The organism is gamma proteobacterium symbiont of Scutellera amethystina, from assembly GCF_059730845.1.
Window position 1 is genome coordinate 343517 of record NZ_AP035935.1, and the last position, 51916, is coordinate 395432.

74 protein-coding genes (2 of these 74 cut by a window edge) are annotated in these 51916 nt (G+C 55.5%); 58 read left to right on the forward strand and 16 right to left on the reverse strand.

Annotated elements, in window-relative coordinates:
* Positions 1–1073 carry the 3' portion of a cytosine deaminase gene (locus tag AC6I79_RS01520; protein WP_021507433.1) on the forward strand. The gene continues 211 nt to the left of window position 1, outside the view, so the window shows 1073 of its 1284 coding nt (coding positions 212–1284); the start codon falls outside the window, past its left edge; its stop codon occupies positions 1071–1073.
* A gap of 48 nt (positions 1074–1121) precedes the next feature.
* Here AC6I79_RS01520 and tsgA read toward each other — a convergent pair whose 3' ends face one another.
* Positions 1122–2300, reverse strand: a complete 1179-nt coding sequence (gene tsgA / locus AC6I79_RS01525) for an MFS transporter TsgA (protein ID WP_127834660.1) — start codon at positions 2298–2300, stop codon at positions 1122–1124.
* Between the two features lie 261 nt (positions 2301–2561).
* On the opposite strand from tsgA, the gene ppiA reads away from it, so the two are divergent.
* The 3 genes from ppiA (at position 2562) to AC6I79_RS01540 (ending at position 3997) form a co-directional block, all read left to right on the forward strand.
* Positions 2562–3134: a peptidylprolyl isomerase A gene (gene ppiA / locus AC6I79_RS01530; protein WP_021507435.1), complete on the forward strand. Its 573-nt coding sequence runs from the start codon at positions 2562–2564 to the stop codon at positions 3132–3134.
* 100 nt (positions 3135–3234) lie between these two features.
* Complete coding sequence (locus AC6I79_RS01535) at positions 3235–3405, forward strand: YhfG family protein (protein WP_021507436.1); 171 nt, start codon at positions 3235–3237, stop codon at positions 3403–3405.
* Positions 3395–3997: a putative adenosine monophosphate-protein transferase Fic gene (locus AC6I79_RS01540; RefSeq protein WP_150059660.1), complete on the forward strand. Its 603-nt coding sequence runs from the start codon at positions 3395–3397 to the stop codon at positions 3995–3997. Before AC6I79_RS01535 ends, AC6I79_RS01540 begins: the two co-directional genes overlap by 11 nt.
* Here AC6I79_RS01540 and AC6I79_RS01545 read toward each other — a convergent pair.
* Both AC6I79_RS01545 and AC6I79_RS01550 read right to left on the reverse strand, forming a co-directional pair.
* Positions 3989–4312 carry a helix-turn-helix domain-containing protein gene (locus AC6I79_RS01545; protein ID WP_104189611.1) on the reverse strand — a complete coding sequence of 108 codons (324 nt, stop codon included), beginning with the start codon at positions 4310–4312 and terminating at the stop codon, positions 3989–3991. The genes AC6I79_RS01540 and AC6I79_RS01545 overlap by 9 nt on opposite strands.
* Positions 4290–4670, reverse strand: coding sequence for a type II toxin-antitoxin system RelE/ParE family toxin (locus AC6I79_RS01550; RefSeq protein WP_233209873.1), 381 nt, complete (start codon positions 4668–4670; stop codon positions 4290–4292). The genes AC6I79_RS01545 and AC6I79_RS01550 overlap by 23 nt, the downstream gene beginning before the upstream one ends.
* 151 nt (positions 4671–4821) lie before the next feature.
* Here AC6I79_RS01550 and AC6I79_RS01555 point away from each other — a divergent pair, with 151 nt between their 5' ends.
* A complete protein-coding gene (locus tag AC6I79_RS01555) occupies positions 4822–5397 on the forward strand; it encodes an aminodeoxychorismate synthase component II (RefSeq protein WP_136545565.1) in 576 nt (191 codons plus the stop codon).
* Between the two features lie 87 nt (positions 5398–5484).
* Positions 5485–6702, forward strand: a complete 1218-nt coding sequence (gene argD / locus AC6I79_RS01560; protein WP_059012478.1) for a bifunctional acetylornithine/succinyldiaminopimelate transaminase — start codon at positions 5485–5487, stop codon at positions 6700–6702.
* On the opposite strand, the gene AC6I79_RS01565 is transcribed toward argD, so the two are convergent.
* Together AC6I79_RS01565 and crp are read right to left on the reverse strand one after the other, a co-directional pair.
* Positions 6699–8774 carry a YccS/YhfK family putative transporter gene (locus tag AC6I79_RS01565; RefSeq protein WP_021507439.1) on the reverse strand — a complete coding sequence of 692 codons (2076 nt, stop codon included), beginning with the start codon at positions 8772–8774 and terminating at the stop codon, positions 6699–6701. The two genes, argD and AC6I79_RS01565, sit on opposite strands and share 4 nt — an antisense overlap.
* A gap of 58 nt (positions 8775–8832) precedes the next feature.
* Positions 8833–9465, reverse strand: coding sequence for a cAMP-activated global transcriptional regulator CRP (gene crp, locus AC6I79_RS01570; protein ID WP_000242755.1), 633 nt, complete (start codon positions 9463–9465; stop codon positions 8833–8835).
* Between the two features lie 304 nt (positions 9466–9769).
* On the opposite strand from crp, the gene AC6I79_RS01575 reads away from it, so the two are divergent.
* A complete protein-coding gene (locus AC6I79_RS01575; protein ID WP_150360737.1) occupies positions 9770–10174 on the forward strand; it encodes an OsmC family protein in 405 nt (134 codons plus the stop codon).
* A 70-nt stretch (positions 10175–10244) separates the two neighbouring features.
* Here AC6I79_RS01575 and AC6I79_RS01580 read toward each other — a convergent pair whose 3' ends face one another.
* The 3 genes from AC6I79_RS01580 to AC6I79_RS01590 all read right to left on the reverse strand — a co-directional run bounded on the left by AC6I79_RS01580 (position 10245) and on the right by AC6I79_RS01590 (position 12413).
* Positions 10245–11114, reverse strand: a complete 870-nt coding sequence (locus AC6I79_RS01580) for a phosphoribulokinase (protein ID WP_021507441.1) — start codon at positions 11112–11114, stop codon at positions 10245–10247.
* A 61-nt stretch (positions 11115–11175) separates the two neighbouring features.
* Positions 11176–11394, reverse strand: coding sequence for a YheU family protein (locus AC6I79_RS01585; protein ID WP_021507442.1), 219 nt, complete (start codon positions 11392–11394; stop codon positions 11176–11178).
* A gap of 2 nt (positions 11395–11396) precedes the next feature.
* Positions 11397–12413 carry a hydrolase gene (locus tag AC6I79_RS01590; protein ID WP_058759291.1) on the reverse strand — a complete coding sequence of 339 codons (1017 nt, stop codon included), beginning with the start codon at positions 12411–12413 and terminating at the stop codon, positions 11397–11399.
* Positions 12414–12473: 60 nt separating this feature from the next.
* Between AC6I79_RS01590 and AC6I79_RS01595 the strand changes: the two genes are divergently transcribed.
* Positions 12474–13076: a LysE family translocator gene (locus AC6I79_RS01595; protein ID WP_238561425.1), complete on the forward strand. Its 603-nt coding sequence runs from the start codon at positions 12474–12476 to the stop codon at positions 13074–13076.
* A 1-nt stretch (position 13077) separates the two neighbouring features.
* Here the strand turns inward: AC6I79_RS01595 and AC6I79_RS01600 are convergent, their stop codons facing one another.
* Positions 13078–14058 carry a LacI family DNA-binding transcriptional regulator gene (locus tag AC6I79_RS01600; protein WP_021507445.1) on the reverse strand — a complete coding sequence of 327 codons (981 nt, stop codon included), beginning with the start codon at positions 14056–14058 and terminating at the stop codon, positions 13078–13080.
* A gap of 235 nt (positions 14059–14293) precedes the next feature.
* On the opposite strand from AC6I79_RS01600, the gene tauA reads away from it, so the two are divergent.
* Genes tauA through tauD form a run of 4 tightly spaced genes read left to right on the forward strand, consistent with a single transcriptional unit; the run spans position 14294 to position 17715 of the window.
* Positions 14294–15274, forward strand: coding sequence for a taurine ABC transporter substrate-binding protein (tauA, locus tag AC6I79_RS01605; protein WP_040679688.1), 981 nt, complete (start codon positions 14294–14296; stop codon positions 15272–15274).
* Positions 15275–15284: 10 nt separating this feature from the next.
* Positions 15285–16052, forward strand: a complete 768-nt coding sequence (tauB, locus tag AC6I79_RS01610; protein WP_021507447.1) for a taurine ABC transporter ATP-binding subunit — start codon at positions 15285–15287, stop codon at positions 16050–16052.
* Positions 16049–16879: a taurine ABC transporter permease TauC gene (gene tauC, locus AC6I79_RS01615; RefSeq protein ID WP_021507448.1), complete on the forward strand. Its 831-nt coding sequence runs from the start codon at positions 16049–16051 to the stop codon at positions 16877–16879. Before tauB ends, tauC begins: the two co-directional genes overlap by 4 nt.
* A complete protein-coding gene (tauD, locus tag AC6I79_RS01620) occupies positions 16876–17715 on the forward strand; it encodes a taurine dioxygenase (RefSeq protein WP_021507449.1) in 840 nt (279 codons plus the stop codon). The genes tauC and tauD overlap by 4 nt, the downstream gene beginning before the upstream one ends.
* A 212-nt stretch (positions 17716–17927) precedes the next feature.
* Here the strand turns inward: tauD and AC6I79_RS01625 are convergent, their stop codons facing one another.
* Positions 17928–19832, reverse strand: a complete 1905-nt coding sequence (locus AC6I79_RS01625) for an ABC transporter ATP-binding protein (RefSeq protein WP_260642097.1) — start codon at positions 19830–19832, stop codon at positions 17928–17930.
* A gap of 114 nt (positions 19833–19946) precedes the next feature.
* Here AC6I79_RS01625 and kefG point away from each other — a divergent pair, with 114 nt between their 5' ends.
* The 4 genes from kefG (at position 19947) to slyD (ending at position 23298) form a co-directional block, all read left to right on the forward strand.
* Positions 19947–20498, forward strand: a complete 552-nt coding sequence (gene kefG, locus AC6I79_RS01630; RefSeq protein WP_021507451.1) for a glutathione-regulated potassium-efflux system ancillary protein KefG — start codon at positions 19947–19949, stop codon at positions 20496–20498.
* Positions 20498–22300, forward strand: coding sequence for a glutathione-regulated potassium-efflux system protein KefB (kefB, locus tag AC6I79_RS01635; protein ID WP_021507452.1), 1803 nt, complete (start codon positions 20498–20500; stop codon positions 22298–22300). The genes kefG and kefB overlap by 1 nt, the downstream gene beginning before the upstream one ends.
* Positions 22301–22344: 44 nt before the next feature.
* On the forward strand, positions 22345–22539 hold the full coding sequence (locus AC6I79_RS01640; RefSeq protein WP_021507453.1) for a YheV family putative zinc ribbon protein: 195 nt from the start codon (positions 22345–22347) through the stop codon (positions 22537–22539).
* Between the two features lie 195 nt (positions 22540–22734).
* Positions 22735–23298: a peptidylprolyl isomerase gene (gene slyD, locus AC6I79_RS01645; protein ID WP_021507454.1), complete on the forward strand. Its 564-nt coding sequence runs from the start codon at positions 22735–22737 to the stop codon at positions 23296–23298.
* Positions 23299–23353: 55 nt separating this feature from the next.
* Here the strand turns inward: slyD and AC6I79_RS01650 are convergent, their stop codons facing one another.
* Positions 23354–23572, reverse strand: coding sequence for a SlyX family protein (locus tag AC6I79_RS01650; protein ID WP_010616434.1), 219 nt, complete (start codon positions 23570–23572; stop codon positions 23354–23356).
* A 280-nt stretch (positions 23573–23852) separates the two neighbouring features.
* Here AC6I79_RS01650 and fkpA point away from each other — a divergent pair, with 280 nt between their 5' ends.
* From fkpA to AC6I79_RS01860, 42 genes are all read left to right on the forward strand, one after another.
* A complete protein-coding gene (gene fkpA, locus AC6I79_RS01655) occupies positions 23853–24683 on the forward strand; it encodes an FKBP-type peptidyl-prolyl cis-trans isomerase (RefSeq protein WP_021507456.1) in 831 nt (276 codons plus the stop codon).
* 186 nt (positions 24684–24869) lie between these two features.
* Complete coding sequence (locus tag AC6I79_RS01660; RefSeq protein ID WP_021507457.1) at positions 24870–25592, forward strand: helix-turn-helix transcriptional regulator; 723 nt, start codon at positions 24870–24872, stop codon at positions 25590–25592.
* Entirely contained in the window at positions 25592–25978 is a 387-nt protein-coding gene (tusD, locus tag AC6I79_RS01665; protein ID WP_159378039.1) for a sulfurtransferase complex subunit TusD, read from the forward strand. Before AC6I79_RS01660 ends, tusD begins: the two co-directional genes overlap by 1 nt.
* Entirely contained in the window at positions 25978–26337 is a 360-nt protein-coding gene (gene tusC, locus AC6I79_RS01670; protein ID WP_498027525.1) for a sulfurtransferase complex subunit TusC, read from the forward strand. The genes tusD and tusC overlap by 1 nt, the downstream gene beginning before the upstream one ends.
* 9 nt (positions 26338–26346) lie before the next feature.
* A complete protein-coding gene (tusB, locus tag AC6I79_RS01675; protein ID WP_021507460.1) occupies positions 26347–26634 on the forward strand; it encodes a sulfurtransferase complex subunit TusB in 288 nt (95 codons plus the stop codon).
* 124 nt (positions 26635–26758) lie between these two features.
* The gene (gene rpsL / locus AC6I79_RS01680; RefSeq protein ID WP_010616440.1) at positions 26759–27133 is read left to right on the forward strand and encodes a 30S ribosomal protein S12; all 375 of its coding nucleotides are present in this window, start codon (positions 26759–26761) and stop codon (positions 27131–27133) included.
* Positions 27134–27229: 96 nt separating this feature from the next.
* The gene (gene rpsG / locus AC6I79_RS01685; protein ID WP_007886246.1) at positions 27230–27700 is read left to right on the forward strand and encodes a 30S ribosomal protein S7; all 471 of its coding nucleotides are present in this window, start codon (positions 27230–27232) and stop codon (positions 27698–27700) included.
* Between the two features lie 93 nt (positions 27701–27793).
* Positions 27794–29908 carry an elongation factor G gene (gene fusA / locus AC6I79_RS01690; protein ID WP_021507461.1) on the forward strand — a complete coding sequence of 705 codons (2115 nt, stop codon included), beginning with the start codon at positions 27794–27796 and terminating at the stop codon, positions 29906–29908.
* A 69-nt stretch (positions 29909–29977) separates the two neighbouring features.
* On the forward strand, positions 29978–31162 hold the full coding sequence (gene tuf, locus AC6I79_RS01695; protein WP_058770981.1) for an elongation factor Tu: 1185 nt from the start codon (positions 29978–29980) through the stop codon (positions 31160–31162).
* A gap of 178 nt (positions 31163–31340) precedes the next feature.
* Entirely contained in the window at positions 31341–31535 is a 195-nt protein-coding gene (bfd, locus tag AC6I79_RS01700; protein WP_021508212.1) for a bacterioferritin-associated ferredoxin, read from the forward strand.
* A 103-nt stretch (positions 31536–31638) separates the two neighbouring features.
* Positions 31639–32121, forward strand: coding sequence for a bacterioferritin (gene bfr / locus AC6I79_RS01705; RefSeq protein WP_021508213.1), 483 nt, complete (start codon positions 31639–31641; stop codon positions 32119–32121).
* 306 nt (positions 32122–32427) lie between these two features.
* Positions 32428–32739: a 30S ribosomal protein S10 gene (gene rpsJ / locus AC6I79_RS01710; protein WP_006120582.1), complete on the forward strand. Its 312-nt coding sequence runs from the start codon at positions 32428–32430 to the stop codon at positions 32737–32739.
* Positions 32740–32771: 32 nt separating this feature from the next.
* Positions 32772–33398, forward strand: coding sequence for a 50S ribosomal protein L3 (gene rplC / locus AC6I79_RS01715; protein WP_021508214.1), 627 nt, complete (start codon positions 32772–32774; stop codon positions 33396–33398).
* A gap of 10 nt (positions 33399–33408) precedes the next feature.
* Positions 33409–34014 (forward strand): 50S ribosomal protein L4, encoded by a 606-nt coding sequence (gene rplD, locus AC6I79_RS01720; protein WP_021508215.1) that lies wholly within the window; start codon positions 33409–33411, stop codon positions 34012–34014.
* Positions 34011–34313: a 50S ribosomal protein L23 gene (gene rplW / locus AC6I79_RS01725; protein ID WP_010618574.1), complete on the forward strand. Its 303-nt coding sequence runs from the start codon at positions 34011–34013 to the stop codon at positions 34311–34313. The genes rplD and rplW overlap by 4 nt, the downstream gene beginning before the upstream one ends.
* 17 nt (positions 34314–34330) lie before the next feature.
* Positions 34331–35152: a 50S ribosomal protein L2 gene (gene rplB / locus AC6I79_RS01730; RefSeq protein WP_010618573.1), complete on the forward strand. Its 822-nt coding sequence runs from the start codon at positions 34331–34333 to the stop codon at positions 35150–35152.
* 16 nt (positions 35153–35168) lie between these two features.
* Complete coding sequence (gene rpsS / locus AC6I79_RS01735) at positions 35169–35447, forward strand: 30S ribosomal protein S19 (RefSeq protein ID WP_001138115.1); 279 nt, start codon at positions 35169–35171, stop codon at positions 35445–35447.
* Positions 35448–35460: 13 nt separating this feature from the next.
* A complete protein-coding gene (gene rplV, locus AC6I79_RS01740; protein ID WP_007891659.1) occupies positions 35461–35793 on the forward strand; it encodes a 50S ribosomal protein L22 in 333 nt (110 codons plus the stop codon).
* A 17-nt stretch (positions 35794–35810) separates the two neighbouring features.
* Positions 35811–36509 (forward strand): 30S ribosomal protein S3, encoded by a 699-nt coding sequence (gene rpsC, locus AC6I79_RS01745; RefSeq protein WP_021508216.1) that lies wholly within the window; start codon positions 35811–35813, stop codon positions 36507–36509.
* A 12-nt stretch (positions 36510–36521) separates the two neighbouring features.
* Positions 36522–36932 (forward strand): 50S ribosomal protein L16, encoded by a 411-nt coding sequence (gene rplP, locus AC6I79_RS01750; RefSeq protein WP_002438716.1) that lies wholly within the window; start codon positions 36522–36524, stop codon positions 36930–36932.
* Positions 36932–37120, forward strand: coding sequence for a 50S ribosomal protein L29 (gene rpmC, locus AC6I79_RS01755; protein WP_021508217.1), 189 nt, complete (start codon positions 36932–36934; stop codon positions 37118–37120). The genes rplP and rpmC overlap by 1 nt, the downstream gene beginning before the upstream one ends.
* A complete protein-coding gene (rpsQ, locus tag AC6I79_RS01760; RefSeq protein ID WP_010618568.1) occupies positions 37120–37374 on the forward strand; it encodes a 30S ribosomal protein S17 in 255 nt (84 codons plus the stop codon). The genes rpmC and rpsQ overlap by 1 nt, the downstream gene beginning before the upstream one ends.
* A 168-nt stretch (positions 37375–37542) precedes the next feature.
* Positions 37543–37914, forward strand: coding sequence for a 50S ribosomal protein L14 (gene rplN, locus AC6I79_RS01765; protein WP_006120590.1), 372 nt, complete (start codon positions 37543–37545; stop codon positions 37912–37914).
* 10 nt (positions 37915–37924) lie between these two features.
* Positions 37925–38239 (forward strand): 50S ribosomal protein L24, encoded by a 315-nt coding sequence (gene rplX / locus AC6I79_RS01770; protein ID WP_021508218.1) that lies wholly within the window; start codon positions 37925–37927, stop codon positions 38237–38239.
* Between the two features lie 14 nt (positions 38240–38253).
* Positions 38254–38793 (forward strand): 50S ribosomal protein L5, encoded by a 540-nt coding sequence (gene rplE, locus AC6I79_RS01775; RefSeq protein ID WP_013510763.1) that lies wholly within the window; start codon positions 38254–38256, stop codon positions 38791–38793.
* A gap of 14 nt (positions 38794–38807) precedes the next feature.
* On the forward strand, positions 38808–39113 hold the full coding sequence (rpsN, locus tag AC6I79_RS01780; protein ID WP_010618564.1) for a 30S ribosomal protein S14: 306 nt from the start codon (positions 38808–38810) through the stop codon (positions 39111–39113).
* 32 nt (positions 39114–39145) lie between these two features.
* Positions 39146–39538: a 30S ribosomal protein S8 gene (gene rpsH / locus AC6I79_RS01785; RefSeq protein WP_021508220.1), complete on the forward strand. Its 393-nt coding sequence runs from the start codon at positions 39146–39148 to the stop codon at positions 39536–39538.
* A 12-nt stretch (positions 39539–39550) separates the two neighbouring features.
* A complete protein-coding gene (gene rplF / locus AC6I79_RS01790; protein ID WP_007891676.1) occupies positions 39551–40084 on the forward strand; it encodes a 50S ribosomal protein L6 in 534 nt (177 codons plus the stop codon).
* Positions 40085–40093: 9 nt separating this feature from the next.
* Positions 40094–40447: a 50S ribosomal protein L18 gene (rplR, locus tag AC6I79_RS01795; protein WP_013510760.1), complete on the forward strand. Its 354-nt coding sequence runs from the start codon at positions 40094–40096 to the stop codon at positions 40445–40447.
* A 14-nt stretch (positions 40448–40461) separates the two neighbouring features.
* The gene (gene rpsE / locus AC6I79_RS01800) at positions 40462–40962 is read left to right on the forward strand and encodes a 30S ribosomal protein S5 (RefSeq protein WP_010618560.1); all 501 of its coding nucleotides are present in this window, start codon (positions 40462–40464) and stop codon (positions 40960–40962) included.
* Positions 40963–40967: 5 nt separating this feature from the next.
* Entirely contained in the window at positions 40968–41147 is a 180-nt protein-coding gene (gene rpmD, locus AC6I79_RS01805; protein ID WP_013510758.1) for a 50S ribosomal protein L30, read from the forward strand.
* A 3-nt stretch (positions 41148–41150) separates the two neighbouring features.
* Positions 41151–41585 (forward strand): 50S ribosomal protein L15, encoded by a 435-nt coding sequence (gene rplO, locus AC6I79_RS01810; RefSeq protein ID WP_021508221.1) that lies wholly within the window; start codon positions 41151–41153, stop codon positions 41583–41585.
* Between the two features lie 7 nt (positions 41586–41592).
* A complete protein-coding gene (gene secY / locus AC6I79_RS01815) occupies positions 41593–42924 on the forward strand; it encodes a preprotein translocase subunit SecY (protein ID WP_021508222.1) in 1332 nt (443 codons plus the stop codon).
* Between the two features lie 32 nt (positions 42925–42956).
* On the forward strand, positions 42957–43073 hold the full coding sequence (rpmJ, locus tag AC6I79_RS01820; protein WP_071813610.1) for a 50S ribosomal protein L36: 117 nt from the start codon (positions 42957–42959) through the stop codon (positions 43071–43073).
* 146 nt (positions 43074–43219) lie between these two features.
* Positions 43220–43576, forward strand: coding sequence for a 30S ribosomal protein S13 (gene rpsM / locus AC6I79_RS01825; protein ID WP_021508223.1), 357 nt, complete (start codon positions 43220–43222; stop codon positions 43574–43576).
* Positions 43577–43592: 16 nt separating this feature from the next.
* Positions 43593–43982: a 30S ribosomal protein S11 gene (gene rpsK, locus AC6I79_RS01830; protein ID WP_004160563.1), complete on the forward strand. Its 390-nt coding sequence runs from the start codon at positions 43593–43595 to the stop codon at positions 43980–43982.
* Between the two features lie 33 nt (positions 43983–44015).
* Entirely contained in the window at positions 44016–44636 is a 621-nt protein-coding gene (gene rpsD, locus AC6I79_RS01835; RefSeq protein ID WP_010618555.1) for a 30S ribosomal protein S4, read from the forward strand.
* Positions 44637–44661: 25 nt separating this feature from the next.
* Entirely contained in the window at positions 44662–45651 is a 990-nt protein-coding gene (locus tag AC6I79_RS01840) for a DNA-directed RNA polymerase subunit alpha (RefSeq protein ID WP_007891688.1), read from the forward strand.
* A 40-nt stretch (positions 45652–45691) separates the two neighbouring features.
* The gene (gene rplQ, locus AC6I79_RS01845) at positions 45692–46078 is read left to right on the forward strand and encodes a 50S ribosomal protein L17 (RefSeq protein WP_003850180.1); all 387 of its coding nucleotides are present in this window, start codon (positions 45692–45694) and stop codon (positions 46076–46078) included.
* A 111-nt stretch (positions 46079–46189) separates the two neighbouring features.
* Complete coding sequence (locus AC6I79_RS01850) at positions 46190–46561, forward strand: DnaJ family domain-containing protein (RefSeq protein ID WP_058776568.1); 372 nt, start codon at positions 46190–46192, stop codon at positions 46559–46561.
* A 1-nt stretch (position 46562) separates the two neighbouring features.
* Complete coding sequence (zntR, locus tag AC6I79_RS01855) at positions 46563–47000, forward strand: Zn(2+)-responsive transcriptional regulator (protein WP_159377828.1); 438 nt, start codon at positions 46563–46565, stop codon at positions 46998–47000.
* Between the two features lie 50 nt (positions 47001–47050).
* A complete protein-coding gene (locus AC6I79_RS01860) occupies positions 47051–47269 on the forward strand; it encodes an alternative ribosome-rescue factor A (RefSeq protein ID WP_021508226.1) in 219 nt (72 codons plus the stop codon).
* 18 nt (positions 47270–47287) lie between these two features.
* Here the strand turns inward: AC6I79_RS01860 and mscL are convergent, their stop codons facing one another.
* From mscL to def, 5 genes are all read right to left on the reverse strand, one after another.
* Positions 47288–47698 (reverse strand): large-conductance mechanosensitive channel protein MscL, encoded by a 411-nt coding sequence (mscL, locus tag AC6I79_RS01865; protein ID WP_021508227.1) that lies wholly within the window; start codon positions 47696–47698, stop codon positions 47288–47290.
* A gap of 108 nt (positions 47699–47806) precedes the next feature.
* On the reverse strand, positions 47807–49183 hold the full coding sequence (gene trkA / locus AC6I79_RS01870) for a Trk system potassium transporter TrkA (protein WP_021508228.1): 1377 nt from the start codon (positions 49181–49183) through the stop codon (positions 47807–47809).
* A 31-nt stretch (positions 49184–49214) separates the two neighbouring features.
* Positions 49215–50501, reverse strand: coding sequence for a 16S rRNA (cytosine(967)-C(5))-methyltransferase RsmB (rsmB, locus tag AC6I79_RS01875; protein ID WP_159377827.1), 1287 nt, complete (start codon positions 50499–50501; stop codon positions 49215–49217).
* Positions 50502–50546: 45 nt separating this feature from the next.
* Positions 50547–51491, reverse strand: coding sequence for a methionyl-tRNA formyltransferase (gene fmt, locus AC6I79_RS01880; protein ID WP_159377826.1), 945 nt, complete (start codon positions 51489–51491; stop codon positions 50547–50549).
* 21 nt (positions 51492–51512) lie between these two features.
* Positions 51513–51916: the 3' portion of a peptide deformylase gene (def, locus tag AC6I79_RS01885; RefSeq protein WP_021508231.1), read on the reverse strand. The gene runs 109 nt beyond the window's last position; the window shows 404 of its 513 coding nt (coding positions 110–513); its start codon lies beyond the right edge, outside the window; the stop codon is at positions 51513–51515.

The following is a 51916-nucleotide window of genomic DNA, read 5'->3' on the forward strand; positions in this document are numbered from 1 at the left end:
CCGGCGAACCGGCGTGGAATCAGTCCGGCACGCTGTTTGAAGGCATTGAGCGCTGGGCTGAACGCAAGGCGCTGCTCAGCCATGAGGATGTGAAGCAGCGCGCGCGGCAGACGCTGAAGTGGCAAATTGCCAACGGCATTCAGCACGTGCGTACCCACGTGGATGTGTCCGATCCCACGCTGACCGCCTTAACCGCGATGCTGGAGGTGAAAGCGGAGATGGCGCCGTGGATCGATATCCAGATCGTGGCCTTTCCGCAGGAGGGCATTCTCTCTTATCCCAACGGCGAAGCGCTGCTGGAAGAGGCGCTGCGCCTTGGTGCCGATGTGGTGGGCGCGATCCCGCATTATGAATTTACCCGCGAATATGGCGTCGAATCACTGCACAAGGCGTTTGCGCTGGCGCAGCGCTATGACCGGCTGGTGGACGTGCACTGTGACGAGATTGATGATGAGCAGTCGCGCTTTGTCGAGACCGTGGCGGCGCTGGCGCACCGCGAAGGCATGGGCGCGCGCGTCACCGCCAGCCACACCACGGCGATGCATTCGTACAATAACGCCTATACCTCGCGGCTGTTCCGCCTGCTGAAGCTGTCGCAGATTAACTTTGTCGCCAATCCGCTGGTGAATATTCATCTGCAGGGACGCTTTGACAGCTATCCGAAACGGCGCGGCGTGACGCGGGTGAAAGAGCTGCTGGAGGCGGGTATCAACGTCTGCTTCGGCCATGATGATGTGTTCGATCCCTGGTATCCGCTCGGCACCGCCAGCATGCTGCAGGTGCTACATATGGGGCTGCACGTCTGTCAGCTGATGGGCTATGAGCAGATCGACAGCGGTCTGCAACTCATCACGCACAACAGTGCCAAAACCATGCAGCTGGCGGATTATGGCGTGCAGGTGGGCAACGCGGCCAGCCTGATTATTTTGCCTGCTGATAACGGGTTCGATGCGCTGCGCCGTCAGGTGCCGGTGCGCTATTCGCTGCGTAAGGGCGTGCTGGTGGCGGCCACACAGCCGGCAAGCAGTGAAATTTATCTCGGTGCTAGCGAAGCGGTGACGTTTCGGCGTTAAGGAAGCGGGAAGAGGAATAGCGGCGCGAGGCTTCGCGCCGCTCGGGGATCAGGCAGTCTGGTGAGCGTGCTGGCGATGTTTGGTGACAAAGCCGAGCAGCACACACATCACGAACACCACCGCGTACAGCGCGTTCGCGGTGGACAGCGCCGCGTGGGCACCGCCTTTCGCCACGATCGGGCCGGTGACCACGAAGGTCAGCATGGTGCCGACGGTGCCGCAGGTGAGGATGAAGTTCACCAGCTTCGGCGATGACGCTTTGGTCTGCAGCGAGCCCAGCGTGATGATGGTGGTGTAAATGGCGCTGGAGAAGAAGCCAAGCGACATAATGATCCAGTGCAGCATGCTGGCATCGGTGGTTTTCACGAACCAGAACATCAGGCCGGTGGCCAGCAGCGCCAGCACCACCAGAATGCGTTGCAGGTCGAAGAAGCGCAGCAGGAAGCTGAACGCCCACATGCCGACCATATAGGCGGTCCAGAAGTTACCGACCAGCTGACCGGCGGCGGCGATATCCATGCCCATTGATTTGGTGGCGTATTCCGGTACCCAGGAGATGAAGCCGAGCTGGCCGAGGATGTAGCACAGTGCCGCGATCGACAGGAACAGCACGCCGATGCCCCACTTCTCTTTTTCGCCGCCCTGCACCGCGGCTTCGCTCTTCAGTACCGGGAACTCGACCATCAGCGTCAGGATGAAGATCGCCACATAGATCACTCCAATGCAGGCGTAAACCCAGTACCACGGCAGCGCGCGCGCCAGCAGAATGCCCGCGATAATCGGGAAGATGGTGCCGGCCATGCTAAAGAACGAGTCGGTAAACAGCAGACGGGAACCGCGCTGGCGACCATCGTACAGATGCGTAATCAGGAAGGTGCCGATCGACATGGTGATACCGCTGACCACGCCGAGCACGAACATGCACAGCGAGAACACCGTGAGGTTATGGCTGGTCATCAGCCCGGCCACGGCGAGGATCATCAGCACAAAGCCAAAGATCAACTGGCGCTTGAGTGGCACAATCACCATCAGCCAGGCGTTCAGGAACACCGCCGCCAGAATACCGGCGTTAAGGAAAGTGAAGGTGTTGCTCATCTCGGAGATGGGCAGCTGGAAATACCGGGCAATATTATCCAGCACCATACCGGTAACGATCACCAGTGCGCCGGTGAGCGCATAGGAGAAAAAGCTGATCCAGGTAAGGCCAATGCGATTACGGTTTGTCATGTTCTGAACCTGTGATGCGCCGACGTGGCAAAAAGTGTCATGAATTGTAAATGGATCTGTGATCGTAATAAACAAGCAGTGAAACGTGCGAGAAATATTTCATTAATAGTGTGATTTTCGTCACGCAAATGATTGCGCGACGGGAAAAGTATGACGATAGCAACATCAGCGTAAATATAGGTAAAACGCTGGCTCTTGTATTACATGCTCTTTACAATCAATCTCGTTTTTGAGCTTGCTCTCCAAGGTAAGGAATCTTTCATGCTTAAACGTACTTTGACAGCGGCGGTTGCCCTGTTAGCGCTCTCTTCTGTATCTGCTTCGGCTCTGGCGGCGAAAGGGGATACGCACGTGCTGCTCACCACCTCTGCGGGCAATATCGAACTTGAACTGGATAATCAGAAAGCCCCGGTTTCAGTAAAAAACTTTGTGGATTACGTGAATAACGGCTTCTACAACAACACCATTTTCCATCGTGTGATCCCGGGTTTCATGATTCAGGGCGGCGGCTTCACTGCGGATATGCAGCAGAAGCAGACCAACGCGCCGATCAAAAACGAAGCGGATAACGGCCTGCGCAACCTGCGTGGCACCATTTCCATGGCGCGTACCGCTGAGAAAGACAGTGCCACCAGCCAGTTCTTCCTGAACGTGGCGGACAACGCTTTTCTTGACCATGGCCAGCGCGACTTCGGCTATGCGGTGTTTGGTAAAGTAGTGAAAGGCATGGATGTGATCGACAAGATCGCCCAGGTGCCGACCAAAGATGTCGGGCCATACCAGAATGTGCCGTCAAAACCGATTGTTATCACTTCCGCGAAAGTCCTGCCGTAATCCCTCTGCGCGCCACCCCTGGGTGGCGCCGTCTGCCGCGCTCCGGCAAAGCTGAAATTTGCTCTTATACTTAGGGCACATCCTGCTTGCCGGAGGCGCTATGAGCAGCAAACTCACCGAAAAACAGAAAATCACGTTGTGGCAGCAAACCCGTGCGGCCAATTATCAGGCCAGCTGCAAACTGGCCGGTTATACGCTGAATGAACCAGCCGTCGAGAGCGCCCAGGCGGACGATCGTCTGGCATCGCTGAGGAGGCAATATGGCGGATAACAGCCTGGCGGTGCGCGATCCCTATTTGTGGCACAACGATGACGTGCTGAAAAACCTGCTGGAAATTCACGACGTGGCGCAGCTGCGTAAAGCCGAGCTGGCATTCAGCGCGGCGCGGCTGGCCACGCTGGCGCTCGGACCGGCCACGCCTGGCCTGCCGCACCTGCGCCACATTCACCGCACGCTGTTTCAGGATATCTACAGCTGGGCCGGCGAACTGCGTACCATCGACATCTGGCGCGACGACACGCCCTATTGCCACTGCGAGTATATCGAGAACGAGGGCAATGCGCTGATGAGCGCACTGGAGGAGGAAGAGGGCCTGTGCGACCTCGACCCGCAGACCTTCGTGGCACGCATCGCGCATTACTACTGTGAAATCTATGTCCTGCATCCGTTCCGTGCCGGTAACGGGCGGGCACAGCGCATCTTTTTCGAACAGCTGGCGCTGCACGCGGGCTATCTGCTGAACTGGGATACGCTGGAGCCTGAAAGCTGGCACCAGGCCATCATCGCCGGCGTCGGCGGCGATCTCGCGCCGCTCAATGCGCAGTTTGCGAAAGTGGTGAGCCCGGCCTCACCGCTAAAGTAATATTTCCAGCCCGTGTTTTTGCACGATGTGGAGCAATTTGAGTGAAATGCCTCCAGGGCGTTTTACTCCGCTCTCCCATTTCTGCACCGTGGAAACGCTGGTGTTGAGGTAGCGGGCAAAAACGGGCTGACTCACGTTAAGGTTTTCGCGCAGCGCTTTGATATCTCCGGCCTCCAGCGCTTTAACCTCTTCCAGACAGCGTTGGTCAAAATCCCGCATGCTCTGTTTATTCAGGGCTCCGGCTTCAAACAGGCCTGTTGCTGCACTGTGAATTGCCTCCAGGGCTGGGCTTTTAAATTTTCGCGTTGCGGTCATGGCATATCTCCACCAGTTCTTTTACTGCAATCAGACGATTAAGAGATTCATTAGAGAGCAGCGAATAGTGCTTAGCTAACTCACGAAAGCCAGTAAGTTCGCTTTCGCTCAGACTGGACTGATCCTGCTTGGCAAACAGAAAGGTATATATCCAGTTTCGGCCGCCTTTCGCCAGAATGATTGCGCGTTCGCGATTCTGCTGCAGGCGTTTTTTAAAAACACCTCCACCCAGATTGTCAGCCTGACCTTTCTGTACTGCGACAATGGCCTGGCAAAGCTCACTGTCTGCGATTACGTGGCGCTGAGCCTGTTTGCTGAACCATTTCGTTTTAAATACGCGGCTTGTTACTGACATCATTACTCTCCAGAATATAGCACCTGGTGCGAGAGTAATCAGATTCTTTTTTGACAGCTAGCGGGGATTGAGGTCGAAGGTGGTAACATTGCTTTTTTGCGACCTTTCTTGCTTGTCGCCTACCGACAGCACCCACTCAATTCATCTGTAATGTATGCTGCTGCTAATTGATAACTACGACTCCTTTACCTGGAATCTCTACCAGTACTTCTGTGAACTGGGCGCGCAGGTGCGCGTGGTGCGCAACGATGCGATGACGCTGGAAGAGATGACAGCGCTGCCGCTGAGTCATCTGGTGATCTCGCCGGGCCCCTGTACGCCGGATCAGTCCGGCATTTCGCTCGAAGCCATTCGCCACTTTGCCGGACGGTTGCCGGTTCTCGGGGTATGCCTGGGCCATCAGGCCATCGCCCAGGCCTACGGCGCACAGGTGGTGCGCGCGCGCCAGGTGATGCACGGCAAAACCTCTGCGGTGCAGCACACCGGCCAGGGTGTGTTCCGCAACCTGAATAATCCGCTGACCGTGACGCGCTATCACTCGCTGATTGTGGCGCACGACACGCTGCCGCCGGAGTTTGAAGTCACCGCCTGGAGCCTGCGCGACGGCGTTGCCGATGAGATCATGGGCTTCCGCCATCGTACGCTGCCGCTCGAGGGCGTGCAGTTCCATCCGGAGAGCATTCTCAGCGAGCAGGGGCATCAGCTGCTGGCGAATTTCCTCAATACGTAACTTCCGTTTGCCATCGCATGATTTTTTATGCATATTTTGTGATTATAATTTCACATCAGCTCAACAAATAACCCGATGAGGTCATCAATGGCAGCGGAAAATCTAGCGGTAAGCCGGGAAACGTTCGATAACGTTATTTTGCCTGTTTATGCACCTGCGCAGTTTGTGCCGGTCAAAGGCAAAGGCAGCCGCGTGTGGGATCAGCAGGGCAAAGAGTATATCGACTTCTCCGGTGGTATCGCGGTCACCGCGCTTGGCCATTGTCATCCGGCGCTGGTGGAAACGCTGAAAAGCCAGGGCGAAACCCTGTGGCACACCAGTAACGTGTTCACCAATGAGCCGGCACTGCGCCTCGCCAGTAAACTGATCGCGGCGACCTTCGCCGAGCGGGTATTCTTCGGTAACTCCGGTGCCGAAGCGAACGAAGCGGCGTTCAAACTGGCGCGCTACTACGCCTGCAAAAAGCACAGCCCGTTCAAAAGCAAAATTATCGCTTTCCACAACGCCTTCCACGGCCGCACGCTGTTCACCGTCTCGGTGGGCGGTCAGCCGAAATACTCCGATGGCTTTGGCCCGAAGCCGGCGGATATCGTCCATGTGCCGTTTAACGATCTGGCCGCGGTGAAGGCGGTAATTGACGACCACACCTGCGCGATTGTGGTGGAGCCGATTCAGGGGGAAGGCGGCGTGATGCCGGCAACGCCGGAATTCATGCAGGGATTGCGTGCGCTGTGCGATCAGCACAACGCGCTGCTGGTGCTGGATGAAGTGCAGAGCGGCATGGGCCGCAGCGGTAAGCTGTTTGCTTACGAACACTATGGTATCAAGCCAGATATCATCACCACCGCTAAAGCGCTGGGCGGCGGTTTCCCGGTGAGCGCGATGCTGACCACCCATGAAATCGCCTCGGTGATGGCGCCGGGCGTGCACGGCACCACCTACGGCGGCAACCCGCTGGCCTGTGCGATTGCCGAAACCGCGCTGGATATCATCAATACGCCCGAGGTACTGAATGGTGTCGACGCGCGCCGTGAGCAGTTTGTCTCGGCGCTGCAGAAAATCAATGAGCAGTTCGACATCTTCAGTGAAATTCGGGGCAAAGGGCTGCTGCTGGGTGCCGTACTCAACGCGCAGCACGCCAGCAAAGCGCGCGATATCCTCAACGCTTCCGCCGCTGAAGGCCTGATGGTACTGACCGCCGGCAGCGATGTGATTCGCTTTGTGCCGTCGCTGGTGATTGAGCCGACCGATATCGCAGAAGGCATGGCGCGCTTTGCCCGGGCGATCGCGAAAGTCCTGAACTAACCTTTCGGCTTCAGCACGCTGAGCCAGCGGCCGTGATGCGGGCGCTGGCTCCACGCCAGTGAAGAAATGGTGTGCATCACATTGAGGTGCTGCAGAATGCGCTTCACATGCTGTTCGACAATCGTCACCGGCCCCTCATTCAGATTCTCCGGCGCTTCCAGAATATTGCTGTCGTTGCCCGGCCCGTCGTAAGCCAGCCGCTGCTGACAGCGCTGCAGCGCGATTTCACAGGACTGCAAATAGCGCTCCGCCAGCTTTGGCGTCAGCATGGTGTGCTCGCGCGCCAGAATGGTCATGGCGTTGATGTGCTCGACGATAAACTGGCTGTGAGTCACCCACAGGCGCATATCTTTCAGATACTGAAAGTTAAAGCCCGGTTCGGTGGACGCCTGGTTGAGCGAGTTAAACAGCGCGTTGTGCGCCTGGTTAACCTTGACGCGCTGATACGCCAGCTTCTCCGGCGCCTGCTCCGGACCGAGCAGCAGGCGCAGCGCCTCCTGATAAGCCTCCAGCGCATCGTGCGCATTATTGCGCAGCAGCCCGCTCTGCCACTGCGGCCATAGCCAGATCATACCGGCGAAGGCAATCAGGCAGCCCATCAGCGTATCCATCATGCGTGGCAGCAGGAACTGCGCGCCATTCAGTGACAGCAGCTGCAGCGAATACACCGCCGTCACCGTAAAGCCAATCATCGACCAGCCATAATATTTACGCGTGATCAGATAGCTGGCGAGCGTGATGACCAGCATGGTCAGCAGGGCAATCGACTCCGGAACAGCAAAGCGCAGCGACGCCGCGGCGATCAGCAAGCCGGCGAAGGTGCCGAGCGCCCGGTGCTGAATGCGCACGCGCGTGGCGCTGTAGCCGTTCTGGCTGACAAACATGATGGTCATCAGAATCCAGTAAGGCTTGGGAATATTGAAGAACAGCGCCAGCGCGCTGCCGAACATTAGCATCACCGCGAAGCGCGCCGCCGTCCGCAGCGCGGCAGATTTCAGCGACAGGTAGCTGCGCAGCGCCGGCAGCAGCGGCAGGCGGCGCTGGCGATCGGCCATCAGGTCGCGGGTGTACAGTGGCTTCTGCGTGCGCAGCACGCGGGCGATGCGGCTGAAATGGTAGAGGCAGAAATTACCGACCGGATTATCCGGGTGCTGCCGGGCAATTTTCTCCAGCGCGCCGAGCGGCTTCTCCATGTGGAAGCGTTCCGGCAGCTGGTGATAGAGAATGGCATCGGCCAGCACGCGCAGCCGTGCCGAAATGATTTTCGCGTTCCAGCGGATCACCGCCTCGGCGTGGCTCTGCTCCACCAGCTTTTGCACCTCTTCCGGCTGGTGCAGGCTGACCGAGATATGTTCCTGCAGATCGAGCGCGACCTGGAAAGCGCGCGTCAGGCGTTTATGGCTGTTATCACGGCTGGCGGACAGCATATGCATCTGCTGGTAGCAGGTGGTGATCAGATCGACCGCTTTCTGCTGGCGCGCCAGTAGCGGCGGCAGCGCTTTTTCCGGATCGGTCAGCTGCGTCAGCAGGGTGTATTTGGCGTCGCAGTAATCGGCCAGCTCGCGGTACAGCAGGCTGAGGGTCTCGCGCATCGGCTGCTCTTTCCACAGCCAGAACCAGAACCAGTTAAACAGCCCGTACCACAGCGTCCCGCCGATATACAGCAGCGGCGGGACCCACATCGGCATACGGCCGACGAGGCTTAAGGTAAAGATGGCGGCGATCAGCGTGCCGGGCAGCAAACGACCATGCAGCGGGCTGATTTCACCGGTCACGCCCACCAACAGCGGCAACACCAGCAGAATCAGCGGCAGCGGCACAGCGTAAGCCGTGAGGTACTGAATCAGAAAACTGCCGCTGGCGAACAGTGCGCCGCCGACAATCAGCCGTTTGAAGAACCGCTTGTGTGGCGTATCCAGACCGGCGATGTTGCAGCAGGCCGGCACCAGGGAGAACAGCAGCCCTTTTTGCAGATCGCCAAACAGCCAGCCGAGCGCCACAGGCAGGCACAGCACCAGCGTTTGCCGCAGCGCATAGTTAACTTCCGGATGATAGATGATTCGACGCCACATCAGCTCATCGTAAACAGAAACGGCGCGATGTTGCCATCACGCCGTAGGTGAGAAGAAATCAGCGGGTGCCGTAAACGACGATGGTTTTGCCGTGTGCAGAGATCAGGTTCTGATCTTCCAGCATTTTCAGGATACGACCCACGGTTTCGCGTGAGCAGCCCACGATCTGACCAATCTCCTGACGGGTGATTTTGATCTGCATACCGTCCGGGTGGGTCATGGCATCAGGCTGTTTCGCCAGGTTGAGCAGCGTTTGCGCGATACGGCCGGTCACATCGAGGAAGGCAAGGTTGCCGACTTTTTCAGATGTTACCTGCAGGCGACGCGCCATCTGCGCCGACAGGCGCATTAAAATATCCGGATTGACCTGAATCAGCTGACGGAATTTTTTGTAGGAAATTTCAGCCACTTCGCAGGCGGTTTTCGCACGTACCCAGGCGCTACGCTCCTGGCCCTCTTCAAACAGGCCGAGCTCACCGATGAAATCCCCCTGATTGAGGTAGGAGAGTATCATCTCTTTGCCTTCTTCATCTTTAATCAGTACCGCGACGGAACCTTTCACGATGTAGTACAGCGTTTCCGCTTTCTCACCCTGATGGATGAGGGTGCTTTTGGATGGATATTTGTGAATATGGCAATGGGACAGGAACCATTCGAGTGTAGGGTCTGTTTGCGGTTTGCCGAGAACCATTCGCTATTATCCTCTGTTGTAATCGTGCCCAAAATACAGGGGGCAGTTTTCCCTGTCAGGCGGTGAAATCGTCCAGCGTTTCCCGTGAGGGACAGTTATTCGGGGGTGGATTCGTAAGCGATGCTTTTGATTCGTCCCGCTTTCGTCTTTCGTGACGAAAATATTTTCAGCACTGTTTGTAGCATAGCTTTTGCAACCTGTCTCCTGTTGTCTCGCTTCAGCAGGTGGGGGATGCGTCTGCATTGCTGTTTGTCAGGTGAAAGCGTACTCTGGCGGCAAAACCGCCGCTTCAGGAGAAAGAATAATGCAGGCACGAGTGAAATGGGTGGAAGGGCTGACCTTTCTCGGAGAATCCTCATCCGGTCATCAGGTATTAATGGACGGCAATTCCGGTGATAAAGCGCCCAGCCCGATGGAGATGGTGTTGATGGCTGCGGGCGGCTGCAGCGCGATTGACGTGGTGTCGATTCTGCAAAAGGGGCGCAACGATGTCGCCGACTGTGAAGTCAAACTGACCTCGGAACGCCGCGAAGAAGCGCCACGCATTTTTACGCATATCAATCTGCATTTTATTGTCAGCGGCAAAGCGCTGAGCGATAAAGTGGTGGCGCGCGCGGTGGATCTGTCCGCGGAGAAGTACTGCTCGGTGGCGATCATGCTGGGCAAGGGCGTCGAGATAACGCACAGCTACGAAGTCGTCGAACTGTAATCCAGCCGGGAGCGCGGCCCTGCGCTCCCGATCTCAGCTCCTCCCGGCGAAACTGGCGCGTTAACCTGCGCTATTCAATGCGTTTTCCTTCAATCAACCGCTGCACCAGCGGCGTCATGATCAACTCCATCGCCAGTCCCATCTTGCCGCCCGGCACCACCAGCGTATTCATGTGGGAAATAAACGAGCCCTGGATCATCGCCAGTAAATAAGGAAAAGCGATGCCCTCCAGGCCGCGAAAATGGATCACCACAAAGCTCTCATCCAGCGACGGGATTTCACGCGCGGCAAACGGGTTCGAGGTATCCACGGTCGGCACGCGCTGGAAGTTGAGGTGCGTGCGGGAAAACTGCGGCGTGATGTAGTTGATGTAGTCTTCCATCGAACGCACCACCGAATCCATCACCGCTTCGCGCGAATGGCCGCGCTCGCTGGTGTCGCGCACCAGTTTCTGAATCCACTCCAGATTAACAATCGGTACCACGCCAACCAGCAGATCGACATGTTCCGCCACGTTATGCTGCTGCGTCACCACGCCGCCGTGCAGGCCTTCATAGAACAGCACATCGGTGTTTTCCGGCAGCGGCTGCCAGGGTGTAAAGGTGCCTGGCACCTGATTCCACGGCACCGCTTCATCGTAGGTGTGCAGATATTTGCGCGACTGGCCGAGTCCGCTCTGACCGTAGTCGCGGAAAGTCTGCTCCAGCAGGCCGAAGTCGTTGGCTTCCGGGCCAAAGTAGCTGATGTGACGCCCGAGGTCGCGCGCCTTACGAATCGCCATGTCCATTTCCGGACGGGTATAGCGATGGAAACTGTCGCCTTCTACTTCCGCCGCGTGCAGATCCAGCTGCTGGAAAATTTTACGGAAGGCGAGACTGGTGGTGGTGGTTCCGGCGCCGCTGGAACCGGTAACGGCTATGACTGGATGCCTGGCTGACATAACAGCGCTCCCTGTGAAGTCCGGCGATGAGCATTGTTACCACGAATTGCCGCCTGACGCATCAGCCGCGAAATTCCCGCCGCGGCATAATATTGACCGATTCATGCAATTCTGACCACACCAGTACCACTTCGCCCTGCTCGAGCTGGCGGCGCACGTCGGCCACTTTCTGCGTCAGGCTGCGCTCCTGCTCGCCATAATCGGTGCCTTCACGCAGCACAAAACTTTCTATCAGGTTTTCCAGCGTTGTCGGGTCGAGTTCTTGCCAGGGAATAATCACAATTACATATCCAGATAAGTTGAGAGCCAGTCCGGCACGCGCTGCTCCAGCCACATTTTGGGTCGCAGCAGGCTGCCGCCCACGAAGCCGACGTGACCACCTTGCTGCGTCAGCTGATACTCAATTGTGGCAGACAACTGCTGCGGCTGCGGGATCACCGCATCGGTCATGAAGGGATCGTCTTTAGCATGGATGATCAGCAGCGGCTTGCGCACGCCGGTCAGCAATGGCATGGCGCTGGCGCGCTGATAATAGTCGCGCGCATCAATAAAACCGTGGGCGCGGGCGGTAATCGCATCATCAAACTCACGCAGCCGGCGGAAGGCGCGCAGCTGCGTCAGATCGACCGGCAGCGTGCCCGGCCAGGCGCGCAGTTTGCGCGTGGCGTTTTTCTTCAGCTGGGTCAGCAGGTAGTGCTGATAAAAGCGTGAAAAGCCCACGTCCAGCTTCTGGCTGCACGGCTCCAGCGCCAGCGGCGCGGAAATGGCGACCGCGGCATCCAGCGGGGCCGACGTGCCCTGCAGCCCCAGCAGACAGGCCAGCATATTGCCGCCAAGCGAAACGCCGACCGCCGCAGTCGGCACCGTGCCCCATTCGCGCTGCAGCCAGTGCAGAAAATAGGTGGCATCTTCAGTTTCACCGGAGTGATAGATGCGCTGCAGGCGGTTAGGCTCGCCGCTGCAGCCGCGGAAATGCATGATCACCGCCAGCCAGCCGCGCGCCTGACACGCCTGCATCAGCCCATGGGCATACGGGCTGCGGAAACTGCCTTCCAGCCCGTGGAACAGCACCATGCGCGGCTTGTGACGTGCCTGTGCCGGATCTTCGCTCCACGCCAGATCGACGAAGTCGCCGTCCGGCAGATCGAGGCGCTGCCAGTGCGGGCGCAGCGTGACGCGCCGGCGCAGCAGGCGCGGCAGCAGCGTTTGCAGATGCGCATTGCCGAAGCCGCGCAGCGGGGTAAAGCGCTCGCCGCTCGGGCGATCAAAATAGCCTGGGATAGTACTTGTCTGATGCATAACTCGCTGATAGCTTCGATGGGTTGTTCGCTTTTCTGGGTGAGGAGCACCCGAATATACATGGAACTGAGTCTTTTTTTATCAATGCTGGGCTTTCTCTGGGTCGCGGCCATCACGCCAGGGCCCAATAATATGTTACTTACCGCCTCAGGTGCTAATTTTGGCTTCCTGCGCACCTTTCCACTGCTGATTGGTATCATGATTGGTATGCAGATTATGTTGCTGATGGTGGCGTTTGGCATCGGCAGCCTGATTCTGCTCTATCCCTCACTGCATCTGGTACTGAAAGTGGCCGGTAGCCTCTACCTGCTGTGGCTGGCGTGGAAAATTGCCACCGCCGAATACGAAACGCTGGAGACCGACGATGCCAGCGTGAAGCAGATGCCTTTCTGGCAGGGCGGGTTACTGCAACTGATCAACCCGAAAGCCTGGCTGATGGCGCTGGGTGCGGTCGCCAGCTTTAGCCTTGCCGGCAGCGCCTATCTGCATTCCGTGGTGGCGATCAGCATCGGTATGGCGCTGGTGAACGTGGTTTCCGGCGTGATCTGGATGGGTTTCGGCTCGCTGATTGGCCGGTTACTGCGCAGCCCGCGCGCGTGGAAAATCTTCAACCTCGCCATGGGTGCGCTGACCGCAGCCTGCGTGCTGTTGATCTGGCACTGAGTCAGCTGGAGGCGCGCTCAATACGCGTCCATGGCAGCACTTCATGCACCACTGCCGCCTGGCGCTGACGGATGCGCGCCAGCAGCAGCTGCACGCTGCGGGCACCCATCTGGTTCATCGGCTGGGCAATGGTGGTCAGCGGCGGGTTGATGCTGCTGGTGAACGGAATGCCGTCAAAGCCGACCACCGCCAGATCCTCTGGCACGCGCAGTCCGGCCTCCAGAGCAGCGTGAATCACGCCAACCGCCAGCACGTCTGATACCGCAAACACCGCATCCGGCCGCTCTGGCTGCGTTAGCAGTTCGCGCAGCGCCGCGCTGCCCGCTTCGCAGGAGATGTCGCTGGCGTAAGCGACGCCGTGCCAGTCAAGCCCCAGCTGCGTGATGGCGTCGCGATAGCCGCTTTCGCGCTGGTGCGAATAGAGATAGCGCATATCACAGTTGACCAGCGCAATGCGCTGACGCCCTTTGCCGGCCAGATAATGCACCGTGTCATAGGCCGCCTGACGGTTATCGATGGTGACGCTGGAGGCGTTAACCGAGGGATCGTACTCCGCACACTGCACCCACGGCGCATCACCAATCAACTCTTTCAGTCCCTGCAGGCAGGCCGCGGCGTCCATGGTGATCACCCCATCCACCACTTTGCCGGCCAGCAGTGCCAGATAGGCGGTTTCGCGCCGCAGCTGTGACGCGGAATTACATAACAGGATGTGATAGCCGTGCGCTTCGGCCTCCGCCTCGATGCCCTGCACCACCCGTGAACAGAACGGATTGGTGATATCGGAAATCAGCACCAGCAACATGTTGCTTTGCGCGGTACGCAGCTGGCGCGCCAGCAGGTTGGGCTGGTATTCGCACACATTAATTGCGGCCAGCACCCGTTTACGCGTATCTGGCCGGACGCCAGGATGCTGGTTTAACACCCGTGAAACCGTGGCTTTCGACACGCCCGCGAGGCGCGCAACTTTCTCAATCGACATGGAGGCCAGTACCGCTGTAAAAGGGGGAAAAAATCAAGACGAGATCAATACCACAGTCGGCATGTGAGCGCCTGACATATTTCTTCCACACCAGCGGTTTTGTATTTGCACTTTTTGCATAGCGTTACCCGATGTTGATCTAAGAACCGATTTTTATTAGGGATAATTTTTAATTCCTTTATGAAATCATTGCTGCTGGCGACACTGCCGTCACGACTCAACATTGGGGTGCATGATGATGGCAGTAACCAAAACAATAAGCGCGGTAGCAGCCGCGTTAGCGCTGATGACCTTTCAGGCGCAGGCGGTCAATGTGACCGTGGCTTATCAGACGTCGGCGGAACCGGCCAAAGTGGCGCAGGCTGACAATACCTTTGCCAAAGAGAGCGGTGCCACGGTTGACTGGCGCAAATTCGACAGCGGCGCCAGCGTCCTGCGTGCGTTAGCCTCGGGCGATGTGCAAATTGGCAACATCGGTTCCAGCCCGCTGGCGGTGGCTGCCACGCAGCAGCTGCCGATTGAAGCTTTCCTGCTGGCTTCACAGCTGGGCAATTCTGAAGCGCTGGTGGTGAAAAAAGGCATCAGCTCACCCAAAGATTTGATCGGCAAACGCATTGCTGTTCCCTTCATCTCCACCACCCATTACAGCCTGCTGGCTGCGCTGAAACACTGGGGCATCAAACCGACCCAGGTGCAACTGGTTAATCTGCAGCCACCGGCGATCATTGCTGCCTGGCAGCGCGGTGATATCGACGGCGCCTATGTCTGGGCACCCGCCGTCAATGAACTGGAGAAAGACGGCAAGGTGCTGACCGACTCGTCGCAGGTCGGGCAGTGGGGCTCACCGACGCTCGACGTCTGGGTGGTGCGCAAGGATTTTGCCCGGCAGCATCCTGAAGTGGTCACCGCTTTCGCCCGCAGCGCGATTGCCGCGCAGCAGGCCTATATCGCCAATCCGGAACAGTGGCTGCAGCAGCCGGATAACCTCAGCAAGCTGTCGCGCCTGAGCGGCGTGCCGGAAAGTGACGTTCCCGGACTGGTGAAAGGCAACACCTACCTGACGGCGCAGCAGCAGGTGGAACAGCTGGGCAAACCAGTCAACAAGGCGATTGTCGATACCGCACAGTTTCTGAAAGAGCAGGGCAAAGTGCCGGATGCCGCCAGTGACTACAGCAGCTTTGTCACCACGCGCTTTGTTGCCCCCTTAGCCAAATAACGGAGGCCTTATGCTCAGCATCACCCATCTCAACGCACGTTACGCCGGGCAACCGGCGCTGCAGGATATCAATCTGCAGCTGGCCAGCCGCGAATTGCTGGTGGTGCTGGGGCCGTCCGGCTGTGGCAAAACCACGCTGCTGAACTTGATCGCCGGCTTTCTGCCGCTGGAGTCCGGCAGTATCACGTTGGATGGCAAGCCGGTACGCGGACCGGGCGCAGAGCGCGGCGTGGTCTTTCAGAACGAAGGGCTACTACCGTGGCGTAACGTCATCGATAACGTGGCGTTCGGCCTGCAGCTGGCGGGCATGGCAAAAGCTGAACGGCACGCGATCGCCCGCCGTCTGATCCGTAAGGTCGGGCTCGAGGGCGCAGAAAAGCGTTTTATCTGGCAGCTCTCTGGGGGTCAGCGTCAGCGCGTGGGGATTGCCCGTGCGCTGGCCGCTGATCCGCAGCTGCTGCTGTTAGATGAGCCGTTCGGTGCGCTGGATGCCTTCACGCGCGAGCAGATGCAGACGCTGCTGCTGACGTTATGGCGCGATACCGGCAAGCAGATTCTGCTGATCACCCATGACATCGAAGAAGCCGTCTTTCTCGCCAGCGAACTGGTGCTGCTGTCGCCGGGTCCGGGTCGCGTGGTGGAGCGGCTGAAGCTCGACTTTGGTCAGCGCTTCGCCGCGGGCGAGCCGTGCCGCAGCATCAAATCCGATCCGGCATTTATCGAACGACGTGAGTATGTCCTGAACCAGGTATTCGCGCAGCGGGAGGCGTTTGTATGAGTGCCGTTATTGATGACAAGCGCCGGACGTCCCGCGTTCGTCGCCTGCGCTGGCCGTTTTCCCGCCAGCTGTCGCTGAGCCTGCTGAGCGTGGCCGTGCTGCTGCTGCTGTGGTGGGGCGTGACCGCGCTGGGGCTGATTGCGCCCTTGTTCCTGCCGCCACCACAGCAGGTGCTGCATAAGCTGCTGGTTATTGCCGGTCCGCAGGGCTTTATGGATGCCACGCTATGGCAGCACCTTGGTGCCAGCCTGACGCGCATGCTGGTGGCGCTGTTCTTTGCCGCGCTGATCGGCATTCCGGTGGGCATTGCCATGGGGCTTAGCCCGGCGGTGCGCGGGCTGCTCGATCCGCTGATTGAACTCTATCGACCGGTACCGCCGCTGGCCTATTTGCCGCTGATGGTGATTTGGTTTGGCATTGGCGAAACCTCAAAGATTTTACTGATTTATCTGGCAATTTTCGCGCCGGTGACTTTATCCACCCTGGCCGGCGTGAAGAATACGCAGCAGGTGCGGATCCGCGCGGCTCAGGCGCTGGGGGCGACGCGCGGGCAGCTGCTGCGTTTTGTCATTCTGCCCGGAGCGTTGCCGGAGATTCTCACCGGTCTGCGCATCGGCCTGGGCGTGGGCTGGTCCACGCTGGTGGCGGCCGAACTGATTGCCGCGACGCGCGGACTGGGCTTTATGGTGCAGTCGGCTGGGGAGTTTCTCGCCACCGATGTGGTGCTGGCGGGCATCGCGGTGATCGCCCTGATTGCCTTTAGTTTAGAACTGGGTTTACGTGCGCTACAGCGCCGACTGACGCCCTGGAATGGAGAACAGCAATGAACGAACGAGTGAATTTTACCGCGCTGGGTCCGTATATCGGGGCGCAGGTCAGCGATGTCGATCTCAGCCGTCCGCTGAGTGACGCGCAGTTTGAGCAGCTTTATCACGGTCTGTTGCGTCACCAGGTGCTGTTTCTGCGCGATCAGCGCATTACGCCGGAGCAGCAGCGCGCGCTGGCGATCCGCTTCGGCGATTTGCACATTCATCCGGTTTATCCGCATGCCGAAGGCGTGGAAGAGATTATCGTGCTGGATACGCATCAGGATAATCCGCCGGACAACGATAACTGGCATACCGACGTCACCTTTATTCAGACGCCGCCGGCGATCGCCATTCTGGCCTCAAAGCTGCTGCCGGAGAGCGGTGGCGATACGCTGTGGACCAGCGGAATTGCCGCTTACGAGGCGCTGTCAGAGCCGTTCAAACAGCTGCTGAGTGGCCTGCAGGCGGAACACGACTTTAAGAAATCGTTCCAGGAGTATAAGTACCGTAAGACGGAAGAGGAGCATCAGCGCTGGCAGCAGGCCGTGGCGAAGCATCCGCCGGTGCAGCATCCGGTGATCCGCACCCATCCGGTGAGTGGACGCAAGGCGCTGTTTGTTAATGAAGGTTTTACCACCAGGCTGCTGGGCGTAAGCGAGAAGGAGAGCGAGGCGCTGCTGGGCTATCTGTTTGCGCACGCCACCAAGCCGGAGTTTCAGGTGCGCTGGCGCTGGCAGCCGAATGACGTGGCAATCTGGGATAACCGCGTGACGCAGCATTATGCCAACGCGGATTATTATCCGGCGCGGCGCGTGATGCATCGCGCGACGGTGTTAGGGGATGTGCCGGTGTGATTTCGGAGCGTTGATTGCCCTCACCCCAACCCTCTCCCGCCAGCGGGAGAGGGGGCCGACGGTGCGTAGCAGGTAAGGCGGATTAAGGTTTGTTCCCTCTCCTGTGGGAGGAGGCTGTTCCAGCGCGGGAGTAAGGTTTATTCCCTCTCCCTATGGGAGAGGGTCAGAGTGAGGGCATCATCGCGCACCCTCTATGACCTCATCGCGCACCTTTACCCCGCGAGCATCTGCTCCAGCTGCTCCTGCGCCTCCAGCCACGCCATTTCGACCTCTTCCAGCGCCGATTTGCTCTCCGCCTGGCGCTGCAGGGCGGCGGTTAAATCGGCCTTACGGTTTTGCTCGTAAATGGCGCTGTCGGCCAGCTGTGCTTCGGCTTCGCTGAGCTGCGTCTGCCATTTGGCCATCTGCTTCTCCAGCTTTTCGATCTCTTTGCGCAGCGGCTGCGTCTGCGCGCGCAGTTCGGCGTCGCGGCGCTTTTGATCTTTGCGGGACTGCGCGCTGTTGGCGTTGTCCTGCTTTGGCGCGGCATCCTGCTGCGTTTCCTGCTTCTGCAGGTCGCTCAGCCACTGCTGATAATCATCCAGATCGCCATCGAACACATCCACTTTGCGGTCGTGCACCAGGTAAAGATCGTCGGTGGTCGAACGCAGAAGATGACGATCGTGCGACACCACCACCAGTGCGCCTTCAAAGTCGATCAGCGCTTCGGTCAGCGCCTGGCGCATATCCAAATCGAGGTGGTTGGTTGGTTCGTCGAGCAGCAGCAGATTCGGCCGCTGCCAGACGATCAGCGCCAGCACCAGTCGCGCTTTCTCGCCGCCGGAGAAACGCTCGGTGGCTTCGCTGACTTTATCGCCCTGGAAACCAAAGCCGCCCAGGTAGTCACGCAGCTGCTGCTCCAGCGTTTTCGGGGCGATGCGCGCCAGATGCTGCAGCGGCGACTCATCGGCGCGCAGATACTCAAGCTGATGCTGCGCGAAGTAACCCAGTTTGATCCCTTTCGCCAGACCCACTTTGCCCGCCAGCGGCTCCAGCTCGCCTGCCAGCAGTTTGATCAGCGTGGATTTACCGGCACCGTTACGCCCCAGCAGGCCGATGCGTGAACCCGGCACCAGGTTGAGTTTGATGGCATCCAGAATCACCCGCTCACCGTACCCCGCTGAAACCTGCTCCATTTTCAGGATTGGGTTAGGCAGACTCTCCGGCGCGCGGAAGCTGAAGCTGAACGGGTTATCGACGTGCGCCGGGGCAATCAGCTCCATGCGCTCCAGCATCTTGATGCGGCTCTGCGCCTGTTTGGCTTTGGTAGCCTGCGCGCGGAAGCGATCGATGTACTTTTGCAGGTGGGTGACTTTTTCCTGCTGGCTCTGGTACAGCGCCTGCTGCTGCGCCAGTTTGGCCACGCGCTGGCGCTCGAACGAGCTGTAGTTGCCGGTGTATTCGAACATCGTCTGCTGTTCGATATGGATGATTTTGTCCACCACCGGGTCGAGGAAGTCGCGGTCGTGCGAGATCAGGATCAGCGTGCCGGTATAGCTCTTCAGCCAGCGCTCCAGCCAGATCACCGCGTCGAGATCGAGGTGGTTGGTCGGTTCATCGAGCAGCAGCAGGTCGGAACGGCATACCAGTGCCTGAGCAAGGTTGAGACGCATACGCCAGCCGCCGGAGAAGTCGCTCACCGGCCGCATTAATTGTTCCTGGCTGAAGCCCAATCCGTGCAGCAGACTGGCGGCGCGTGCGTGTATGCTCCACGCCTGAATAGCGTCCAGCTTGCCGTGCAGCAGCGCAATGGCGTTGCCATCGTCGCGCGCATTAGCTGCCGCTAATTCGGATTCGAGCTGACGATATTCGCGGTCGCCGTCGATAACATATTCCAGCGCGGCTTTACTCAGCGCCGGGGTTTCCTGATTCACCCACGCCAGCGCCCAGTTGCCGGGGAAGGTGACGTTGCCGGCATCGCTGCTGATTTCACCCTTCAGCAGTGACAGCAGCGTGGATTTACCGCAGCCGTTTTTACCCACCAGGCCGACTTTTTGCCCCGGGTTAATGGTGGCCGTTGCGTTATCCAGCAGCACATTAGTGCCGCGACGGATTTGTAATGCGGAAAAGACAATCATAAGCGCCGTATCGTCAGAATATGTTAATTTATCGGCAACATAATTCGATAATGTTTGTTGCGTCGAGCATGGTAGCGGAATTCCGCCGCGGTGACGACGCTTTGGAGGGGAACGATGTCGCAGCCGCCCAAAATATTGCTGCTTTACGCCCATCCGGAATCACAGGATTCGATTGCTAATCGGGTTTTGCTGCAGTCGGCTATGGAACTGGACCACGTCACGGTGCACGATTTATACGCCCACTATCCGGATTTCTTTATTGATATTCATTACGAGCAGCAACTGCTGCGCGACCATCAAATCGTGGTGTTTCAGCATCCACTTTATACCTATAGCTGTCCGGCACTGCTGAAAGAGTGGCTGGATCGCGTGCTGTCGCGCGGCTTTGCCAGCGGCCAGGACGGTAATGCGCTGGAAGGTAAATACTGGCGCAGCGTGGTCACGACCGGTGAGCCGGAGACGGCGTATCACCACAGCGGCCTCAATCGCTACCCGATGAGCGACATTATGCGACCGTTTGAGCTGACGGCGCAGATGTGTCGCATGCACTGGCTGACGCCGATGGTGATTTACTGGGCGCGTCGTCAGACACCCGAGGTGCTGCGCAATTTTGCGCGCGCCTATGGCGACTGGCTGGCGTCACCGCTGCCGAACGGAGGAGTGTGATGCAAGGCGAAACGTTACTCACCGCCGGCGTGATTTATCTGGTGGCGGCGGTGCTGGTGGTGCCGATTGCCGCCCGGCTCGGCATTGGTGCGGTGCTGGGCTATCTGCTGGCCGGTATCGCCATTGGCCCGTGGGGGCTGGGCTTCATCAGCGATGTGGACGAGATTCTGCACTTCTCGGAGCTTGGCGTGGTGTTCCTGATGTTTATCATCGGGCTGGAGCTGAACCCGGCCAAGCTGTGGGCGCTGCGGCGCTCTATTTTTGGCGTCGGTGCCGCGCAGGTGCTGGTTTCGGCAGCGATCCTCGGCGTGCTGCTGTGGCTGACCGACTTCAGCTGGCAGGCCGCGGTGATTGGCGGTATCGGCCTGGCGATGTCCTCGACCGCCATGGCGCTGCAGCTGATGCGCGACAAAGGCATGAACCGTAGCGAAGCGGGGCAGCTGGGCTTCTCGGTGCTGCTGTTCCAGGACCTGGCGGTGATTCCGGCGCTGGCGCTGGTACCGCTGCTGGCCGGCAGCGACAGTGGCCATGTCGACTGGCTCAAGGTGGGCATGAAGGTGCTGGCATTCGCCGGTATGCTGGTGGGCGGACGCTATTTGCTGCGGCCGATTTTCCGTTTCATCGCCGCGTCCGGCGTGCGGGAAGTGTTTACCGCCGCCTCGCTGCTGCTGGTGCTCGGTTCGGCGCTGTTTATGGATGCGCTGGGCCTGTCGATGGCGCTGGGGACGTTCATCGCCGGTATTCTGCTGGCAGAGAGTGAGTATCGCCACGAACTGGAAGTTGCCATTGAGCCGTTTAAAGGGCTGCTGCTCGGGCTGTTCTTTATTTCGGTGGGCATGGCGCTCAACCTCGGCGTGCTTTATACCCACATCCTCGAAATTCTGATCGGCGTGGTGCTGCTGGTGGCGGTGAAAACGCTGGTGCTCTATGTGCTGGCGCGCATTTATGGCCTGCGCAGTTCGGAGCGTCTGCAGTTTGCCGGCGTGCTGAGTCAGGGCGGTGAATTCGCCTTCGTGCTGTTTTCGGCGGCGTCGTCGGCAAAACTGTTCAGCGGCGATCAGCTGCCGCTGCTGCTGGTCACGGTGACGCTGTCGATGATGACCACGCCGCTGCTGATGCAGGGCGTGGATAAGATTCTGGCGCGCCGCTTTAACGAACCGGAAGAGGACGGCGAAAAGCCGTTTGTCGAGGACGATCAGCCTCAGGTGATTGTGGTGGGCTTTGGCCGTTTTGGTCAGGTGGTCGGGCGTTTGCTGATGGCCAACAACAAGCGCATCACCGTGCTGGAGCGCGATATCTCGGCGGTCAGCCTGATGCGCAAATATGGCTACAAGGTTTACTATGGCGATGCCACTGAGCTCGAGCTACTGCGTGCCGCCGGGGCGGAGAATGCGCAGTCGATTGTCATCACCTGTAACGATCCGGAAGATTCGATGACCATCGTGCACTTGTGCCAGCAGCACTTCCCGCAACTGGAGATCCTGGCGCGGGCGCGCGGTCGTGTCGAGGCGCATGAGCTGCTGCAGGCGGGCGTCACGCTGTTCTCGCGTGAAACCTTCTCCAGTGCGCTGGAGTTAGGCCGCAAAGCGCTGATATCACTGGGCATGCATCCGCATCAGGCGCAGCGCGCGCAGCAGCACTTCCGCCGGCTGGATATGCGCATGCTGCGTGAACTGGTGCCGAGCCACGACGACAGCGTGCAGGTTTCACGCGTGCGTGAGGCGCGACGCGAGCTGGAGGACATTTTCCAGCGTGAAATGCAGCATGAAAAACGGCAGTTTGACGGCTGGGATGATGAGTAGGGCTACACTTAACGTATCCGTTCTGATAACGGGCAGGAAAGACTATGCGTAAACGTTTTATTGCCGGTGCGGTTTGTCCGCACTGTCAGGAGAAAGACACGCTGGCGATGTGGCGTGAAAACAATGTCGATGTGGTGGAGTGCGTGAAGTGCGGCCACCAGATGCGTGAGGCGGACAAGCAGGCGCGCGATCAGGTTCGCAGCACTGAGCAAGTGATTGGCATTTTTCATCCGGAGTAGCGCGATGGCGCAGCTTTTTTTAAGCTTAGCCTTACAGCGGTATTGAATTCCGCTACAATCGGCGCCATTAACGCTGAGCAGTATGGTCCAACAGCACTGTTGGCATCCTCAGTACTGAACCTTTCTGGTTGGTTATTGCACGCGAGAATAGACCAATGAGACGGGATTCTTTGTTCTCAACGGTTAGGAGATATCATGAAAGTAGCAAAAGACCTGGTGGTGAGCCTGGCGTATCAGGTTCGTACCGAAGACGGTGTGTTGGTTGACGAGTCACCGGTGAGTGCGCCGTTGGATTATCTGCACGGTCATGGTTCCCTGATTTCTGGTCTGGAAAAAGCGCTGGAAAATCACGCGGTCGGCGACAAGTTTGACGTGCATATCCCGGCAAACGACGCGTACGGCCAGTACGATGACAACCTGGTGCAGCGTGTACCGAAAGACGTGTTCATGGGCGTTGACGAGCTGCAGGTTGGCATGCGCTTCCTGGCAGAAACCGACCAGGGCCCGGTGCCGGTCGAGATCACCGAAGTGGAAGATGAGCACGTGGTGGTTGACGGTAACCACATGCTGGCGGGTCAGAACCTGAACTTCAATGTGGAAGTGGTTGCTATCCGTGAAGCCACGGAAGAAGAGATCGCTCACGGCCACGTTCATGGCGCTGACGGCCATCATCATGACCACGACCACGACCATGGTCACGATCATGAGCACGGTCACGGCGGCTGCGGCGGCCACGGTGGTTGCGGCTGCAACCACTAAGCGTAAAAAGGCCACCTGCGGGTGGCCTTTTTATTGGGCAGCAAAGCACGCGATATTAATAGTGCGGCGGCGGGGTCTCTTCCGCTTGCGAAGCGACCATGGACGGGGCGGCGGCCTTCACTTTATCCACCAGCAGACGCACCTGCTCACGCAGTTTACTCATTTCCAGCTCGTGCTGAACCACCGTCTGATTGAGCTGCTCAATGGTATGTTCCTGGAAAGCCAGCTTGCTCTCCAGCGCCTCAAGGCGTTGATCCCATTCTGGTTGTTGCATCATCACTCCTCCTGTCACGGTGCTGCGCGTTGATCTTGTCGGGCGTGATTCTACGGTCTTTCGTGTCAGAATCACCTGATATTTCACCTTCGGTCTGGCGTATGCATTGAATTCCCGCGTTGCGCCTATATCTCTGATGAAACTTCCTGAAGCAAAAAAGGTCGGAGGTTGACCGGGTAATTACACTGTGGGAGTGTTCGCCACTGCCACGTAAAGTTATAGTGTGGGCCACTGTCCGCAATGATTCCCGAGGTTTTGAAGCTTCGGTTTTGGAGAAAGGATGAAATCACTGTTTAAAGTCACATTGTTAGCTACCACCATGGCCGTCGCGCTGAATGCACCGCTGGCAATGGCAGCAGAAACCACTGCGGCACCGGCTGACGCAGCGCAGGCTGCGCCACAGGCGCCGAAAAATGCTGCCTTCAAAAACGAAGACCAGCAGTCAGCCTATGCGCTGGGCGCCTCCCTGGGTCGCTACATGGACAACTCTCTGAAGGAGCAGGAGAAACTGGGTATCAAACTGGACAAAGACCAGCTGATTGCCGGTGTTCAGGATGCGTTTGGCGGCAAGAGCAAGCTGTCTGACGAAGAGATTGAGCAGACGCTGCAGGCGTTTGAAGGCCGCGTGAAAGGGGCCGCTCAGGCGAAGATGGAAAAAGACGCGAAAGAGAATGCCGACAAAGGCACCGCTTACGCGGACAAGTTCGCCAAAGAGAAGGGCGTGAAGAAAACCGAATCTGGCCTGCTGTATCAGGTAGAGAAAGAGGGCAGCGGTGAAACCCCGAAAGACAGCGATACCGTGGTGGTTAACTACAAAGGTACGCTGATTGACGGCACTGAGTTCGACAACTCTTACACGCGCGGCGAGCCGCTGTCGTTCCGTCTGGACGGCGTAATCCCGGGCTGGACCGAAGGTCTGAAGCACGTGAAGAAAGGCGGTAAGATCAAGCTGGTGATCCCACCGAACCTGGCTTACGGCAAAAACGGCGTGCCGGGTATTCCGGCCAACTCAACGCTGGTGTTCGATGTTGAACTGCTCGACATCAAGCCGGCGCCGAAAGCCGATGAGAAAGCGCAGGCTCCGGCCGCTGCTGACAAGAAAGCGCAGTAAGCTGACTTGCACCGCCGCCTTCGGGCGGCGGTTTTGTTTTCGCTCATCCTGAATTTGCGGCGCGATGAGTAAAGCTCTGGCTAAAAACGGCGACATTTGCCAGACTAGCGCCTGCACAATGATCATAAGATGAGTCTGCCCCAATGCTGTCGAGACAGGCTCCAGCCATTTAGGGTAATGTCTTCGATGTCTAATCCATTCAATCCCGGCGAACTGACTGACTTCGATTTACTGGAGCAGCGTCCGTTCGAACAAGCAGACTACGATATTCTTAAATCCTACGAAGCGGTGGTCGACGGTCTGGCGATGCTGATTGGCTCGCACTGCGAAATCGTGCTGCACTCGCTGGAAGATCTTAAATGCTCCGCCGTGCGTATCGCCAACGGCGAACATACCGGCCGCAAAGTGGGTTCCCCGATTACCGATCTGGCGCTGCGCATGCTGCATGATATGCACGGCGCGGAGAGCAATGTGTCGCGCGCCTACTTCACGCGGGCCAAAAGTGGTGTACTGATGAAGTCGGTAACCATTGCGATTCGTAACCGGCAGCAGCGGGTGATTGGCCTGCTGTGCATCAATATGAACCTGGACGTACCGTTTTCGCAGATTATGTCGACTTTCATGCCGCCGGAAACGCAGCAGGTGGATTCCAACGTCAACTTTGCCAGCTCGGTAGAGGATCTGGTCACCCAGACGCTGGAGTTCACTATTGAAGAGGTGAGCGCCGACCGCAACGTGTCGAATAACGCCAAGAATCGCCAGATCGTCCTCAATCTGTACGAGAAGGGCATTTTCGATATTAAGGACGCCATTAACCAGGTGGCCGATCGCCTCAATATTTCTAAGCACACCGTGTATCTGTATATCCGCCAGTTTAAGAGTGGCGATCTGCAGGGGCAGGATCGCTAATGCGCTACACGCTGCTGGTGACCGGGCCGGCTTACGGCACACAGCACGCCAGTAGCGCGCTGCTGTTTGCCCGTGCGCTGCTGGCACAGGGACATCAGCTGGAAAGCGTGTTCTTTTACCGCGAGGGCGTGCTGAATGCTAACCAGCTCAGCGCGCCGGCCAGCGATGAAGTGGACATGGTGCGCGCCTGGCAGCAGCTGCGCGACGACAGTGGCGCGGCGCTGAATATCTGTGTGGCAGCCGCGTTGCGGCGCGGCGTGACCGATGCGCAGGAGGCAGCGCGCCTGCAGCTGGCGGCCAGCAATCTGCAGCCCGGATTTACCCTTAGCGGCCTGGGCGCGCTGGCGGAAGCCGCCCTGAGCTGCGATCGACTGGTGCAGTTCTGATGAACCGTGTGGCGTTTCTGTTTACGCAGGCTCCGCACGGCAGCAGTGCTGGCCGGGAAGGGCTGGATGCCGTGCTGGCGACCGGCGCGCTGAGCGAGGATATCGGCCTGTTCTTTATTGGCGACGGCGTGCTGCAGCTCAACCGCGATCAGCAGCCGGCGCAGATTCTGGCGCGTGACTATATTGCGACCTTTGGCGTGCTGGCGCTATACGACATCGATCGCTGCTATATCTGTCAGGCGTCACTGCTGGCACGTGGCCTGAGCCTCACGGCAGTGCGCGTGCTGGATGCGCAGCTGCTGGAACCTGCCGCGCTGCGCCAGACGCTGGCAACTTATGACCGTATCCTCCGTTTCTGAGAACTGACCATGCTCTACACCCTGCTGCACTCTCCCTGGCAATGCGATTTCGATAGCCTGCTGCTGCTGTTACAGGAGGGCGATGACGTGCTGCTGTTACAGGATGGTGTGACGGCCGCGCTGGCAGGCAGTCAGAAGCTGCAGCAGCTGCTGGCGTCGCCTGCCACGCTGTGGGTATTAGAAGAAGACGTGATGGCGCGCGGGCTGACTGCGCAAATTTCGACCAATGTGTCGCGTCTGAACTATACTGGTTTCGTTACGCTGACGACGAAGCATCCACAACAAGTGGCCTGGTGAAGGGTAAAACCTGGTTATTTCTTGACACCCTATGGGCACAGCCCTAAAATTCTGCCTCCTCGTAGTAATACGAGGCGATTTATTACGTGTTTACGAAGCAAAAGCTAAATCCAGGAGCTATTTAATGGCAACAGTTAACCAGCTGGTTCGCAAACCACGCGTTCGTCAGGTTGCTAAAAGCAACGTGCCGGCGCTGGAAGCTTGCCCGCAAAAACGTGGTGTTTGTACTCGTGTTTACACCACTACCCCGAAAAAACCAAACTCCGCACTGCGTAAAGTCTGCCGTGTGCGTTTGACTAACGGTTTTGAAGTCACCTCCTACATCGGCGGTGAAGGTCATAACCTGCAGGAGCACTCCGTGATCCTGATCCGTGGCGGTCGTGTAAAAGACCTGCCAGGTGTGCGTTACCACACCGTTCGTGGCGCGCTGGACTGCTCAGGTGTTAAAGACCGTAAGCAGGCTCGCTCCAAGTACGGCGTGAAGAAGCCAAAGGCTTAATGGTTCTCCGTTAAGTAAGGCCAAACGTTTTAACTTTAATGTCAAAATAAACTCGTAGAGTTTTGGACAATCCTGAATTAACAACGGAGTATTTCCATGCCACGTCGTCGCGTCATTGGTCAGCGTAAAATTCTGCCGGATCCTAAGTTCGGATCAGAGCTGCTGGCTAAATTTGTAAATATCCTGATGGTAGATGGTAAAAAATCTACTGCTGAATCAATCGTCTATACCGCACTTGATACCCTGGCTCAACGTGCTGGTAAAGATGGTCTGGAAGCTTTCGAAGTTGCACTCGAAAACGTACGTCCGACTGTCGAAGTTAAGTCACGTCGCGTTGGTGGTTCAACCTACCAGGTTCCAGTTGAAGTCCGTCCGGTTCGTCGTAATGCCCTGGCAATGCGTTGGATCGTAGAAGCTGCTCGTAAACGCGGTGATAAATCGATGGCTCTCCGCCTGGCGAACGAACTTTCTGACGCTGCAGAAAACAAAGGTACTGCAGTGAAGAAACGTGAAGACGTTCACCGTATGGCTGAAGCCAACAAGGCGTTCGCACACTACCGCTGGTAATCGCCACGTAGTTGTTGTTAAACCAGCGGGCGCTCATTCAGCCAACCCGCTGGGGTCGACTTACATTGAACGTCCGAGAATCAGAGGAATCAAATGGCTCGTACAACACCCATTGCGCGCTACCGTAACATCGGTATCAGCGCACACATTGACGCCGGTAAAACCACTACCACCGAGCGTATCCTGTTCTACACCGGTGTTAACCACAAAATCGGTGAAGTGCACGATGGCGCTGCAACCATGGACTGGATGGCGCAGGAGCAGGAGCGTGGTATTACCATCACCTCTGCAGCGACCACTGCGTTCTGGTCAGGTATGGCGAAGCAGTTTGAGCCGCACCGCATCAACATCATCGACACCCCGGGACACGTTGACTTCACCATCGAAGTAGAACGTTCTATGCGTGTGCTCGACGGCGCAGTAATGGTTTACTGTGCAGTAGGTGGCGTGCAGCCGCAGTCTGAAACCGTATGGCGTCAGGCAAACAAATATAAAGTTCCACGTATCGCGTTCGTTAACAAAATGGACCGTATGGGTGCGAACTTCCTGAAAGTTGTTGGTCAGATCGAATCACGTCTGGGCGCGACTCCGGTTCCACTGCAGCTGGCTATCGGCGCAGAAGAGAACTTCACCGGTGTTGTTGACCTGATCAAGATGAAAGAGATCAACTGGAACGACGCCGATCAGGGTACTACCTTCGTTTACGAAGATATCCGTGCTGAGTTGCAGGAACTGGCTGAAGAGTGGCGTGGCAAGCTGATTGAAGCAGCTGCTGAAGCTTCTGAAGAGCTGATGGAGAAATTCTTTAGCGGTGAAGAACTGTCTGAAGAAGAGATCAAATCTGCTCTGCGTAAGCGCGTACTGAACAACGAGATCATCCTCGTGACCTGTGGTTCTGCATTTAAGAACAAAGGTGTTCAGGCGATGCTGGATGCAGTGGTTGAATATCTGCCAGCACCAACTGACGTTCCGGCGATCAACGGTATCCTGGACGACGGTAAAGATACCCCGGCTGAGCGTCACGCAACTGACGACGAGCCGTTCTCTGCGCTGGCGTTCAAAATTGCCAACGACCCGTTCGTAGGTAACCTGACCTTCTTCCGCGTTTACTCGGGTGTGGTTAACTCGGGCGATACCGTACTGAACTCCGTGAAATCTGCACGTGAGCGTTTCGGTCGTATCGTTCAGATGCACGCCAACAAACGTGAAGAGATCAGCGAAGTTCGCGCAGGCGACATCGCTGCAGCAATCGGTCTGAAAGACGTGATCACCGGTGATACCCTGTGTGATCCATCTAACCCGATCATTCTGGAGCGTATGGAATTCCCTGAGCCGGTAATTTCTATCGCCGTTGAGCCGAAAACCAAAGCTGACCAGGAAAAAATGGGTCTGGCTCTGGGTCGTCTGGCGAAAGAAGACCCGTCATTCCGCGTATGGACTGACGAAGAGTCTAACCAGACCATCATCGCTGGTATGGGTGAGCTGCACCTCGACATCATCGTTGACCGCATGAAGCGTGAATTCAACGTTGAAGCGAACGTCGGTAAACCTCAGGTTGCTTACCGCGAAGCGATTCGCTCTAAAGTTACCGATATCGAAGGTAAACACGCCAAGCAGTCTGGTGGTCGTGGTCAGTACGGTCATGTTGTTATCGACATGTACCCACTGGAGCCGGGTTCGAATCCGAAAGGCTACGAATTTGTCAACGATATCAAAGGTGGTGTGATTCCTGGTGAATACATCCCTGCGGTTGATAAAGGTATCCAGGAGCAGCTGAAGTCTGGTCCACTGGCCGGTTACCCGGTAGTTGATCTGGGCGTGCGTCTGCACTTCGGTTCTTACCATGACGTTGACTCCTCTGAGCTGGCGTTTAAACTGGCCGCTTCTATCGCCTTCAAAGATGGCTTTAAGAAAGCACAGCCGGTTCTGCTTGAGCCAATCATGAAGGTTGAAGTAGAAACCCCAGAAGAGAACACCGGTGACGTTATCGGTGACCTGAGCCGCCGTCGTGGTATGCTGAAAGGTCAGGAATCTAACGCGACTGGCGTTCAGATTCACGCTGAAGTTCCGCTGTCTGAAATGTTCGGATACGCGACTCAGTTGCGTTCTCTGACCAAAGGCCGTGCTTCTTACTCCATGGAGTTCCTGAAGTACGATGATGCGCCGAACAACGTCGCTCAGGCCGTTATTGAAGCTCGTAGCAAATAAGGCTACGGTTTAAAAATTGTGAACTGATGCCTTCATCACTGATGAAGGCATAACGTAAGGATTATCGCCATGGCGAAAGAGCAATTTCAACGTAACAAACTGCACGTAAACGTGGGCACCATCGGTCACGTTGACCACGGTAAAACCACCCTGACTGCAGCCATCACCACCGTTCTGGCTAAAACCTACGGCGGCCAGGCTCGTGCATTCGATCAGATCGATAACGCGCCAGAAGAGAAGGCTCGTGGTATCACCATCAACACCTCTCACGTTGAATATGAAACCCCGACCCGTCACTACGCACACGTTGACTGCCCAGGCCACGCCGACTATGTGAAAAACATGATCACCGGTGCTGCGCAGATGGACGGCGCGATCCTGGTTGTTGCTGCGACTGATGGCCCAATGCCTCAGACCCGTGAGCACATCCTGCTGGGCCGTCAGGTTGGCGTTCCTTACATCATCGTGTTCCTGAACAAGTGCGACATGGTTGATGACGAAGAGCTGCTGGAACTGGTTGAGATGGAAGTTCGCGATCTGCTGTCTCAGTACGACTTCCCAGGCGACGATACCCCAATCGTACGCGGTTCTGCGCTGAAAGCGCTGGAAGGCGACGCTGAGTGGGAAGCGAAAGTCGTTGAGCTGGCTGGTCACCTGGATACTTACATTCCAGATCCAGTACGTGCTATCGATCTGCCGTTCCTGCTGCCAATCGAAGACGTATTCTCAATCTCTGGCCGTGGTACCGTTGTTACCGGTCGTGTTGAGCGCGGCATCGTGAAAGTGGGCGACGAAGTAGAAATCGTTGGTATCAAAGCGACTGCTAAATCTACCTGTACCGGTGTTGAAATGTTCCGCAAACTGCTGGACCAGGGTCAGGCAGGCGAGAACTGTGGTGTTCTGCTGCGCGGTATCAAGCGTGAAGAGATCCAGCGTGGTCAGGTTCTGGCTAAGCCAGGCACCATCAAGCCACACACCAAGTTCGTATCAGAAGTGTACGTACTGTCTAAAGACGAAGGCGGCCGTCATACTCCGTTCTTCAAAGGCTACCGTCCACAGTTCTACTTCCGTACTACTGATGTGACCGGCAACATCGAACTGCCAGAAGGCGTTGAGATGGTAATGCCAGGCGACAACATCAAAATGACCGTTGAGCTGATCCACCCAATCGCGATGGACCAGGGTCTGCGTTTCGCAATCCGCGAAGGCGGCCGTACCGTTGGCGCGGGCGTTGTTGCTGAAGTTCTCGCTTAATTGCGTTAATAACGGTGGTAACTCCGGTTGCCACCGCAGCATGAAAAAGAGCACTTCGGTGCTCTTTTTTTTTTGCTTTGCATTGACCGGCACGCCTAATCCCACACAAAAGCTACGTTGAAATAAAAACCATTCTCATTTACACTTTGATCAGAAATTGTACTGGAGTGGGCTGTAAATGTACGTCTGTCTGTGTAATGCCGTAAGCGACCGAACCCTGCGTGAAGTTGTCCGCCGTTATCAACCCAAATCGATTCAGCAACTGCGTCAGCTGGTGCCTATCGGCAAGCAGTGCGGCAAGTGTATTCGCGTGGCGCGCGAGATTATGGATGATGAAATGCAAAACGTGCCGCTTTACAAAGAGATAGCGTAACTTCGCATCCGCTTCGCCTGAATAACCCCAAAAACTGTCGCGTTTTTTTGACTTCTTTTTATCCGCATCTACGCTCTATTTATCTGCAAGCGGAGGAAGCAAAATGAAGGGCGACGGCAAAATCATTACTCACCTCAATAAATTGCTGGGAAATGAACTGGTTGCAATCAACCAGTACTTTCTACATGCGCGCATGTTCAAAAACTGGGGCCTGATACGCCTCAACGATGTCGAATACCATGAATCCATTGATGAAATGAAACATGCGGATAAGTACATCGAACGCATTTTGTTTCTCGAAGGCATTCCTAATCTGCAGGATCTCGGCCGGCTGCGCATTGGTGAAGACGTACCGGAAATGCTGCAATCGGATCTGACGCTCGAACTGGAAGGGGCGAAAGACTTACGCGAAGCGATTGCGTACGCCGATAAAGTGCATGATTACGTCAGCCGCGACATGATGATCGAGATTCTGGCGGATGAAGAGCACCATATCGACTGGCTGGAAACTGAGCTCGACCTGATTCAGAAATTGGGTCTGCAAAACTATCTGCAGGCCCAACTGAAAGAAGAGGGCGATAAGTAGCGTTTGCCGTGCCGTTCCACCTGTTGATTGCAGCCCGCCCCGTGCGGGCTTTTTTACTGGCGCGCGCTTTTGCGGTTAAAAACGCAGCATGGGTTGCTTCCTGAACAGATTTGCGTATAATGCGCGGGCCTGCCGATATTGGTGTGGCGCGATTCGAGCAGAATCGCAGGCGATAGCGATTAGTGTATCGCCTGACAATACTCCCGATTGGGGAGTTATATGCTGAACGATTACACTCCCCCATCAATCGTAATGGGTGCGGGTAGTAATTTTTTTCGTTTATAAAATGTTTGGAGCCTTGGTCTCATGTCGAACCAAAGAATCCGTATCCGTCTTAAAGCGTTTGATCATCGCCTGATCGATCAATCAACCGCGGAAATCGTCGAGACTGCCAAGCGCACTGGTGCGCAGGTACGTGGTCCGATCCCGCTGCCGACTCGCAAAGAGCGCTTCACCGTTCTGATCTCTCCGCACGTTAACAAAGATGCGCGTGATCAGTACGAAATCCGCACTCACAAGCGTCTGGTAGACATCGTTGAGCCAACTGAAAAAACCGTTGATGCTCTGATGCGTCTGGATCTGGCTGCCGGTGTTGACGTGCAGATCAGCCTGGGTTAATCAGGTCATCGAGCGATTGAGAGGTTGATACAATGATTGGTTTAGTCGGTAAAAAAGTGGGCATGACGCGCATCTTCACTGAAGAAGGCGTTTCAATCCCAGTAACCGTAATCGAAGTTGAAGCAAACCGCGTTACCCAGGTCAAAGGTCTGGAAAACGATGGTTACCAGGCGATCCAGGTTACCACCGGTGCGAAAAAAGCAAACCGTGTTGGTAAGCCGGAAGCAGGTCATTTTGCTAAAGCTGGCGTTGAAGCCGGCCGTGGTCTGTGGGAATTCCGCACCGAAGGTGAAGAATACTCTGTTGGCCAGAGCATCAGTGTTGAAATTTTCGCTGACGTTAAAAAAGTAGACGTTACCGGTACCTCTAAAGGTAAAGGTTTCGCAGGTACCGTTAAGCGCTGGAACTTCCGTACCCAGGACGCTACACACGGTAACTCCTTGTCTCACCGCGTTCCGGGTTCTATCGGTCAGAACCAGACTCCGGGCAAAGTGTTCAAAGGCAAGAAAATGGCTGGTCAGCTGGGTAATGAGCGCGTAACCGTTCAGAGCCTGGAAGTAGTACGTGTTGACGCTGAGCGCAACCTGCTGCTGGTCAAAGGTGCTGTCCCGGGTGCAACCGGCAGCGACCTGATTGTTAAACCAGCTGTGAAGGCGTAAGGGGATAGCAATGGAATTAGTACTGAAAGACGCGCAGAGCGCGCTGACTGTTTCCGAAACTACCTTCGGTCGTGATTTCAACGAAGCGCTGGTTCACCAGGTTGTTGTTGCTTACGCTGCAGGTGCTCGTCAGGGTACTCGCGCGCAGAAAACTCGTGCTGAAGTAACTGGTTCAGGCAAAAAGCCATGGCGTCAGAAAGGCACCGGCCGTGCGCGTTCAGGTTCTATCAAGAGCCCGATCTGGCGTTCAGGTGGCGTGACCTTCGCTGCGCGTCCACAGGACCACAGTCAAAAAGTTAACAAAAAGATGTACCGCGGCGCGCTGAAAAGCATCCTGTCCGAGCTGGTACGTCAGGACCGTCTGATCGTTGTCGAGTCGTTCTCTGTTGAAGCGCCTAAAACTAAGCTGCTGGTACAGAAACTGAAAGACATGGCGCTGGAAGACGTGCTGATCATCACCGGTGAACTGGATGAGAATCTGTTCCTGGCTGCGCGTAACCTGTACAAGGTTGACGTGCGTGATGCAGCGGGTATCGACCCAGTTAGCCTGATCGCCTTCGACAAAGTCGTTATGACTGCAGAAGCAGTTAAGCAAGTTGAGGAGATGCTGGCATGATCCGTGAAGAACGTCTGCTGAAAGTACTGCGCGCGCCGCACGTATCTGAAAAAGCATCAACCGCGATGGAAAAAACCAATACCATCGTTCTCAAAGTTGCCAAAGACGCGACCAAAGCAGAGATCGTTGCTGCTGTTGAGAAACTGTTCGAAGTAGAAGTGAAAGACGTAAACACCCTGGTTGTTAAGGGTAAAGTTAAGCGTCACGGACAGCGTATCGGTCGTCGTAGCGACTGGAAAAAAGCTTACGTCACCCTGAAAGAAGGCCAGAACCTGGACTTCGTCGGCGGCGCTGAGTAAGTCGGAGGAGAAAGACAATGGCAGTTGTTAAATGTAAACCGACATCTCCGGGTCGTCGTCACGTTGTTAAAGTGGTGAACCCTGAGCTGCACAAAGGCAAGCCTTTTGCCGCGCTGGTTGAAAAAAACAGCAAATCCGGTGGTCGTAACAACAATGGTCGTATCACTACCCGTCATATCGGTGGTGGTCACAAGCAGGCTTACCGTATTGTTGACTTCAAACGCAACAAAGATGGTATCCCGGCAGTTGTTGAGCGTCTTGAGTACGATCCGAACCGTTCTGCGAACATCGCACTGGTTCTGTACAAAGATGGCGAGCGCCGTTACATCCTGGCCCCTAAAGGCCTGAAAGCTGGCGACCAGATTCAGTCTGGCGTTGATGCTGCGATCAAAGCAGGTAACACCCTGCCGATGCGTAACATCCCGGTTGGTTCAACCGTGCACAACGTAGAAATGAAACCAGGTAAAGGCGGTCAGATTGCCCGTTCTGCTGGTGCTTACGTGCAGATCGTTGCGCGTGAAGGTTCCTACGTTACCCTGCGTCTGCGTTCAGGCGAAATGCGTAAAGTCGAAGCTGACTGCCGCGCAACCCTGGGCGAAGTCGGTAACGCTGAGCACATGCTGCGCGTTCTGGGTAAAGCCGGTGCAACCCGTTGGCGTGGTGTTCGTCCTACCGTTCGCGGTACTGCGATGAACCCAGTCGATCACCCGCACGGTGGTGGTGAAGGTCGTAACTTTGGTAAGCACCCGGTAACTCCGTGGGGCGTTCAGACCAAAGGTAAGAAGACCCGTAGCAACAAGCGTACTGATAAATTTATCGTACGTCGCCGTAGCAAATAATTTTAGAGGATAAGCCATGCCACGTTCTCTCAAGAAAGGTCCTTTTATTGACCTGCACTTGCTGAAGAAGGTAGAGAAAGCGGTGGAAAGCGGTGACAAGAAGCCCCTGCGCACTTGGTCCCGTCGTTCAACGATCTTCCCTAACATGATCGGTTTGACCATCGCTGTCCATAATGGTCGTCAGCACGTTCCTGTCTTTGTTTCCGACGAAATGGTCGGCCACAAGCTGGGTGAATTTGCACCGACACGTACTTATCGCGGCCACGCTGCTGATAAGAAAGCCAAGAAGAAATAAGTAGGAGGAAGAGATGGAAACTATTGCTCAACATCGCCATGCTCGTTCTTCTGCTCAGAAGGTTCGCCTTGTTGCTGACCTGATTCGCGGTAAGAAAGTGTCGCAGGCTCTGGATATTCTGACTTACACCAACAAGAAAGCGGCTGTACTGGTTAAGAAAGTCCTGGAATCTGCCATTGCTAACGCCGAACACAACGATGGCGCTGATATCGACGATCTGAAAGTTGCGAAAATTTTCGTAGATGAAGGCCCTAGCATGAAGCGCATTATGCCGCGTGCTAAAGGTCGTGCAGATCGCATCCTGAAGCGCACCAGCCACATTACTGTGGTTGTGTCCGATCGCTGAGACTCTGGAGACTAGCAATGGGTCAGAAAGTACATCCTAATGGTATTCGCCTGGGTATTGTAAAACCATGGAACTCTACCTGGTTTGCGAACACCAAAGAATTCGCTGACAACCTGGACAGCGACTTTAAAGTACGTCAGTTCCTGAACAAAGAACTGGCAAAAGCGTCTGTATCTCGCATCGTTATCGAGCGTCCGGCTAAGAGCATCCGTGTGACCATTCACACCGCTCGCCCGGGTATCGTTATCGGTAAAAAAGGTGAAGACGTTGAAAAACTGCGCACGGTCGTAGCGAACATCGCTGGCGTTCCTGCACAGATCAATATCGCCGAAGTCCGTAAACCGGAACTGGACGCAAAACTGGTTGCTGACAGCATCACTTCACAGCTGGAGCGTCGTGTGATGTTCCGTCGTGCGATGAAGCGTGCTGTACAGAACGCAATGCGTCTGGGCGCTAAAGGTATCAAAGTTGAAGTTAGCGGCCGTCTGGGCGGTGCTGAGATCGCACGTACCGAATGGTACCGTGAAGGTCGTGTACCGCTGCACACTCTGCGTGCTGACATTGACTACAACACCTCTGAAGCGCACACCACTTATGGTGTAATCGGCGTTAAGGTATGGATCTTCAAAGGTGAGATCCTGGGTGGTATGGCTGCTGTTGAACAACCGGAACCGGCTGCTCAACCTAAAAAGCAGCAGCGTAAAGGCCGTAAGTAAGGAGAGTCGCTGATGTTACAACCAAAGCGTACGAAATTCCGTAAAGTGCACAAAGGCCGTAACCGCGGTCTGGCGCAGGGTACGGATGTTAGCTTCGGTACTTTCGGTCTGAAAGCTGTTGGCCGTGGTCGTCTGACTGCTCGTCAGATCGAAGCAGCACGTCGTGCTATGACCCGTGCAGTTAAGCGTCAAGGTAAGATTTGGATCCGTGTATTCCCGGACAAACCAATCACCGAGAAGCCGCTGGAAGTGCGTATGGGTAAAGGTAAGGGTAACGTGGAGTATTGGGTTGCCCTGATCCAGCCTGGTAAAGTCCTGTATGAAATGGACGGTGTACCGGAAGAGCTGGCCCGTGAAGCATTCAAGCTGGCAGCAGCAAAACTGCCTATCAAAACCACCTTTGTAACTAAGACGGTGATGTAATGAAAGCAACTGAGCTGCGTGAAAAAAGCGTTGAAGAGCTGAACACTGAGCTGCTTAACCTCCTGCGCGAGCAGTTTAACCTGCGCATGCAGGCAGCATCTGGCCAGCTGCAGCAGACCCATCTGCTGAAGCAAGTTCGCCGTGATGTTGCACGCGTTAAGACTTTACTGACTGAGAAGGCGGCGTAATGACCGATAAAATCCGTACTCTGCAGGGTCGTGTTGTTAGTGACAAAATGCAGAAATCTGCTGTTGTTGCTATCGAGCGTTTCGTGAAGCACCCGATCTACGGTAAATTCATTAAGCGTACGACTAAGCTGCACATCCATGACGAGAACAACGAGTGTGGTATTGGTGACGTGGTTGAAATCCGCGAAACCCGTCCACTGTCCAAGACTAAGTCCTGGACTCTGGTTCGCGTTGTAGAGAAAGCGATTCTGTAATAGAATCCGCTTCCTCTAAAAACAAAATGAACGGCTCTATGGAGCCGTTCATTTTTTCTACCCATCTGCGAGAACCGGTGTTATAATGCCGCGCCCTCAATTATGGGGCTTTTTAACGACCTGAGGTTTGGGTCCCGAAGTAGTAGTTGACATTAGCGGAGCACTAAAATGATCCAAGAACAGACTATGCTGAACGTCGCCGACAACTCCGGTGCACGTCGCGTAATGTGTATCAAGGTTCTGGGTGGCTCGCACCGTCGCTACGCAGGCGTCGGCGATATCATCAAAGTGACCATCAAGGAAGCAATTCCGCGTGGCAAGGTGAAAAAAGGTGATGTCCTGAAAGCGGTAGTGGTGCGCACCAGGAAGGGTGTTCGTCGCCCGGACGGTTCTGTCATTCGCTTCGATGGTAATGCATGCGTTATTCTGAACAATAACAGCGAGCAGCCTATCGGAACGCGTATTTTTGGGCCGGTAACTCGTGAACTTCGTACTGAAAAGTTCATGAAAATTATCTCTCTGGCACCAGAAGTACTCTAAGGAGCGAACAATGGCAGCGAAAATCCGTCGTAACGACGAAGTTATCGTGCTTACCGGTAAAGACAAAGGTAAACGCGGTAAAGTAAAGAATGTCCTGACTTCTGGTAAGGTCATCGTTGAAGGTATCAACCTGGTTAAGAAACACCAGAAGCCGGTTCCGGCTCTGAACCAACCAGGCGGCATCGTTGAAAAAGAAGCTGCTATTCAGGTTTCTAACGTTGCAATCTTCAATGCGGCAACCGGCAAGGCTGACCGTGTAGGCTTTAGATTCGAAGACGGTAAAAAAGTCCGTTTCTTCAAGTCTAACAGCGAAACTATCAAGTAATTTGGAGTAGTACGATGGCGAAACTGCATGATTACTACAAAGACGAAGTAGTCCAGAAACTCATGACAGAGTTTGGCTACAATTCTGTCATGCAAGTCCCTCGGGTCGAGAAGATCACCCTGAACATGGGTGTTGGTGAAGCGATCGCTGACAAGAAACTGCTGGATAACGCAGCAGCTGACCTGGCAGCAATCTCCGGTCAAAAACCGCTGATCACCAAAGCACGCAAATCAGTTGCAGGCTTCAAAATCCGTCAGGGCTATCCGATCGGCTGTAAAGTAACTCTGCGTGGCGAGCGCATGTGGGAGTTCTTTGAGCGTCTGATCACTATTGCTGTACCGCGTATCCGTGACTTCCGTGGTCTGTCCGCGAAGTCTTTCGACGGTCGTGGTAACTACAGCATGGGCGTTCGTGAGCAGATCATCTTCCCAGAAATCGACTACGACAAAGTCGATCGCGTTCGTGGTTTGGATATCACCATTACCACTACTGCGAAATCTGATGATGAAGGCCGTGCTCTGCTGGCTGCCTTTGACTTCCCGTTCCGCAAGTAAGGTAGGGTTACTTAATGGCTAAGCAATCTATGAAAGCACGCGAAGTTAAGCGTGTGAAATTAGCAGACAAGTTCTTCGCAAAACGCGCTGAACTGAAAGCGATCATTTCTGATGTGAACGCATCCGACGAAGACCGTTGGAACGCCGTTCTCAAGCTGCAGAGTCTGCCGCGTGATTCCAGCCCTTCACGTCAGCGTAACCGCTGCCGTCAGACAGGTCGTCCGCACGGTTTCCTGCGGAAGTTTGGGTTGAGCCGTATCAAGGTCCGTGAAGCCGCAATGCGCGGTGAAATCCCGGGTCTGAAAAAGGCTAGCTGGTAATTGTCACCATTTGAATCACGGGAGTAACACAGATGAGCATGCAAGATCCGATCGCGGATATGCTGACCCGTATCCGTAACGGTCAGGCCGCGAACAAAGTTGCGGTCTCTATGCCTTCCTCCAAGCTGAAAGTGGCAATTGCCAACGTGCTGAAGGAAGAAGGCTATATTCAAGATTTTAAAATCGAAGGCGACATCAAGCCGGAACTGGAACTGACTCTTAAGTACTTCCAGGGTAAAGCTGTTGTAGAAAGCATTCAGCGTGTTAGCCGTCCAGGTCTGCGCATCTATAAGAAAAAAGATGAGCTGCCAAAAGTTATGGCCGGTCTGGGCATTGCTGTAATTTCTACCTCTAAAGGTGTCATGACTGATCGTGCAGCGCGCCAGGCTGGTCTTGGTGGCGAAATTATCTGCTACGTAGCGTAATCGGAGGATAAAATGTCTCGTGTTGCAAAAGCACCTGTCGTTGTTCCTGCCGGCGTAGAGGTAAAACTCAACGGTCAGGAAGTTTCGATCAAAGGCAAAAACGGCGAGCTGACTCGTACTATCAACAGTGCTGTAGAAGTTAAGCATGCAGACAACGCCCTGACTTTCGCTCCACGCGAAGGTTATGCGGATGGTTGGGCACAGGCAGGTACTGCCCGTGCGCTGCTGAACGGCATGGTTATCGGTGTTACCGAAGGCTTCACCAAGAAGCTGCAACTGGTTGGTGTTGGTTATCGTGCAGCTGTTAAAGGCAACTCTGTGAGTCTGGCCCTGGGCTTTTCTCACCCGGTTGACCATGCACTGCCGGCCGGCATCACTGCTGAATGTCCAACTCAGACTGAGATCGTGCTGAAAGGCGCTGATAAACAGCTGATTGGTCAGGTTGCAGCTGATCTGCGCGCCTACCGTCGTCCTGAGCCTTACAAAGGCAAGGGTGTTCGTTACGCCGACGAAGTCGTGCGTACCAAAGAGGCTAAGAAGAAGTAAGGTAACACTATGGATAAGAAATCTGCTCGTATCCGTCGTGCGACCCGTGCACGTCGCAAGCTCAAAGAGCTGGGTGCTACTCGCCTGGTGGTACATCGTACCCCGCGTCACATTTACGCACAGGTAATCGCCCCGAACGGTTCCGAAGTTCTGGTTGCTGCTTCTACTGTAGAAAAAGCTATCGCTGAACAACTGAAGTATACCGGTAACAAAGACGCCGCTGCAGCTGTAGGTAAAGCTCTGGCTGAGCGCGCTATCGAAAAAGGCATCAAAGATGTTTCTTTCGACCGTTCCGGTTTCCAATATCATGGTCGCGTCCAGGCACTTGCAGATGCTGCTCGTGAAGCTGGCCTTCAGTTCTAAGGTAGAGGTCTAAGATGGCACACATCGAGAAACAAGCTGGCGACCTGCAGGAAAAACTGATCGCGGTAAACCGTGTCTCTAAAACTGTGAAAGGTGGTCGTATTTTCTCCTTCACCGCTCTGACTGTAGTGGGTGATGGTAACGGCCGCGTTGGTTTTGGTTACGGTAAAGCGCGTGAAGTTCCAGCAGCGATCCAGAAAGCGATGGAAAAAGCTCGTCGCAATATGGTTAATGTCGCGCTGACTCACGGCACCCTGCAGCACCCGGTTAAAGGTGCGCACACGGGTTCTCGTGTGTTCATGCAGCCGGCTTCTGAAGGTACCGGTATCATCGCCGGCGGTGCAATGCGCGCCGTTCTGGAAGTCGCTGGAGTTCATAACGTTCTGGCTAAAGCCTATGGTTCCACCAACCCGATCAACGTGGTTCGTGCAACTATCGACGGCCTGGGCAATATGAAGTCTCCGGATATGGTTGCTGCCAAGCGTGGTAAATCCGTTGAAGAAATTCTGGGGTAATCACGATGGCTAAGACAATCAAAATTACACAAACCCGTAGCTCAATCGGCCGCCTGCCTAAGCACAAAGCCACTCTGGTTGGTCTGGGTCTGCGTCGTATTGGTCACACCGTTGAGCGTGAAGACACGCCAGCTGTACGCGGTATGATCAACGCGATTTCTTACATGCTGAAAGTGGAGGAGTAAGAGATGCGTTTAAACACTCTGTCTCCGGCCGAAGGGTCTAAACACGCTTCCAAGCGTCTGGGCCGTGGTATCGGTTCTGGCCTCGGTAAAACCGGCGGTCGTGGTCACAAAGGTCAGAAGTCTCGTTCTGGCGGTGGCGTACGTCGTGGTTTCGAGGGTGGTCAGATGCCTCTGTACCGTCGTCTGCCGAAGTTCGGCTTCACCTCGCGCAAATCATTCGTGACTGCAGAAGTGCGTCTGTCTGATCTGGCGAAAGTGGAAGGCGGTATCGTCGACCTGAACACGCTGAAAGCAGCTAACATCATCGGTGTACAGATTGAGTTCGCGAAAGTGATCCTGTCTGGTGAAGTATCTGCACCTGTTACGATTCGTGGTCTGCGTGTCACCAAAGGTGCTCGTGCTGCAATCGAAGCTGCTGGCGGTAAAATCGAGGAATAAGTAGCAGATGGCAAAGCAACCGGGATTAGATTTTCAAAGTGCCAAAGGTGGCTTTGGTGAACTGAAGCGCAGACTGTTGTTTGTAATCGGTGCACTGATTGTCTTCCGTATTGGCTCTTTTATTCCAATCCCCGGTATCGATGCCACTGTACTTGCCAAACTGCTTGAGCAACAGCGTGGCACCATCATTGAAATGTTTAACATGTTCTCTGGTGGTGCTCTCAGTCGTGCCTCAATCTTCGCGCTGGGTATTATGCCGTATATTTCGGCCTCTATTATTATCCAGCTGCTGACGGTGGTTCATCCCGCGTTGGCTGAGATTAAGAAAGAGGGTGAAGCTGGTCGTCGTAAGATCAGCCAGTACACTCGCTACGGCACACTGGTTCTGGCTATATTCCAGTCGATCGGTATTGCTACCGGTCTGCCGAATATGCCTGGAATGCAGGGCCTGGTATTAAATCCAGGCTTTGCTTTCTACTTTACCGCTGTTGTAAGTCTGGTTACCGGAACTATGTTCCTGATGTGGCTGGGCGAACAGATTACTGAACGAGGTATCGGTAACGGTATTTCGATCATTATCTTCGCGGGTATTGTTGCGGGTTTACCGCCGGCCATTGGCCATACCATCGAGCAAGCGCGGCAAGGCGACCTGCACTTCCTTCTGTTGCTGTTGGTTGCAGTTCTTGTATTTGCAGTGACGTTCTTTGTTATTTTCGTTGAGCGTGGCCAGCGCCGCATTGTGGTCAACTACGCTAAACGTCAGCAAGGTCGTCGTGTATATGCTGCACAGAGCACACATTTACCGTTGAAAGTGAACATGGCGGGCGTAATCCCAGCCATCTTTGCTTCCAGCATTATCCTGTTCCCGGCGACGATAGCATCCTGGTTCGGGGGCGGTACCGGTTGGAACTGGCTGACAACAATTTCGCTGTATTTGCAGCCAGGACAGCCGCTTTATGTGCTACTCTATGCGACTGCAATCATCTTCTTCTGTTTCTTCTACACGGCGTTGGTTTTCAACCCGCGTGAAACAGCAGATAACCTGAAGAAGTCTGGTGCATTCGTACCGGGAATTCGTCCGGGAGAGCAAACGGCGAAGTACATCGATAAAGTAATGACACGTCTGACCTTAATCGGCGCACTGTATATTACTTTTATCTGCCTGATCCCGGAGTTCATGCGTGATGCCATGAAGGTTCCCTTCTACTTTGGCGGCACCTCGCTGCTGATTGTAGTGGTTGTCATCATGGACTTTATGGCTCAAGTGCAAACTCTGATGATGTCCAGTCAGTACGAGTCTGCATTGAAGAAAGCTAACCTGAAAGGCTATGGCCGTTAATTCAGTAGCTTGAGAAGTTACGGAGAGTAAAAATGAAAGTTCGTGCTTCCGTCAAGAAATTATGTCGTAACTGCAAAATCATTCGTCGCGACGGTGTCGTACGTGTGATCTGCAGCTCCGAGCCTAAGCATAAACAGCGCCAGGGCTGATTAAGTCACATATTTTTCTTGCAAAGTCGGGTTGAGCTGGCTAGATTAGCCAGCCAATCTTTTGTATGTCGATGCGTTTCCATTTGAGTATCCTGAAAACGGGCTTTTCAGCATGGTACGCATTTATTTAATTATAGGAGTGCATAGTGGCCCGTATAGCAGGCATTAACATTCCTGATCAAAAACATACCGTTATCGCATTAACTTCGATCTTCGGTATCGGCAAAACCCGTTCTAAAGCCATCTGTGCTGAAACGGGCATCGCTGAAAATGTTAAGATCAGTGAGCTGTCTGAAGAACAAATTGATCAGCTGCGTGAAGCAGTTGGTAAATTCGTTGTTGAAGGTGATCTGCGCCGTGAAATCACCCTGAGCATCAAGCGTCTGATGGACCTTGGTTGCTACCGTGGTTTACGCCATCGTCGTGGTCTGCCGGTGCGCGGTCAGCGTACTAAGACCAACGCACGTACCCGTAAGGGTCCGCGTAAACCGATCAAGAAATAATCGGGGTGAGTAAATAATGGCAAAGGCACCAGTTCGTGCACGTAAGCGTGTAAGAAAACAAGTCTCAGATGGCGTGGCTCATGTCCATGCGTCTTTTAACAACACCATCGTTACTATTACTGATCGTCAGGGTAACGCACTGGGTTGGGCAACCGCCGGTGGTTCCGGTTTCCGCGGTTCACGTAAATCTACTCCGTTTGCTGCTCAGGTCGCTGCAGAGCGCTGTGCAGAAGCGGTGAAAGATTACGGTATTAAGAACCTGGAAGTTATGGTTAAGGGTCCGGGTCCAGGCCGCGAATCTACTATTCGTGCTCTGAACGCCGCTGGTTTCCGCATCACTAATATTACTGATGTGACTCCGATCCCTCACAACGGTTGTCGTCCGCCGAAAAAACGTCGCGTTTAACGTTCCGTTTTTTAGGTTAGTTGGAGAAAGAAAATGGCAAGATATTTGGGTCCTAAGCTCAAGCTGAGCCGTCGTGAGGGCACTGACTTATTCCTTAAGTCTGGCGTTCGCGCGATTGATTCCAAGTGCAAAATTGAACAAGCCCCTGGTCAGCATGGTGCGCGTAAACCGCGTCTGTCTGATTACGGCGGCCAGTTACGTGAAAAGCAAAAAGTTCGTCGTATCTACGGTGTGCTGGAGCGTCAGTTCCGTAACTACTATAAAGAAGCAGCGCGTCTGAAAGGCAACACCGGTGAAAACCTGTTAGCTCTGCTGGAAGGTCGTCTGGATAACGTAGTTTACCGTATGGGCTTTGGTGCCACTCGTGCAGAAGCACGTCAGCTGGTTAGCCACAAATCTGTAATGGTAAACGGTCGCGTTGTTAACATCGCTTCTTATCAGGTATCTCCGAATGATGTCGTAAGCATCCGTGAGAAAGCCAAAAAGCAATCTCGCGTGAAGGCCGCTCTGGAGCTGGCTGAGCAGCGTGAAAAGCCAACCTGGCTGGAAGTTGATGCGACTAAGATGGAAGGTGTGTTCAAGCGTATTCCTGAGCGTACCGATCTGTCTGCGGACATTAACGAACACCTGATCGTCGAGCTTTACTCTAAGTAAAGCTTAGTACCAAAGAGAGGACACAATGCAGGGTTCTGTGACAGAGTTTCTAAAACCGCGCCTGGTAGATATCGAGCAAGTGAGTTCGACGCACGCCAAGGTGACCCTTGAGCCGTTAGAGCGTGGCTTTGGCCATACTCTTGGTAACGCACTGCGCCGTATTCTGCTTTCTTCCATGCCGGGTTGCGCGGTGACCGAGGTTGAGATTGATGGCGTGCTGCACGAGTACTCCACCAAAGAGGGCGTACAGGAAGATATCCTGGAAATCCTGCTCAATCTGAAAGGGCTGGCGGTAAGAGTTCAGGGTAAAGATGAAGTCATCCTTACGCTGAATAAATCTGGCATTGGCCCTGTGACTGCAGCCGACATTACCCACGACGGTGATGTCGAAATCGTCAAGCCGCAGCATGTGATCTGCCATCTGACCGATGAAAACGCGTCTATTAGCATGCGTATCAAAGTTCAGCGTGGTCGTGGTTATGTGCCGGCTTCTGCCCGAATTCATTCGGAAGAAGATGAGCGCCCAATCGGCCGTCTGTTGGTTGACGCTTGCTACAGCCCTGTAGACCGTATCGCCTACAATGTTGAAGCAGCGCGTGTAGAACAGCGCACCGACCTGGACAAGCTGGTCATCGAAATGGAAACCAACGGCACAATCGATCCTGAAGAGGCGATTCGTCGTGCGGCAACCATCCTGGCAGAACAACTGGAAGCTTTCGTTGACTTACGTGATGTACGTCAGCCGGAAGTCAAAGAAGAGAAACCAGAATTCGATCCGATCCTGCTGCGCCCTGTTGACGATCTGGAATTGACTGTCCGCTCTGCTAACTGCCTCAAGGCAGAAGCTATCCACTACATCGGTGATCTGGTACAGCGTACCGAGGTTGAGCTGCTTAAAACGCCTAACCTGGGTAAAAAATCTCTTACCGAGATTAAAGACGTGCTCGCATCACGTGGCCTGTCTCTGGGCATGCGCCTGGAAAACTGGCCACCGGCAAGCATTGCTGATGAATAACCGGATCGCAGGTTAAGGTTTCACTGAGAAGGATAAGGTCATGCGCCATCGTAAGAGTGGTCGTCAACTGAACCGCAACAGCAGCCATCGTCAGGCTATGTTCCGCAACATGGCTGGTTCTCTGGTTCGTCATGAGATCATTAAGACGACTCTGCCGAAAGCCAAAGAGCTGCGTCGCGTAGTTGAGCCGCTGATTACTCTTGCCAAGACCGACAGCGTAGCTAATCGTCGTCTGGCATTCGCCCGTACTCGTGATAACGAGATCGTGGCAAAACTGTTTAACGAGCTGGGCCCGCGTTTCGCGAGCCGTGCCGGTGGTTACACTCGCATTCTGAAGTGTGGCTTCCGTGCTGGTGACAACGCTCCGATGGCTTACATCGAGCTGGTTGATCGTCCAGAAGCTCAAGCAGAAGCTGCTGCAGAGTAATTTGCAGTAACGTAAAAAACCCGCTTCGGCGGGTTTTTTATTGCCTGTCATTTCTTCCCATTTCCCCTCCATTCGCTATGCTGTTGGCAGACATGCCTGCAGGAGGTTTCTATGTGGCTTATCGATCAGCTGGCTGAGCAACACATCCGCGCCGCTCAGGAAAAGGGCGAGCTAAGCAATCTGCCTGGTGAAGGTGCGCCGCTCACGCTGGACGACGACAGTGGCGTGCCGGCGGAATTGCGCAGCGCCTGGCGACTGCTGAAAAACGCCGGCTATCTCCCTCCGGAACTGGAGATGCGCCGCGACGCACTGGCACTGAGCGATCTGCTTCGCGAACTCGATCCTGATGACAGCGAGGCGCGTGAACTGGCCAAACGCCTGACGCTGCTGGAGATGAAGCTGCAGCAGGCTGGCATGAGCACCGATTTTCTGCGTGGCGAATACCGCCCGGCGATCGGTCAGCGGCTACAGCAGGAGAAATAGTATGTATCGCATTGGCCAGCTGGCAAAACTGGCGGACGTGACGGCGGACACCATCCGCTTTTATGAAAAGCAGCAGATGATGGATCATGAGGTACGCACCGAGGGCGGCTTCCGTCTGTACAGCGATAACGATCTGCAGCGCCTGCGTTTTATCCGTTACGGCCGGCAGCTTGGTTTCAGCCTGGAATCGATCCGCGACCTGCTGTCGATCCGCATCGATCCAGAGCATCACACCTGTGAAGAGTCAAAAGCGATCGTGGCGAAACGGCTCGATGAGGTGAACAGTATGATTGGCGAACTGCAAACCATTCAGCGCTCACTGCAACGGCTGGCGGAAACCTGCTGTGGCGACCGGCACAGTAGCGCCTGCTGTTCGATCCTCGAGGCACTGGAAACCGGTGAAGATCCGCATCCTGAAATTTGTTGTAGCAAGGATTGAATTCTGGCGCGCAGGGACTATAGTTGCGCCATCACTAACCGGAGGACGATATGAGTCACTATCAGCATCGAAAAGGCAAAATTAACGATAACGCCCTGGAAGCCCTGTTACACGATCCGCTGTATCGCCAACGAGTTGAGCGCAATCAGAAGGGGAAAGGCAGCTACCGGCGTAAAGATAAACACGCGAAGGGAGCGAATCAGGAGGCCAGCGGTAAGCAACAGTGTTTACCTCTGGCCTTCTGCTTTAGTGACAAAAAAGCCGCCTGAAGAGGCGGCTTTTATTCATCACACTTTATTATTTTGTTGCTTAAGCAGGTCGCGAATCTCGGTCAGCAGCACTTCTTCATTAGTCGGTTTAGGCGCTGGTTTTTCCACTTCTTTCTTTTTATACAGTTTATTCATTACTTTGATGGCAATGAAGATAGCAAACGCCACGATGATGAAATCAAATACCGTCTGAATAAAGTTACCGTATTCCATCACCACCGCTGGGATATCGCCTTCTGCTGGCTTGAGTACCCATTTAAACTGCTTAAAGTCGACGCCGCCAATCAGTAAACCGAGCGGTGGCATAATGATGTTCGCAACCAGTGACGATACGATCTTACCGAACGCAGCACCGATGATCACACCGACCGCCAGGTCCACCACGTTGCCACGCATCGCAAAATCACGAAACTCTTTGAATAAACTCATTGTTATCTCCTTGCCTTGGCCAATGGCTAAAGTCTAACAAACCTTCGTGTAATTGCCATTATAACAATGGATTAAACACCACTCTCACTTCAGCCCAATCACAACGCGTTACAGGAAGAACGGGCTCGGCTGGAACAGACGCTCAACGTCCGGCACAAACTTTTTGTCGGTGAGGAACATGATCACGTGGTCGCCTTGCTCAATACGCACATTATCATTGGCGATGATCACGTCATCACCACGCACCACCGCGCCGATAATTGTGCCCGGCGGCAGTTTAATATCTTCAATCAGGCGGCCGACCACGCGCGAAGTGGTTTCATCACCGTGGGCAATGGCCTCGATGGCTTCCGCAATACCGCGGCGCAGTGAAGAGACGCCGACAATATCGGCTTTGCGCACGTGGCCAAGCAGCGCAGAAATCGTGGCCTGCTGCGGTGAGATCGCAATGTCGATCACGCTGCCCTGCACCAGATCGACATAGGCGCGACGCTGGATCAGCACCATCACCTTTTTCGCGCCCATCTTTTTGGCCAGCATCGCTGACATGATATTGGCTTCATCGTCGTTGGTGACGGCGATAAACAGATCAACCTGATCGACATGCTCTTCTGCCAGCAATTCCTGATCCGAGGCATCGCCATAGAACACGATGGTATCCTGCAGATGTTCAGCCAGTTCAGCTGCGCGCTGCTGATTACGTTCAATCAGCTTAACGCTGTACTGCTTCTCCAGCCGCTGCGCCAGGCCAAAGCCGATATTACCGCCGCCGACCAGCATAATGCGTTTATAGGGCTTTTCGAGCCGCTGCATCTCGCTCATCACCGCACGAATATGCTGACTGGCGGCAATAAAAAACACTTCATCGCCGGCTTCGACGATCGTCGATCCCTGCGGGCGGATCGGGCGATCCTGACGGAAAATCGCGGCTACTCGGGTATCGATATGCGGCATGTGCTCACGCAGGATCGACAGCGGATTGCCCACCAGCGGTCCGCCGTAATAGGCTTTGACCACTGCCAGGCTGACTTTGCCCTCGGCAAAATTTACCACCTGCAGCGCGCCAGGGTACTGAATCAGCCGATAGATATTGTCGATCACCAGCTGTTCGGGCGAGATCAAATGGTCGATGGGTACCGCTTCCGGCACGAACAGCTTTTCCGCATCGCGCAGATAATCGGCGGCGCGGATACGGGCAATGCGGTTTGGCGTGTTAAACAGCGAGTAAGCAATCTGACAGGCAATCATGTTGGTTTCGTCAGAGCTGGTGACCGCCACCAGCATATCCGCATCTTCGGCGCCGGCTTCACGCAACACGCGCGGGTGCGAACCATGGCCCTGCACCACGCGCAGGTCAAACTTATCCTGCAGCACGCGTAAGCGTGAGGGATCGCTATCAACCACGGTGATGTCATTGTTTTCGCCCACCAGGTTTTCAGCGAGCGTGCCGCCCACCTGGCCGGCGCCGAGGATAATAATTTTCATGGATACGTTGCTCTTGTCACTGTGCGCTGCACTATTTTTTCATCAGCTTAGCGTAGAAGAAACCGTCGCCGCCATCGATGGCAGGGAAAACCTGCCAGCCGTTAAGTTGCCCATGTGGCAGTGCCTGCGGCACCGCATCGTCATGCGTCGCGAGGAAAGCATCGATCTGCTGCTGGTTCTCCTGCGGCAGCACTGAGCAGGTGGCATAAAGCAGCGTACCGCCCGATTTCAGGCGTGGCCAGATGGCCGCCAGAATCTCACGCTGTAGCGCGGCGAGTTCGTCGATATCGCGATCGCGGCGTAGCCATTTGATATCCGGATGGCGTCGAATAACGCCGGTGGCCGAGCAGGGCGCATCCAGCAGGATGCGGTCGAATTGCTGCTCGTCGCACCAGGCCGCTGGCGTGCGGCCATCGCCCTGACGCACGTCAGCCTGCATCCCCAGACGCTGCAGGTTTTCCGTCACGCGCGACAGGCGCTGCGTATCGATATCCACCGCCATCACGCGGGCCTGCGGCGCAATTTCGAGAATATGGGTGGTTTTGCCGCCGGGCGCAGCGCAGAGGTCGAGAATGGTTTCGCCGTTTTCCGGCGCCAGCAGCAGGGCACAACGCTGAGCAGAGAGATCCTGCACCGTCACCCAGCCCTGCTCAAAGCCTGGCAGCTGACTGACCGGAGCCGGTGCTTCAAGACGCAGCGCATCCGGCGCGTCAGCACTAAACGCATTTTGATTCTGCTGGGTTAATAACGCCAGCCAGGCGTCACGGCTGTGATGCTGACGATTCACGCGCAGCCACATTGGCGGTCGCTGATTGTTTGCTTCCACAATCTGCTGCCACTGCTCCGGCCACGCGGTCTGCAACCGTTTCAGTAGCCAGCCCGGATGCCAGTAGCGCTGCGGGCCCTGATTGACCTCTGCCAGCAGTGCGTCCTGCTGACGCTGGAACTGACGCAGCACGCCGTTAAGTAAGCCTTTCAGATTTGCCCGCTTCAGTGCTTCAGCCCCGGCCACGGTTTCGGCCAGCGCGGCGTGCGGCGGAACGCGGGTATACAGCAGCTGATACAGGCCCACCATGATCAGATAGTGCAGTACGCGCTGTTTGCCGGTTAACGGCCGCTCCATCAGCTTATTAATCAACGCTTCCAGCTGCGGCAGCATGCGCGTCACGCCAAAACACAACTCCTGCAGCAGCGCGCCATCGTTGTTTGCCAGCGTTTTTTGCGCAGCGGGCAGAATCGCGCTCAGCGATTCCCCTTTATCCACCACGCGTTCAATCAGTTGCGCGGCAAGGCTGCGCAGGTTGGTCGCTTTTTTCATATTCATTCATCAAACAAAAAGCCCGGCGGAGACCGGGCTGGAGAATCAGGCCAGAACGGTGCCAGGTGTAAACCATTCACGACGCGAATTGAGCAGATCCTGCGCCGCCATGGCTTTTTTGCCGGCAGGCTGCAGTGAGAGCAGATTCAGCACGCCGTCAGCGGTAGCAATCTGGATGCCGTGTTTGTCAGCCTGCAGAATTTCTCCCGGCTGGGCGGTGCGGTGCGGTAACACGCTGGCCTGCCAGACTTTAACCGGCTGATCGTCGATGAGGAAATAACTCACCGGCCACGGATTGAAGGCGCGAATGCACCGTTCCAGCTGAACAGCAGAGAGCGACCAGTCAAGACGTGCCTCTTCTTTGCTGAGCTTTTCCGCGTAAGTTACCAGGGTCTCATCCTGCACTTCGGGCTGCGCGCTGCCGGCGGCCAGCAGACTGAGCGTGGTCAGCATCCCCTGCGGGCCCAGCTGCGCCAGCTTGTCGTACAGCGATGCGCTGGTATCGTCGGCATTAATCGCGCAGGTTATTTTGTGCAACATATCGCCGGTATCCAGACCCACGTCCATCTGCATGATGGTCACACCGGTTTCGTTATCGCCGGCCCACAGTGAGCGCTGAATCGGCGCCGCACCGCGCCAGCGCGGCAGCAGCGAGCCATGTACGTTGATGCAGCCAAGGCGCGGCATCGTCAGCACCGCCTGAGGCAGGATCAGACCATAAGCGACGACCACCATCACATCGGCCTGTAGCCCGGCAACCAGCTGCTGATTCTCTTCCGGCTTCAGGGACTTTGGCTGAAACACGGGAATATCATGCGCCTGAGCCAGCACTTTTACCGGGCCCGGCGTGAGTTTATTGCCACGTCCGGCAGGGCGGTCGGGCTGAGTAAAGACGCCAACCACCTGATGCTCAGAAGCAAGCAGCGCGTCGAGATGACGCGCTGCGAAGTCAGGAGTACCGGCAAAGATGATTTTTAACGGTGCAGACACAGTTCAACCTTCTGTTCGCTCTCAGGATGCGCGCGCATTCTGGCGGGCCAGTTTTTCCAGTTTCTGTTTAATACGCTGACGCTTCAGCGGCGACAGATAATCAATAAACAGTTTACCGTCGAGATGGTCGATCTCATGCTGAATGCAGATCGCCAGCAGACCGTCGGTTTCCAGCTCGAAGCTGTTACCGTCGCGATCCAGCGCGCGCACTTTGACCCGCTCGGCACGCGGCACAAACGCCCGCTGTTCCGGGATCGACAGGCAACCCTCTTCGATACCGGTTTCGCCGCTTTTTTCCAGCAGCTCCGGGTTAATCAGCACCAGGCGCTCTTCGCGGCTTTCAGAAACATCAATCACGATGATGCGCTGGTGAATATCCACCTGCGTCGCCGCCAGACCAATGCCTTCTTCGGCGTACATGGTCT

Coding starts and splice junctions, on each gene's coding strand:
- tsgA (WP_127834660.1), bottom strand. CDS start 2,300: ATGACAAACCGTAATCGCATTGGCCTTACCTGGATCAGCTTTTTCTCC.
- ppiA (WP_021507435.1), top strand. CDS start 2,562: ATGCTTAAACGTACTTTGACAGCGGCGGTTGCCCTGTTAGCGCTCTCT.
- AC6I79_RS01535 (WP_021507436.1), top strand. CDS start 3,235: ATGAGCAGCAAACTCACCGAAAAACAGAAAATCACGTTGTGGCAGCAA.
- AC6I79_RS01540 (WP_150059660.1), top strand. CDS start 3,395: ATGGCGGATAACAGCCTGGCGGTGCGCGATCCCTATTTGTGGCACAAC.
- AC6I79_RS01545 (WP_104189611.1), bottom strand. CDS start 4,312: ATGACCGCAACGCGAAAATTTAAAAGCCCAGCCCTGGAGGCAATTCAC.
- AC6I79_RS01550 (WP_233209873.1), bottom strand. CDS start 4,670: ATGATGTCAGTAACAAGCCGCGTATTTAAAACGAAATGGTTCAGCAAA.
- AC6I79_RS01555 (WP_136545565.1), top strand. CDS start 4,822: ATGCTGCTGCTAATTGATAACTACGACTCCTTTACCTGGAATCTCTAC.
- argD (WP_059012478.1), top strand. CDS start 5,485: ATGGCAGCGGAAAATCTAGCGGTAAGCCGGGAAACGTTCGATAACGTT.
- AC6I79_RS01565 (WP_021507439.1), bottom strand. CDS start 8,774: ATGTGGCGTCGAATCATCTATCATCCGGAAGTTAACTATGCGCTGCGG.
- crp (WP_000242755.1), bottom strand. CDS start 9,465: ATGGTTCTCGGCAAACCGCAAACAGACCCTACACTCGAATGGTTCCTG.
- AC6I79_RS01575 (WP_150360737.1), top strand. CDS start 9,770: ATGCAGGCACGAGTGAAATGGGTGGAAGGGCTGACCTTTCTCGGAGAA.
- AC6I79_RS01580 (WP_021507441.1), bottom strand. CDS start 11,114: ATGTCAGCCAGGCATCCAGTCATAGCCGTTACCGGTTCCAGCGGCGCC.
- AC6I79_RS01590 (WP_058759291.1), bottom strand. CDS start 12,413: ATGCATCAGACAAGTACTATCCCAGGCTATTTTGATCGCCCGAGCGGC.
- AC6I79_RS01595 (WP_238561425.1), top strand. CDS start 12,474: ATGGAACTGAGTCTTTTTTTATCAATGCTGGGCTTTCTCTGGGTCGCG.
- AC6I79_RS01600 (WP_021507445.1), bottom strand. CDS start 14,058: ATGTCGATTGAGAAAGTTGCGCGCCTCGCGGGCGTGTCGAAAGCCACG.
- tauA (WP_040679688.1), top strand. CDS start 14,294: ATGATGGCAGTAACCAAAACAATAAGCGCGGTAGCAGCCGCGTTAGCG.
- tauB (WP_021507447.1), top strand. CDS start 15,285: ATGCTCAGCATCACCCATCTCAACGCACGTTACGCCGGGCAACCGGCG.
- tauC (WP_021507448.1), top strand. CDS start 16,049: ATGAGTGCCGTTATTGATGACAAGCGCCGGACGTCCCGCGTTCGTCGC.
- tauD (WP_021507449.1), top strand. CDS start 16,876: ATGAACGAACGAGTGAATTTTACCGCGCTGGGTCCGTATATCGGGGCG.
- AC6I79_RS01625 (WP_260642097.1), bottom strand. CDS start 19,832: ATGATTGTCTTTTCCGCATTACAAATCCGTCGCGGCACTAATGTGCTG.
- kefG (WP_021507451.1), top strand. CDS start 19,947: ATGTCGCAGCCGCCCAAAATATTGCTGCTTTACGCCCATCCGGAATCA.
- kefB (WP_021507452.1), top strand. CDS start 20,498: ATGCAAGGCGAAACGTTACTCACCGCCGGCGTGATTTATCTGGTGGCG.
- AC6I79_RS01640 (WP_021507453.1), top strand. CDS start 22,345: ATGCGTAAACGTTTTATTGCCGGTGCGGTTTGTCCGCACTGTCAGGAG.
- slyD (WP_021507454.1), top strand. CDS start 22,735: ATGAAAGTAGCAAAAGACCTGGTGGTGAGCCTGGCGTATCAGGTTCGT.
- AC6I79_RS01650 (WP_010616434.1), bottom strand. CDS start 23,572: ATGCAACAACCAGAATGGGATCAACGCCTTGAGGCGCTGGAGAGCAAG.
- fkpA (WP_021507456.1), top strand. CDS start 23,853: ATGAAATCACTGTTTAAAGTCACATTGTTAGCTACCACCATGGCCGTC.
- AC6I79_RS01660 (WP_021507457.1), top strand. CDS start 24,870: ATGTCTAATCCATTCAATCCCGGCGAACTGACTGACTTCGATTTACTG.
- tusD (WP_159378039.1), top strand. CDS start 25,592: ATGCGCTACACGCTGCTGGTGACCGGGCCGGCTTACGGCACACAGCAC.
- tusC (WP_498027525.1), top strand. CDS start 25,978: ATGAACCGTGTGGCGTTTCTGTTTACGCAGGCTCCGCACGGCAGCAGT.
- tusB (WP_021507460.1), top strand. CDS start 26,347: ATGCTCTACACCCTGCTGCACTCTCCCTGGCAATGCGATTTCGATAGC.
- rpsL (WP_010616440.1), top strand. CDS start 26,759: ATGGCAACAGTTAACCAGCTGGTTCGCAAACCACGCGTTCGTCAGGTT.
- rpsG (WP_007886246.1), top strand. CDS start 27,230: ATGCCACGTCGTCGCGTCATTGGTCAGCGTAAAATTCTGCCGGATCCT.
- fusA (WP_021507461.1), top strand. CDS start 27,794: ATGGCTCGTACAACACCCATTGCGCGCTACCGTAACATCGGTATCAGC.
- tuf (WP_058770981.1), top strand. CDS start 29,978: ATGGCGAAAGAGCAATTTCAACGTAACAAACTGCACGTAAACGTGGGC.
- bfd (WP_021508212.1), top strand. CDS start 31,341: ATGTACGTCTGTCTGTGTAATGCCGTAAGCGACCGAACCCTGCGTGAA.
- bfr (WP_021508213.1), top strand. CDS start 31,639: ATGAAGGGCGACGGCAAAATCATTACTCACCTCAATAAATTGCTGGGA.
- rpsJ (WP_006120582.1), top strand. CDS start 32,428: ATGTCGAACCAAAGAATCCGTATCCGTCTTAAAGCGTTTGATCATCGC.
- rplC (WP_021508214.1), top strand. CDS start 32,772: ATGATTGGTTTAGTCGGTAAAAAAGTGGGCATGACGCGCATCTTCACT.
- rplD (WP_021508215.1), top strand. CDS start 33,409: ATGGAATTAGTACTGAAAGACGCGCAGAGCGCGCTGACTGTTTCCGAA.
- rplW (WP_010618574.1), top strand. CDS start 34,011: ATGATCCGTGAAGAACGTCTGCTGAAAGTACTGCGCGCGCCGCACGTA.
- rplB (WP_010618573.1), top strand. CDS start 34,331: ATGGCAGTTGTTAAATGTAAACCGACATCTCCGGGTCGTCGTCACGTT.
- rpsS (WP_001138115.1), top strand. CDS start 35,169: ATGCCACGTTCTCTCAAGAAAGGTCCTTTTATTGACCTGCACTTGCTG.
- rplV (WP_007891659.1), top strand. CDS start 35,461: ATGGAAACTATTGCTCAACATCGCCATGCTCGTTCTTCTGCTCAGAAG.
- rpsC (WP_021508216.1), top strand. CDS start 35,811: ATGGGTCAGAAAGTACATCCTAATGGTATTCGCCTGGGTATTGTAAAA.
- rplP (WP_002438716.1), top strand. CDS start 36,522: ATGTTACAACCAAAGCGTACGAAATTCCGTAAAGTGCACAAAGGCCGT.
- rpmC (WP_021508217.1), top strand. CDS start 36,932: ATGAAAGCAACTGAGCTGCGTGAAAAAAGCGTTGAAGAGCTGAACACT.
- rpsQ (WP_010618568.1), top strand. CDS start 37,120: ATGACCGATAAAATCCGTACTCTGCAGGGTCGTGTTGTTAGTGACAAA.
- rplN (WP_006120590.1), top strand. CDS start 37,543: ATGATCCAAGAACAGACTATGCTGAACGTCGCCGACAACTCCGGTGCA.
- rplX (WP_021508218.1), top strand. CDS start 37,925: ATGGCAGCGAAAATCCGTCGTAACGACGAAGTTATCGTGCTTACCGGT.
- rplE (WP_013510763.1), top strand. CDS start 38,254: ATGGCGAAACTGCATGATTACTACAAAGACGAAGTAGTCCAGAAACTC.
- rpsN (WP_010618564.1), top strand. CDS start 38,808: ATGGCTAAGCAATCTATGAAAGCACGCGAAGTTAAGCGTGTGAAATTA.
- rpsH (WP_021508220.1), top strand. CDS start 39,146: ATGAGCATGCAAGATCCGATCGCGGATATGCTGACCCGTATCCGTAAC.
- rplF (WP_007891676.1), top strand. CDS start 39,551: ATGTCTCGTGTTGCAAAAGCACCTGTCGTTGTTCCTGCCGGCGTAGAG.
- rplR (WP_013510760.1), top strand. CDS start 40,094: ATGGATAAGAAATCTGCTCGTATCCGTCGTGCGACCCGTGCACGTCGC.
- rpsE (WP_010618560.1), top strand. CDS start 40,462: ATGGCACACATCGAGAAACAAGCTGGCGACCTGCAGGAAAAACTGATC.
- rpmD (WP_013510758.1), top strand. CDS start 40,968: ATGGCTAAGACAATCAAAATTACACAAACCCGTAGCTCAATCGGCCGC.
- rplO (WP_021508221.1), top strand. CDS start 41,151: ATGCGTTTAAACACTCTGTCTCCGGCCGAAGGGTCTAAACACGCTTCC.
- secY (WP_021508222.1), top strand. CDS start 41,593: ATGGCAAAGCAACCGGGATTAGATTTTCAAAGTGCCAAAGGTGGCTTT.
- rpmJ (WP_071813610.1), top strand. CDS start 42,957: ATGAAAGTTCGTGCTTCCGTCAAGAAATTATGTCGTAACTGCAAAATC.
- rpsK (WP_004160563.1), top strand. CDS start 43,593: ATGGCAAAGGCACCAGTTCGTGCACGTAAGCGTGTAAGAAAACAAGTC.
- rpsD (WP_010618555.1), top strand. CDS start 44,016: ATGGCAAGATATTTGGGTCCTAAGCTCAAGCTGAGCCGTCGTGAGGGC.
- AC6I79_RS01840 (WP_007891688.1), top strand. CDS start 44,662: ATGCAGGGTTCTGTGACAGAGTTTCTAAAACCGCGCCTGGTAGATATC.
- rplQ (WP_003850180.1), top strand. CDS start 45,692: ATGCGCCATCGTAAGAGTGGTCGTCAACTGAACCGCAACAGCAGCCAT.
- AC6I79_RS01850 (WP_058776568.1), top strand. CDS start 46,190: ATGTGGCTTATCGATCAGCTGGCTGAGCAACACATCCGCGCCGCTCAG.
- zntR (WP_159377828.1), top strand. CDS start 46,563: ATGTATCGCATTGGCCAGCTGGCAAAACTGGCGGACGTGACGGCGGAC.
- AC6I79_RS01860 (WP_021508226.1), top strand. CDS start 47,051: ATGAGTCACTATCAGCATCGAAAAGGCAAAATTAACGATAACGCCCTG.
- mscL (WP_021508227.1), bottom strand. CDS start 47,698: ATGAGTTTATTCAAAGAGTTTCGTGATTTTGCGATGCGTGGCAACGTG.
- trkA (WP_021508228.1), bottom strand. CDS start 49,183: ATGAAAATTATTATCCTCGGCGCCGGCCAGGTGGGCGGCACGCTCGCT.
- rsmB (WP_159377827.1), bottom strand. CDS start 50,501: ATGAAAAAAGCGACCAACCTGCGCAGCCTTGCCGCGCAACTGATTGAA.